This window comes from Candidatus Enterococcus testudinis (assembly GCF_002140915.1).
GTDB classification, from domain to species: Bacteria; Bacillota; Bacilli; order Lactobacillales; family Enterococcaceae; genus Enterococcus_D; species Enterococcus_D testudinis.
This window is the reverse complement of record NZ_NGKU01000001.1, coordinates 1978389-2036059: the sequence shown is the minus strand read 5'-3', so window position 1 is coordinate 2036059 and position 57671 is coordinate 1978389. Positions and strand designations below refer to the sequence as shown.

General features: G+C 41.5%; 62 protein-coding genes, 1 pseudogene and 1 other annotated feature (1 of these 64 only partly in view). Of the genes and pseudogenes, 44 read left to right on the top strand and 19 right to left on the bottom strand.

Translation table 11 applies throughout. The features are described 5' to 3' along the window. Positions 1–454: 454 nt before the first annotated feature. From A5886_RS09805 to A5886_RS15865, 5 genes are all read left to right on the top strand, one after another. Positions 455–757, top strand: coding sequence for a lactococcin 972 family bacteriocin (locus A5886_RS09805; RefSeq protein WP_054116624.1), 303 nt, complete (start codon positions 455–457; stop codon positions 755–757). Positions 758–927: 170 nt separating this feature from the next. Further along, the gene (locus tag A5886_RS09800) at positions 928–2949 is read left to right on the top strand and encodes a bacteriocin-associated integral membrane family protein (RefSeq protein ID WP_086274943.1); all 2022 of its coding nucleotides are present in this window, start codon (positions 928–930) and stop codon (positions 2947–2949) included. 1 nt (position 2950) lies between these two features. Beyond that, positions 2951–3595 carry a putative bacteriocin export ABC transporter gene (locus A5886_RS09795; protein WP_086274942.1) on the top strand — a complete coding sequence of 215 codons (645 nt, stop codon included), beginning with the start codon at positions 2951–2953 and terminating at the stop codon, positions 3593–3595. A 314-nt stretch (positions 3596–3909) separates the two neighbouring features. Continuing rightward, positions 3910–4554 (top strand): hypothetical protein, encoded by a 645-nt coding sequence (locus A5886_RS09790; protein ID WP_086274941.1) that lies wholly within the window; start codon positions 3910–3912, stop codon positions 4552–4554. Positions 4555–4919: 365 nt separating this feature from the next. Beyond that, complete coding sequence (locus A5886_RS15865; protein ID WP_179190020.1) at positions 4920–5087, top strand: hypothetical protein; 168 nt, start codon at positions 4920–4922, stop codon at positions 5085–5087. Positions 5088–5175: 88 nt separating this feature from the next. Here A5886_RS15865 and A5886_RS09785 read toward each other — a convergent pair whose 3' ends face one another. Genes A5886_RS09785 through A5886_RS09775 form a run of 3 tightly spaced genes read right to left on the bottom strand, consistent with a single transcriptional unit; the run spans position 5176 to position 7510 of the window. After that, entirely contained in the window at positions 5176–5535 is a 360-nt protein-coding gene (locus tag A5886_RS09785; protein WP_086274939.1) for a hypothetical protein, read from the bottom strand. Positions 5536–5549: 14 nt separating this feature from the next. After that, positions 5550–6464, bottom strand: coding sequence for a phosphodiester glycosidase family protein (locus A5886_RS09780; protein ID WP_086274938.1), 915 nt, complete (start codon positions 6462–6464; stop codon positions 5550–5552). Beyond that, positions 6461–7510, bottom strand: coding sequence for a bifunctional glycosyltransferase family 2/GtrA family protein (locus A5886_RS09775; RefSeq protein WP_086274937.1), 1050 nt, complete (start codon positions 7508–7510; stop codon positions 6461–6463). Before A5886_RS09775 ends, A5886_RS09780 begins: the two co-directional genes overlap by 4 nt. Positions 7511–7681: 171 nt before the next feature. Between A5886_RS09775 and A5886_RS09770 the strand changes: the two genes are divergently transcribed. Next, a complete protein-coding gene (locus tag A5886_RS09770; RefSeq protein WP_086274936.1) occupies positions 7682–7903 on the top strand; it encodes a DUF6290 family protein in 222 nt (73 codons plus the stop codon). Beyond that, positions 7896–8162, top strand: coding sequence for a type II toxin-antitoxin system RelE family toxin (locus A5886_RS09765; RefSeq protein ID WP_086274935.1), 267 nt, complete (start codon positions 7896–7898; stop codon positions 8160–8162). Before A5886_RS09770 ends, A5886_RS09765 begins: the two co-directional genes overlap by 8 nt. Before the next feature lie 72 nt (positions 8163–8234). Here the strand turns inward: A5886_RS09765 and A5886_RS09760 are convergent, their stop codons facing one another. After that, a complete protein-coding gene (locus tag A5886_RS09760; RefSeq protein WP_086274934.1) occupies positions 8235–8876 on the bottom strand; it encodes a copper homeostasis protein CutC in 642 nt (213 codons plus the stop codon). A gap of 89 nt (positions 8877–8965) precedes the next feature. Between A5886_RS09760 and A5886_RS09755 the strand changes: the two genes are divergently transcribed. The 5 genes from A5886_RS09755 to A5886_RS09735 all read left to right on the top strand — a co-directional run bounded on the left by A5886_RS09755 (position 8966) and on the right by A5886_RS09735 (position 14178). Beyond that, positions 8966–9808 carry a methyltransferase domain-containing protein gene (locus A5886_RS09755; RefSeq protein WP_086274933.1) on the top strand — a complete coding sequence of 281 codons (843 nt, stop codon included), beginning with the start codon at positions 8966–8968 and terminating at the stop codon, positions 9806–9808. A 294-nt stretch (positions 9809–10102) separates the two neighbouring features. After that, positions 10103–10606, top strand: coding sequence for a tRNA (uridine(34)/cytosine(34)/5-carboxymethylaminomethyluridine(34)-2'-O)-methyltransferase TrmL (gene trmL, locus A5886_RS09750; RefSeq protein ID WP_086274931.1), 504 nt, complete (start codon positions 10103–10105; stop codon positions 10604–10606). A gap of 15 nt (positions 10607–10621) precedes the next feature. Next, positions 10622–11275: a histidine phosphatase family protein gene (locus A5886_RS09745; RefSeq protein ID WP_086274929.1), complete on the top strand. Its 654-nt coding sequence runs from the start codon at positions 10622–10624 to the stop codon at positions 11273–11275. Between the two features lie 18 nt (positions 11276–11293). Then, the gene (recD2, locus tag A5886_RS09740) at positions 11294–13861 is read left to right on the top strand and encodes an SF1B family DNA helicase RecD2 (protein WP_086274928.1); all 2568 of its coding nucleotides are present in this window, start codon (positions 11294–11296) and stop codon (positions 13859–13861) included. Positions 13862–13950: 89 nt separating this feature from the next. Then, entirely contained in the window at positions 13951–14178 is a 228-nt protein-coding gene (locus A5886_RS09735; protein WP_086274926.1) for a cold-shock protein, read from the top strand. A 56-nt stretch (positions 14179–14234) separates the two neighbouring features. Here the strand turns inward: A5886_RS09735 and A5886_RS09730 are convergent, their stop codons facing one another. Next, entirely contained in the window at positions 14235–15206 is a 972-nt protein-coding gene (locus A5886_RS09730; RefSeq protein WP_086274925.1) for a diacylglycerol/lipid kinase family protein, read from the bottom strand. A gap of 814 nt (positions 15207–16020) precedes the next feature. Between A5886_RS09730 and A5886_RS09725 the strand changes: the two genes are divergently transcribed. Beyond that, entirely contained in the window at positions 16021–16530 is a 510-nt protein-coding gene (locus A5886_RS09725) for a QueT transporter family protein (RefSeq protein WP_086274923.1), read from the top strand. 76 nt (positions 16531–16606) lie between these two features. On the opposite strand, the gene cbpA is transcribed toward A5886_RS09725, so the two are convergent. Then, the gene (cbpA, locus tag A5886_RS09720) at positions 16607–17245 is read right to left on the bottom strand and encodes a cyclic di-AMP binding protein CbpA (protein ID WP_086274921.1); all 639 of its coding nucleotides are present in this window, start codon (positions 17243–17245) and stop codon (positions 16607–16609) included. Positions 17246–17402: 157 nt separating this feature from the next. Between cbpA and rpmG the strand changes: the two genes are divergently transcribed. The 4 genes from rpmG (at position 17403) to A5886_RS09700 (ending at position 19966) form a co-directional block, all read left to right on the top strand. Further along, entirely contained in the window at positions 17403–17555 is a 153-nt protein-coding gene (gene rpmG / locus A5886_RS09715) for a 50S ribosomal protein L33 (protein ID WP_086274919.1), read from the top strand. A 12-nt stretch (positions 17556–17567) separates the two neighbouring features. Beyond that, positions 17568–17738, top strand: coding sequence for a preprotein translocase subunit SecE (secE, locus tag A5886_RS09710; protein ID WP_086274917.1), 171 nt, complete (start codon positions 17568–17570; stop codon positions 17736–17738). A 120-nt stretch (positions 17739–17858) separates the two neighbouring features. Then, positions 17859–18401 (top strand): transcription termination/antitermination protein NusG, encoded by a 543-nt coding sequence (nusG, locus tag A5886_RS09705; protein WP_086274915.1) that lies wholly within the window; start codon positions 17859–17861, stop codon positions 18399–18401. 125 nt (positions 18402–18526) lie between these two features. Continuing rightward, on the top strand, positions 18527–19966 hold the full coding sequence (locus A5886_RS09700) for a DUF1576 domain-containing protein (protein ID WP_086274913.1): 1440 nt from the start codon (positions 18527–18529) through the stop codon (positions 19964–19966). A gap of 77 nt (positions 19967–20043) precedes the next feature. Here A5886_RS09700 and sdaAA read toward each other — a convergent pair whose 3' ends face one another. Together sdaAA and sdaAB are read right to left on the bottom strand one after the other, a co-directional pair. Continuing rightward, entirely contained in the window at positions 20044–20922 is an 879-nt protein-coding gene (gene sdaAA, locus A5886_RS09695; protein WP_086274912.1) for an L-serine ammonia-lyase, iron-sulfur-dependent, subunit alpha, read from the bottom strand. 12 nt (positions 20923–20934) lie between these two features. After that, on the bottom strand, positions 20935–21600 hold the full coding sequence (gene sdaAB, locus A5886_RS09690) for an L-serine ammonia-lyase, iron-sulfur-dependent subunit beta (RefSeq protein ID WP_086274911.1): 666 nt from the start codon (positions 21598–21600) through the stop codon (positions 20935–20937). Between the two features lie 300 nt (positions 21601–21900). Here sdaAB and rplK point away from each other — a divergent pair, with 300 nt between their 5' ends. The 8 genes and pseudogenes from rplK to A5886_RS09655 all read left to right on the top strand — a co-directional run bounded on the left by rplK (position 21901) and on the right by A5886_RS09655 (position 27291). Further along, positions 21901–22323, top strand: coding sequence for a 50S ribosomal protein L11 (gene rplK, locus A5886_RS09685; protein ID WP_086274910.1), 423 nt, complete (start codon positions 21901–21903; stop codon positions 22321–22323). 103 nt (positions 22324–22426) lie between these two features. After that, positions 22427–23116: a 50S ribosomal protein L1 gene (rplA, locus tag A5886_RS09680; protein WP_086274909.1), complete on the top strand. Its 690-nt coding sequence runs from the start codon at positions 22427–22429 to the stop codon at positions 23114–23116. 64 nt (positions 23117–23180) lie between these two features. Next, positions 23181–23307 (top strand) — a sequence feature (ribosomal protein L10 leader region). A gap of 49 nt (positions 23308–23356) precedes the next feature. Then, positions 23357–23857 (top strand): 50S ribosomal protein L10, encoded by a 501-nt coding sequence (gene rplJ / locus A5886_RS09675; protein WP_086274908.1) that lies wholly within the window; start codon positions 23357–23359, stop codon positions 23855–23857. 61 nt (positions 23858–23918) lie between these two features. Then, positions 23919–24290 (top strand): 50S ribosomal protein L7/L12, encoded by a 372-nt coding sequence (gene rplL, locus A5886_RS09670; protein WP_086274907.1) that lies wholly within the window; start codon positions 23919–23921, stop codon positions 24288–24290. A gap of 200 nt (positions 24291–24490) precedes the next feature. After that, positions 24491–24637, top strand: coding sequence for a hypothetical protein (locus A5886_RS15860; protein WP_179190019.1), 147 nt, complete (start codon positions 24491–24493; stop codon positions 24635–24637). 216 nt (positions 24638–24853) lie between these two features. Next, positions 24854–25615 carry a response regulator transcription factor gene (locus tag A5886_RS09665; protein WP_086274906.1) on the top strand — a complete coding sequence of 254 codons (762 nt, stop codon included), beginning with the start codon at positions 24854–24856 and terminating at the stop codon, positions 25613–25615. 99 nt (positions 25616–25714) lie between these two features. Further along, positions 25715–26563, top strand: a pseudogene (locus A5886_RS09660) (ABC transporter ATP-binding protein). After that, on the top strand, positions 26560–27291 hold the full coding sequence (locus tag A5886_RS09655; protein WP_086274905.1) for an ABC transporter permease: 732 nt from the start codon (positions 26560–26562) through the stop codon (positions 27289–27291). Before A5886_RS09660 ends, A5886_RS09655 begins: the two are co-directional and overlap by 4 nt. Positions 27292–27328: 37 nt before the next feature. Here A5886_RS09655 and A5886_RS15855 read toward each other — a convergent pair whose 3' ends face one another. Further along, the gene (locus A5886_RS15855) at positions 27329–27502 is read right to left on the bottom strand and encodes a hypothetical protein (protein WP_179190018.1); all 174 of its coding nucleotides are present in this window, start codon (positions 27500–27502) and stop codon (positions 27329–27331) included. A 121-nt stretch (positions 27503–27623) separates the two neighbouring features. After that, positions 27624–28646: a branched-chain amino acid aminotransferase gene (locus A5886_RS09650; protein WP_086274904.1), complete on the bottom strand. Its 1023-nt coding sequence runs from the start codon at positions 28644–28646 to the stop codon at positions 27624–27626. 205 nt (positions 28647–28851) lie between these two features. Between A5886_RS09650 and A5886_RS09645 the strand changes: the two genes are divergently transcribed. Beyond that, complete coding sequence (locus A5886_RS09645; RefSeq protein WP_086274903.1) at positions 28852–29820, top strand: pyridoxal-phosphate dependent enzyme; 969 nt, start codon at positions 28852–28854, stop codon at positions 29818–29820. Positions 29821–29907: 87 nt separating this feature from the next. Here A5886_RS09645 and A5886_RS09640 read toward each other — a convergent pair whose 3' ends face one another. The 5 genes from A5886_RS09640 to A5886_RS09620 form a co-directional block, all read right to left on the bottom strand. Continuing rightward, the gene (locus tag A5886_RS09640) at positions 29908–30354 is read right to left on the bottom strand and encodes a helix-turn-helix domain-containing protein (protein ID WP_086274902.1); all 447 of its coding nucleotides are present in this window, start codon (positions 30352–30354) and stop codon (positions 29908–29910) included. A gap of 9 nt (positions 30355–30363) precedes the next feature. Beyond that, on the bottom strand, positions 30364–31926 hold the full coding sequence (locus A5886_RS09635; protein ID WP_086274901.1) for an ATP-binding cassette domain-containing protein: 1563 nt from the start codon (positions 31924–31926) through the stop codon (positions 30364–30366). Positions 31927–32024: 98 nt separating this feature from the next. Further along, positions 32025–32834, bottom strand: coding sequence for a TPM domain-containing protein (locus A5886_RS09630; protein ID WP_086274899.1), 810 nt, complete (start codon positions 32832–32834; stop codon positions 32025–32027). After that, positions 32831–33955, bottom strand: coding sequence for a TFIIB-type zinc ribbon-containing protein (locus A5886_RS09625; RefSeq protein WP_086274897.1), 1125 nt, complete (start codon positions 33953–33955; stop codon positions 32831–32833). Before A5886_RS09625 ends, A5886_RS09630 begins: the two co-directional genes overlap by 4 nt. 17 nt (positions 33956–33972) lie before the next feature. Further along, a complete protein-coding gene (locus A5886_RS09620; RefSeq protein WP_086274895.1) occupies positions 33973–35214 on the bottom strand; it encodes an SPFH domain-containing protein in 1242 nt (413 codons plus the stop codon). 262 nt (positions 35215–35476) lie between these two features. Between A5886_RS09620 and dnaX the strand changes: the two genes are divergently transcribed. The 12 genes from dnaX (at position 35477) to dinB (ending at position 45273) form a co-directional block, all read left to right on the top strand. Then, the gene (gene dnaX / locus A5886_RS09615) at positions 35477–37201 is read left to right on the top strand and encodes a DNA polymerase III subunit gamma/tau (protein ID WP_086274893.1); all 1725 of its coding nucleotides are present in this window, start codon (positions 35477–35479) and stop codon (positions 37199–37201) included. 16 nt (positions 37202–37217) lie between these two features. Continuing rightward, positions 37218–37532, top strand: a complete 315-nt coding sequence (locus A5886_RS09610; RefSeq protein WP_086274891.1) for a YbaB/EbfC family nucleoid-associated protein — start codon at positions 37218–37220, stop codon at positions 37530–37532. Between the two features lie 15 nt (positions 37533–37547). After that, a complete protein-coding gene (recR, locus tag A5886_RS09605) occupies positions 37548–38144 on the top strand; it encodes a recombination mediator RecR (protein ID WP_086274889.1) in 597 nt (198 codons plus the stop codon). 20 nt (positions 38145–38164) lie between these two features. Next, positions 38165–38812, top strand: coding sequence for a dTMP kinase (gene tmk, locus A5886_RS09600; RefSeq protein ID WP_086274887.1), 648 nt, complete (start codon positions 38165–38167; stop codon positions 38810–38812). A 32-nt stretch (positions 38813–38844) separates the two neighbouring features. Continuing rightward, entirely contained in the window at positions 38845–39174 is a 330-nt protein-coding gene (darA, locus tag A5886_RS09595) for a cyclic di-AMP receptor DarA (protein WP_054116674.1), read from the top strand. 13 nt (positions 39175–39187) lie between these two features. Continuing rightward, positions 39188–40147, top strand: a complete 960-nt coding sequence (holB, locus tag A5886_RS09590) for a DNA polymerase III subunit delta' (protein ID WP_086274885.1) — start codon at positions 39188–39190, stop codon at positions 40145–40147. Between the two features lies 1 nt (position 40148). Next, positions 40149–40946, top strand: coding sequence for a PSP1 domain-containing protein (locus A5886_RS09585; RefSeq protein ID WP_086274883.1), 798 nt, complete (start codon positions 40149–40151; stop codon positions 40944–40946). 19 nt (positions 40947–40965) lie between these two features. Next, entirely contained in the window at positions 40966–41313 is a 348-nt protein-coding gene (locus A5886_RS09580) for a DNA replication initiation control protein YabA (protein ID WP_086276032.1), read from the top strand. 59 nt (positions 41314–41372) lie between these two features. Continuing rightward, positions 41373–42236 (top strand): 16S rRNA (cytidine(1402)-2'-O)-methyltransferase, encoded by an 864-nt coding sequence (rsmI, locus tag A5886_RS09575; protein ID WP_086274881.1) that lies wholly within the window; start codon positions 41373–41375, stop codon positions 42234–42236. A 213-nt stretch (positions 42237–42449) separates the two neighbouring features. Beyond that, positions 42450–43667, top strand: coding sequence for an ammonium transporter (locus A5886_RS09570; RefSeq protein ID WP_086274879.1), 1218 nt, complete (start codon positions 42450–42452; stop codon positions 43665–43667). 16 nt (positions 43668–43683) lie between these two features. Continuing rightward, positions 43684–44025: a P-II family nitrogen regulator gene (locus A5886_RS09565; RefSeq protein ID WP_086274877.1), complete on the top strand. Its 342-nt coding sequence runs from the start codon at positions 43684–43686 to the stop codon at positions 44023–44025. A 123-nt stretch (positions 44026–44148) separates the two neighbouring features. Beyond that, positions 44149–45273, top strand: a complete 1125-nt coding sequence (gene dinB, locus A5886_RS09560) for a DNA polymerase IV (RefSeq protein ID WP_086274875.1) — start codon at positions 44149–44151, stop codon at positions 45271–45273. 144 nt (positions 45274–45417) lie between these two features. On the opposite strand, the gene nrdG is transcribed toward dinB, so the two are convergent. Further along, on the bottom strand, positions 45418–46014 hold the full coding sequence (nrdG, locus tag A5886_RS09555; RefSeq protein ID WP_086274873.1) for an anaerobic ribonucleoside-triphosphate reductase activating protein: 597 nt from the start codon (positions 46012–46014) through the stop codon (positions 45418–45420). Between the two features lie 86 nt (positions 46015–46100). Further along, the gene (gene nrdD, locus A5886_RS09550) at positions 46101–48296 is read right to left on the bottom strand and encodes an anaerobic ribonucleoside-triphosphate reductase (RefSeq protein ID WP_086274871.1); all 2196 of its coding nucleotides are present in this window, start codon (positions 48294–48296) and stop codon (positions 46101–46103) included. A 285-nt stretch (positions 48297–48581) separates the two neighbouring features. On the opposite strand from nrdD, the gene A5886_RS09540 reads away from it, so the two are divergent. The 6 genes from A5886_RS09540 (at position 48582) to lplA (ending at position 55250) form a co-directional block, all read left to right on the top strand. Further along, complete coding sequence (locus A5886_RS09540) at positions 48582–49346, top strand: ABC transporter ATP-binding protein (protein WP_086274870.1); 765 nt, start codon at positions 48582–48584, stop codon at positions 49344–49346. Further along, on the top strand, positions 49336–51381 hold the full coding sequence (locus A5886_RS09535; protein WP_086274868.1) for an FtsX-like permease family protein: 2046 nt from the start codon (positions 49336–49338) through the stop codon (positions 51379–51381). The genes A5886_RS09540 and A5886_RS09535 overlap by 11 nt, the downstream gene beginning before the upstream one ends. Positions 51382–51486: 105 nt before the next feature. Continuing rightward, a complete protein-coding gene (locus A5886_RS09530; RefSeq protein WP_086274866.1) occupies positions 51487–52569 on the top strand; it encodes a M42 family metallopeptidase in 1083 nt (360 codons plus the stop codon). Between the two features lie 9 nt (positions 52570–52578). Beyond that, the gene (locus tag A5886_RS09525; protein WP_256926196.1) at positions 52579–53364 is read left to right on the top strand and encodes a DUF975 family protein; all 786 of its coding nucleotides are present in this window, start codon (positions 52579–52581) and stop codon (positions 53362–53364) included. Between the two features lie 125 nt (positions 53365–53489). Continuing rightward, positions 53490–54227 (top strand): MBL fold metallo-hydrolase, encoded by a 738-nt coding sequence (locus A5886_RS09520; RefSeq protein ID WP_086274864.1) that lies wholly within the window; start codon positions 53490–53492, stop codon positions 54225–54227. Between the two features lie 18 nt (positions 54228–54245). Beyond that, positions 54246–55250, top strand: coding sequence for a lipoate--protein ligase (lplA, locus tag A5886_RS09515; protein ID WP_086274862.1), 1005 nt, complete (start codon positions 54246–54248; stop codon positions 55248–55250). A gap of 79 nt (positions 55251–55329) precedes the next feature. On the opposite strand, the gene proS is transcribed toward lplA, so the two are convergent. Further along, positions 55330–56763 carry a proline--tRNA ligase gene (gene proS, locus A5886_RS09510; RefSeq protein WP_086274860.1) on the bottom strand — a complete coding sequence of 478 codons (1434 nt, stop codon included), beginning with the start codon at positions 56761–56763 and terminating at the stop codon, positions 55330–55332. 336 nt (positions 56764–57099) lie between these two features. Continuing rightward, positions 57100–57671, bottom strand: the 3' portion of a protein-coding gene (locus A5886_RS15850) for an ATP-binding protein (RefSeq protein WP_218776638.1). It continues 1243 nt past the right edge of the window; only the last 572 of its 1815 coding nucleotides appear in the window; the start codon falls outside the window, past its right edge; the stop codon is at positions 57100–57102.

Sequence of the window (57671 nt, the reverse complement as noted above, 5' to 3'; positions counted from 1 at the left end):
TTATCATATTTATATGGATTTAAGACGAAAACATTCAGGTATTCCTAGATGTTTTTTTTTACGCCTGTTCTTCATTTAGGATAGTTAATCAGTGAATTAGGATATTTTTGGTTTTCGAGGCTACATTTCCAATATGATTAGGGTATCAAATCGATTTGAAAAAAAGAATACCTGAAATGTCACTTAGTATACAAGTTTTTTCTTTCTCAAAAAAAACTTGTTTCTCGTTGTCAAATGATTGTCCAAAGACTAAAAGAGACGCTTCATTGAAGAAATGTATTTCATAGAATATCATTTTAGAAATATATTTAGTCAGTGGTATAAGCTATCTTTGCACGCCTAAATGCAGTTGATTTATTTATTCTGAACCAGATTCAAGTATGGAAAATAATAATTGTAAGATGTTGTTATTTTGTTCGGTACGTTTCTAGCATAATTCGAGGAGGAAATACACATGAAAATCAAGAAAAAAATTATCACAGCTTTATTTGTTGCTACGACCATATTTTCTCTTGCTGCCCCAGCATTTGCTGCAGTTTCTGTTCAAGGTGGAACATGGTCATATGGTGGTCAGCATAATCCTACTAACTGGGGAGCATTCTCAAATTACTATCACAAAGACAAATGGCATTGGTCAAGTGTTGTTAGGCATAGAGATTTAAAGTCTAATAAGGGCACAGCTTCTAAAGGTGGTACTTCTAAAGCTTTTGTTAACACAAATTTGGGAGAAAAAGCTTCTTTTGATTTTGGATTTTAATCGTTAAAAAGGAGAGAATGACGGTTATTCTCTCCTTTAGAATGGATATATAAAATTATTCTAGCTATATAAATAAAATATACATAATGTGATTTATTTTTTTTGATAAGGTTTAAAAAAATTTAATCAAAAGCGGACGTATAAACGAGAAGACAAAGGAGAATGCGTAAGTGAAAATCAAGCGTTTTTTTATTTATTTTTCCACACTTATCATTATGGCTTTTATGGTATGGACATTAATAAATTCCCCTGATCAGTTATCTTTCGCTACTTATCCTTTTATTTATGTAAAGAATGCGGATTCAAATGCATTAGATAAACAAGCAGTTAACGATTCCTTGGATGAATTCTCTAGAGAAAATAATTTGGTTATTGTCAAACGCATTGTGCAACCAACTAAGGAAGGGCAGCGATTTGTCTATCAAAAATTCGGCGCAGGCGATCTTCCTAGAGGGTTTCCTGAAGCACCGAATAATATTCAAGGGATCAGTAGTGTATTTGGACAATATTTAGTAATTCAAGGTGAATTAGAAGAACAGCGATTAGCGAATCAATTTTATAATTTTGGCTATCAAGTAGAAATTTTTGAAAAAGAATCTGTGATTAGTATTGTGGTTGCATTTTTGGCAGGATCTTCTTTATCAGTATTACTGATCTTAGTTTTTACTTTTACAGCATTAACATTGGTTTTACGCATAAAGGATTTACGCTTTGCAGGTATTCGCTTGATATCTGGAGAAACGATTTGGTCGATTATTTTTCGTAGCCTTCGATCAGACTTTGTTGATATGATTGGCGCTTTACTATCCTGTATATTATTAGGATGGGGAATATTAGTCATGCAAGGAATTTCACAGGATCGGATTTTGCTACTTCTTTTTGCGGGACAATCCTTATATATAGTGCTTCTGGTATTCATTTCAATCATTTCGAGCGGGATTTATTTCTTTAATCTAAAAAGCATGAATCTGATTAGCATCATTAAAGGAAAATTACCACTTCATCGACTCGTAGGCATCATTTTATTCTGTCAATTTTTAGCGATGATCGTCATTGGTTGGGGGACTAGTCGGATTCCATTGCTGATTAATACATATCAAGAGCAGCAAAGCGCAACAAAAAAATGGGATCCTCATGAAGACTTAGTAAATATTTCTTTTAATGTTGGTAAAGAAATCAATAGTATGGAAGCATTTGATGAAGAAGCAAAGCTATGGTACCCTTTCGTGCGAGATGAAATAGAACATCAAAATGCGCTTTTAGTGAATCATAATTTATTAAATTATATATTCAGTGATGTTGATCCTCAAGGAAATCGATTAACTGATTACGTACCTTTAGGCAATACTCTTTTTGTCACACCTAATTATTTGAATGAACAAAATATTTCAGTAGACGATATACTTTACACACAGTTGGAAGATTTAGAGCAAGGTCAATTTGTTTTATTAATGCCCGAGAAATTGAAAGAGCATAGTGATGAGTACCGAAAAATGTATGAAAGCCATATGGAAATGTACGGGTTGGATAGTGGCGAGGAAGATGCTGAAATACTATTCGATTTTTCTGCTGTGGTTGGATACGTACCAAATAATCAATTAAGGTTCATTTATAACCATACGTCCATCTCATCAAAGCAATTTCTTTTAGATCCTATTATAGTGATTGTGACACCAGCATCTTTAGGAAACACGTTTTCGTCTAGATTGTTTTGGATGGACATGATCAGCGATTACTTTTATCTTTCAGGCTTTGACAAAACTGTAAGTAAGCTGAAAGAAATGGACTTATATTCCTCAGTCTCAACTGTTTCGAATAGTCGTCAAATGTATTATGAACAGTACAGCAAACTACGTATGGAATTATTGACACTTATAGCTAGTACTGTTATTGGTGTTGCTACCTCTGTTCTCTTGTTTAATTCTATGAATCTTCTTTATTTTGAAGAATTTAGACGGGATATTTTTATTAAACGATTATCTGGATTACGATTTTTGGCGCTTCATCAAAACTATCTAATCACGCAGTTGACCGTGATCCTTCTTGGATTTTGCCTGATTGTTTTTATCACCAAAAGTCTATGGACCAGTATAGCAGCATGCCTTTTTTTTGTAATCAATGGGCTACTGATTCTTTATCGTCAGATGAAATCTGAAAATAAACTGGCAATATCAGTTTTGAAAGGAAAATAAGATGATCAAGATTGAAAACTTAAACAAAAAGTTCGAGAACCGTTACTTATTTTCGAAAACGAATGTAACCTTTGAAAACGGAAAAGTATATGCTTTGATTGGTCCCAGTGGAAGCGGAAAGACCACATTATTAAATATTTTGGCACAGCTTGAACCATATGATGATGGAAAAATTATTTATCATAATCAACCGCTAGAGAAAATTAAAAGTCATACTTATTTTCGTGATGAACTGGGGTATCTCTTCCAAAATTTCGGTTTGCTAGAGAGCCAATCAATTAAAGAAAATTTAGATCTAGGGTTGATTGCAAAGAAATTAAAGAAATCAGAGAAGATTGCGTTGGAAAAAGAAGTATTGGGAATGGTTCATTTAGAATACCTTGAATTAGGCAAAAAAATATATACAATATCTGGAGGAGAAGCACAACGTGTCGCACTTGCGAAAACAATTCTTAAAAATCCTTCATTGATTTTAGCAGATGAACCAACTGCGGCACTTGATCCAGTTACTTCAGAAGAAATCATGTCGATCTTGCTTTCATTGAGAAATGAAAGTCGTGTGATTATTATCGCTACCCATAATCAAAGTATTTGGGAGAGAGCAGATAAAGTCATTCCAATAAATACGATTGCGAATATTGATTAGGTAATTATTTCGCTACCACTGACTTGGAAGTGGACAAAAAAATGACAAGTTGATCGTCTTGCAATAAAAAAGTTGAAGAAGAGGGAATAAATGAAAATAAAATCGTTGAGTCGATTATTCAGTCAGATGTACCCGAAATTGTTGGGAAATCTGAGAAGATAATTAAGTATGATACTTTAGCGATGTTGTCAAACAATGTTTATGACGCGCTTTCTTTTTGAGCTTCTAAATAGTAGGTGAATGAGGCTGTCTCTTATACACATCTAGATGTGTATAAGAGACAGCTACTAAATAGTAGGTGAAAGGAGAAGTATATGAAAAGAATATATTTTTTTGTAGGAATATTATCTACGATAGTTATATGTTTATCTTTAGTGATTAATCCTCGAGATATTTCTGCATCAGAAAAAGTAAGACTAAATTTAGAAAAACTTGATCAATCTATTCAAGACCAAATAGAGAACCATACACTTTTATCACTGAGTTCTAATCCCTATGATTATATTGCGGAAAATGAATATTATGATGCAATTATAGAATTAGGTGTAGCTGCGCTCTGTGAACTAGAAAATAGTCTAGTCAGCTCAGATGAAAATGGTCTTGTTCAGTATATAATTTCTATTGCTATTGAGGATATCAGTCACACAAATGTCAATGAAATTTTAGGAAATGAAGATTTTGGGTGGGAAGATGCGCATGAATTTACTACTGAGTGGTTAGAGATAAAAGATACTGTTACAGAAAAAGTTGAAACGATTATTCAATCTGAATTCCTTAATGATGAACAAAAAATAGAAAAGATCAATCATTATGGTCTTTTAGCAGTTCCGGCAATTGAATCATATGTCAATGCAGCGGAAGGCAGACAGAGCAACTTCCTCAAAGCAGGTCTTAAACATGTTGTCGAATCATATAACCTAGATGAAAAGGAAATAGAACTTGTTTATGAACTTTTCTAAAACCAGATAGTAGGGACTGTCACATAAGTCCTGAATATAATAAGCCAGAAATGACAGAAAAATCATTCATTTCTGGCTTTTTTTTGGTGAAATAAAAGAAGCTCATGCAGTGAAATAGATTTCCCAAGGAACTTTCCTTACCTTATATAAGGTTGATGAACTGTTGAAACAAAAGGAAAGGCGCTTGGATGAATTTGAAAAGAGGTTGACGTTACCATGGCAGAGGTTGTTTCTTTGATAATTTTACCATATGTGTTTTCAGCTAAAATGATTTGAAAATGACTGATTGAATAATTAGCAACTAACGACATATCTTTGAAAGTTATAAACATTTTGGTGAAAAAAAACAGCTGATCGATGAAGCGATGACGGAGCTTTTCACAGCGCTTGGCGCCGCATTTGATTACTCAGAATTTGAAAAAAAGCTTGAAGATCGAGAAACCGACATTGATTATGACGAACAAGTGCATGTTGAAATTACACAAAATACTGATGATATTCGTAATGTACAGCTGATTATCAAGCCCAATTAACATTGATATGAAGGGGATAGAACAGTCTACTACATACAAAGAACCCGCCAGCCAACCGGCAGGTTCTTCGCATCTACGCTAAATTTTTTTAGATCATACGCGTTCCCTTCAATCCCAATGTGATCAGACTGGAATTAATAAACCCGCCTCCACAAAGCAAATACAACCAAAGATAAGGCGAATCACTCCCAGCTATTTCCAAGATGCCATTCAACACACACCATGTGATGATGCAAGCCAAGCCTGAATGATAGAGGTTTGATGCAAGCCGCAGCGACTTGAAGCGAAACCAACGACTGATCAGCCACCATATCAGTCCAGCGCAGGCCACGACTATCCAAGCGTATTGCAGAGAAGCTGCGCTGACGCCGTGACTAAAGTGGTGATACACCAATTGGAAGAGAAATAAGCCAAGGCTGATGCTGGCATAGGATATCAATTTTTTCATGACAAACACTTCCTTTACTTGAAATAGAGTATGTCGCTGACTGCACGTTCGTCGCTATTGTCATTGCCGCCTACGGTTTGATTGACAACTTTCCCATTAAAGTACAGGGTCGAAGAACCGCCGCCGTCTAAGTTATAAGCAGTTGTGGCACCCAAAGCTTCAAATTGTTCAGCCAACTGATACAATGTCAAGCCTTCACTGTCAGAGGTCCGTCCTTCAGAAACGATGATCACATAGTGGTTTTCACCAATTTGTCCAATGGCTGTCCGAGGATTGCTGGTCATTGATTGAGAGACCTCAGCTGAAGTAGAGACGACCACTTGACTATCTTCAACCAATGCTGGGCCGAAGGAAAGGATTTGTTGGGCATCGGTCAAGGATGCCGCGGAAGTGGTACTCTCGTCCACAATGGAGAAATTTCCGTTTTTATCGATGACCAACGCTTGCGTATCGCCATTGGCGATATCTCGATACAACGTCCCGTTACGCAAAACAAAACCAGTGCTGCGAAAACCATAATAATCGCCATTGATTGCCAAAACGGCTTCATTTTCTGATGCCATTGCCGATGTGGTTTCTTTGATATTGCGGCCATAGGTATCTTCAGCCAATGCCGTTAGTAAATGACTGCTATCGGCTGTTTGGATATCGGCGACATAGACGGTGGTATCATCCACCCGTTTTTCAGTGAGGGTGATGGTCAATCCATCACTGGTATAACTTGTATCTGTAGCAACAATGGCTTCACTGCTTGCGCTTGAGGTGCTTTCTTCACTGCTTGCTGCAGTTGTATCTGTCGTCGTGACTGTTGCTACAGCGACTTGTCGGTCGGGTAAGACAAAGGCTTTTAATAAGATCCAACAGCTGCTAGTTATCAGTAAAAGCGTACAGATGATTGACCAGATGTAGGGTTTTTTGAGCCAGTTCATTTGGTTGCCTCCTTTGTGAAGATGTATCGTTGTTGGACATGAAAACTAAAGAAGAATAACAGACCGTCGACGATGAGTTTAGACAAAAAGAGTGAAGGTAACACTTGGGCTAAGATATTGACACCAATCCAGCTGAAGACAATGATGGTCAAGAATAGACAAGCATAGCGAAACGCAGCGGTTGGATTGCGTTTTTGATGAAAGACATAGTGGCGATTCAACAAATAGTTGATAAGACCAGAAGCCAATCGAGCCAAAATGGTTGCCGCCAGTAAAGGTAGAGATGTCCGTCCCAAGATCAGTGTCAGCAAGAGAAAGAAACTGCTGTCTAAGAGCGCAGAAACCAACGATGCGCCAATAAAGCGCAACAAAGGACCATAAATCAAGAGGGAGTCATGGACCGGTCGAAAGTGTGAATGGGCATTGTTGTCTTCATAAATCGTTTGGATCGGTATGGAAATCAAGTTGATCTCCAGCTGTTTGGTCGCTAATAAGACATTCATTTCATAGTCAAAGCGTTGGCCTTTCACTGTAATCAAAGAAGGGATCAAGGCAGTATGAAAGGCCCGCAAACCCGTTTGAGTATCTTGTAAACGCAAGCCAGTAGCCAGCCAAAAGAATCCAGAGGTCAAGCGATTGCCCCAATAACTCTTGGCGGGTGTCGTTTTTTTCTCAAAAGAACGGACACCGAGGAGTAGTTCTTGTGAAGTGTGAGTAGACAACGCATGGATCAGCCGTTGGATATCTTGGGGATGATGCTGTCCGTCACCATCTGCTGTCACGATACCTTGAACATGCGGAAAGTCTTCGCTGGCCTTTTGCAAGCCGTACTTGAGGGCATAGCCTTTGCCTTGGTTTTGCGGGTATGTTTCATAATGTATGCGATCGGACTTCTGGCAAATCTGCTGGAACGTATCTCGATAAGCCTCCCCACTGCCATCATCAACAATCAAGATTTGACCAGTTGTTGCAGGAAGTAAAGCCTCGAAAAAGCGTATCGTTTTTTCCGAAGGTTCAAATATAGGGATCAATAGTAAGATATTCATGTAAATCACCTCTTGAACATAAAGTAGCTGAGGCGGCTTAAGTCCAGCTTAAACACTTAAAAAATAGCCAAAAGAACAATTTGGCACGTATGTGGATTTCCTTTTAGTTGGCACTCGAATTCTTGTGGTTTTTGTAGTATACTTGTAATACAAATAAAGGAGGCGATTGAGATGACTTTGACAACTATTCGTTTGGATGATGACTTACTGCAATGGATCAACGAATATGCCGAATTTAATGGAATAACTAAAACAAGGCTGATCCGTGATATTTTGATGGAGAAGATGCAAGATGATGAAGATTATTTAGAGGGCGTAAACAGCGTGAATGAAACTGCTGATGAGGCAATTATTTCTCGTGAAGACATGTTAATGAGGTATGGCGATGTATGATTGGGCCTTCAATCAGAAAGCTGAAAAGCAATTTTCAAAGTTAGATCCTATTGTTCAAAAGAGAATCCTTGCTTGGCTAGAACACAATATTCATGATTCTACGGACCCTAGATTATTTGGTAAGTCTTTAGAAGGAGCATACAAAACACTATGGCGCTATCGAATCGGCAAATATCGCTTAGTTGCTGATATCAACGATCATATCTTTATTGTAACAGTTGTAAAGGTTGGTAAAAGAAATGATGTCTATAAAAAATAAGCAAGCTTATCAAGCTTAAATGACAAAAGGGTATGAAGCTGCAATCGCTGCTTCATACCTTTTTGTCGTTTATCATTCGCTTAAATCAACAATTCTCGTCCCATGAACTTCTTTGACACCTAGTGTTTCAGCTACATGTTGCGCATTCTCAAAGGAGATGCCGCCGCCCGGTAAGATCGTTAATCGTTCTCCAGCATAGTCAATCAGTTCTTGCAGGCGGACAAAATTGTCCTCGATCGGTGTACCGGCAGTACCGCCGTGGGTCAAGATCCGCTCTACTTGGTGCGCTGCCAACCAATCGATCGCAGCAAACTGGCGTTCAGCAGGAATTGTATCAAAGGCCATATGGAACGTTACTTGTAATCCTTCTGCAGTGTCCAACAACAGTTCTAAGGCTTCTTCATCAAGCCAACCGCTGGGTGTCAAACAACCAAGCACGACGCCATCCGTACCCATTTTTTTTGCTTCAATCAAGTCGGTATGCATGATTTTCAATTCAGTATCATTGTAGACAAAGTCACCACCTCGTGGGCGAATGATCGTCATAACGGGGATACTTTTTTCGCCAGCATAGCTCAACACTTCTTCGATCACCCCTGTACTTGGGGTGGTGCCGCCGGCTGCTAGGTTGTCGCACAATTCGATTCGATTGGCTCCTTTGGCAATGGCGTATGGGATATTGGTATAATTTTCTGCACAAAACTCTTTTAACATATAAACCCTCCATGAACAAGCTTGTTATTCTATACTAGTAGTTTACCACAGATATATGGTAAAGTAGAATAGAGACGGAGGAATGTCTGATGTTAAAAAAAATCGATCGCGCCCGCTTATTTTTGCAAGCGCACCAAGAGATGTTTGCTTGTCCTATTTGCCACAAGCGTTTCTTTGCTACTGATAATGGACTGGTCTGTGCCAATCGGCATCGCTTTGATCTGTCAAAAAAAGGCACATTGTTTTTCTTAGACCATGCCGTCAAAACCGAGTATGATCAAGGAATGTTTTTACCAAGACAACGTATGATCCAAAGCGGGATGTACCAGCCGGTATTATCGCTTATCAAAGAGCAGTTGCATGTCAATGATACTGTGCTGGATGTGGGTTGCGGGGAAGGCAGTTTTCTGAACCAACTGATCACTGAAACGACCCAGACAGCTATTGGGTTCGATATAGCCAAAGAAGGCATCAATCTGGCGACCAATCAACCAGTGTCCGCTTTTTGGTGTGTGGCCGACTTGACCAACTTGCCTTTTGCGGATCTGAGTTTTGAGACGGTATTGAATATTTTTTCGCCGTCAAATTATGAGGAATTTAATCGTATTCTTAAAAAAGGCGGTCAATTGATCAAAGTCGTGCCGGCCGAAAATTATTTAAAAGAACTGCGAATGGCCTTTTATCCGGATGATCCAGCGAAACAACAATACTCTAATCAGCGGGTGGTCGACAAGTTTATGGCCCATTATCCAAGTGCCGCTCGACAACGGGTGACCCATGTCTTTGCGATCCCAGAAGCCTTGCAGCAAGACTTGCTGGCGATGTCGCCATTGGAGTGGGGGGCTGATGAAGCACAAAAGGCAGCCTTGCGGAAAGCACCATTGACCCAAATCACAGTCGATGTTGACATTTTAATTGCGAAAATTTACTGAAAATATTTTGAACTTTTTTGTTATTTACCCTTGCATTCATGCCATGGGAGTGATATATTGTTCTCAAGTCATTTTTCATTGGTTTTTATCAGGTTCCTGTTCTGATAAAAGTTAGTGAAAAGAGCTTCACTAACGTAACGACTCGCAGTGATCGACACCGAGTTGGTACGTTTTTTTTATGTCCAAAAATCTATTCACAGATAATGATTTGCCAAAAACAATTTTGGTAAAATATGATACTATAGATACGATTAGCATCAATTGGCTTTTGCCAAATGAAAAGGAGAAAGATTAATGAATCATATCGTTCTTTTTGAACCACAAATTCCAGCAAATACGGGAAATATCGCCCGGACGTGTGCAGCGACCAATACCCAATTGCATTTGATCGAACCACTAGGTTTTTCAACAGATGATAAACACTTGAAGCGGGCTGGGTTAGATTATTGGCAAGATGTTGCCATTACTTATCATAAAGACTTACCCGCGTTCATGGCCTTCTTGGGGGACCGCCCATTATACTTGATCTCGAAGTTTGCCAATCGCGTCTATTCCGAAGTCGATTATACGATAGAAGAGGATCAATTTTTTATTTTCGGCAAAGAAACCACCGGGTTGCCAGAAACCTTCATGCGGGAACATGCGGATCAATGTTTGCGTATCCCTATGGATGATACCCATGTTCGGTCATTGAATTTATCCAATACCGCAGCTTTGATCATTTATGAAGTGCTGCGTCAGCAAGGGTTTCCCCAATTAGAGTTGACGCATCATTATGAAAACGACAAAATCGATTAAAGTGAGGAATCTTGCATGCAATTATATTTTACACGGCATGGAAAAACGGAATGGAATCAAGCAAGACGTTTTCAAGGAATGCTAGGAGATTCGCCGTTATTGCCACAAAGCTATCAAGAAATTGAATTACTAGGCAACCATATTGCTGACATACCCTTTGAAAAAATCTATGCCAGCACGTCCTTGAGAGCGATGAAAACGGCCCAAGGCATTCAAGCTCGGTTAGCCCATCCTGTGGAAATCGTCTATACCGATGATTTGCGCGAACTTGGCTTAGGTGACTTAGAAGGGCAATCGATTGATGAGATGCATGCCAAATATCCAGATGAATTGGATCGATTACGAAACCATTTGGATCAATACGATCCCAGCGTATTTCATGGCGAACCAATCGAAGCGGCTTTGGCACGGATCGAAAAAGTGGTTGTCAATGCAGTCATACAACATCAAGGTCCATTGCTATTCGTCGGCCATGGTGCGTCAATGACGGCAGCGATCCAATGGTTGGCCGGCAAAACGCTGGCCCAGTTGAGAGAGCAAGGGGGGCTGGTCAACAACAGCCTAAGTATCTTAGATACAGGGGACAACATCCAAAGACCCTATAGCCTGACACAATGGAATGATGCCAGTTTTTTAGCTGACCAAGCAGGTTTAGACGCCTTATTATAAGTAGGAAGGAGCGGCACCATGATTCCAGAAAGACTTTTTTTTGTCGGCCATGTTGCCGCCATCTTTTTTCAAAACCCGAGTAATTTTTACAAAGTGTTGTTGGTCAAAGTGACGGAGAACAACGCTGATTACAAAGAAAGTGAAATCGTTGTGACAGGTAGTTTCGGCGAAATCCAAGAAGAAGAAAAGTATCGCTTTTTTGGAGAGTTGGTCAATCATCCCAAATATGGCGTCCAATTAAAAGCAGAGAGCTATCAACAGGAACAGCCGACTTCAGAACAAGGATTGATCAATTATCTCTCCAGTGAGAAATTTCCGGGGATCGGTAAGAAGACGGCAGAAAAAATCGTCGATCTCTTGGGGGAAACGGCCATTGATCGCATTTTAGAAGAACCGACCTTATTGGGGCAGATCCATGGGTTGAATGACAGCAAACAACAGATGATCGTCGACACGATCCGTCAAAATCATGGCATGGATCAAGTGATCGTCGGCTTGAATCGTTATGGGTTTGGTAGTCAATTGTCATTTGCGATTTATCAAGCCTATCGCAATGAAGCGTTGTCGATTATTGAAGAAAATCCTTATCAGCTCGTAGAGGATATCGAAGGAATCGGCTTTAAGCGTGCTGATGGCATCGCTGAGCAATTAGGGATCGAAGCCCATGCGCCGCAACGGTTCAGGGCAGCAATCTTGCACCAAATATTTGCACAAGCGTTGCAAAGCGGTGATACTTACAGTGATGCGCAAGATTTGTTGGAACAAACATTGCGTTTGTTGGAAACCAGTCGGCCAGTTGAGATCGACCCAGAACGTTTGGCCAATGTGATCATTGAATTGGTGGAAGAAGGCAAGATCCAGCAAGAAGAAACCAAACTGTATGAGAACAGTCTGTATTTCGCAGAGTGGGGGATCGCCAATTCTATTGAGCGCTTATTGGCCCGCAAGAAAGAAATCAAATATCCAGAAAAAACAATCAGCAAAACGATCCGCAAAATCGAAAAACAGCTAGGTATTACTTACGGTGCCTCTCAAGAAGAAGCCATCAAAGAAGCGATACGTTCGCCACTGTTTATTTTGACTGGGGGACCCGGAACCGGGAAGACTACTGTCATCAATGGTATCGTGCAATTATTTGCATCGTTGAATGATCTTGATTTGGAACCTTCTAAATATAGTGACGAAACCTTTCCAATTTTATTGGCCGCACCGACGGGACGGGCTGCCAAACGTATGAATGAAACCACAGGATTGCCGAGTGGTACGATCCATCGCTTGCTGGGATTGAATGGCCGGGAGAAAGCACCTAGTGTCAGCGCCAAAGAATTAGAAGGCGGCTTACTGATCGTAGATGAAATGTCAATGGTCGATACGTGGTTGGCGAACACGTTATTCAAATCGATTCCTACCAATATGCAAGTGATTTTTGTTGGAGATAAAGATCAGCTGCCTTCCGTAGGGCCTGGTCAAGTTCTTCATGATCTGTTGGCAATCGATGCGATTCCGCAACAAGAGCTGACAGAAATCTATCGGCAAGGGGACGGATCGAGTATTATTCCATTGGCCCACGCGATCAAAAATGGTCAATTACCCGCCGATTTTACCACAAACCAAAAAGATCGCTCCTTTTTCGCTTGTGATGCATACAAAATCGAACCATTGATCGCCCAAATCGTCAAAAGAGCCAAAGACAAAGGCTTCACGCCACAAGATATCCAAGTGTTGGCACCGATGTACCGTGGTGCTGCCGGAATCGATGCGTTGAACAAAATGATGCAAGAAATTTTCAATCCCAATGATGGTACAAAAAAAGAAGTGGCTTTTAATGATACTGTTTATCGGATTGGCGACAAAGTCTTGCAACTGGTCAACTCACCGGAAGACAATGTATTCAATGGTGATATGGGGCAAATCGTCGGTATCACTCTTGCCAAGCAATCAGAGGACAAAATCGATGAATTGACGATTCAGTTTGACGCCAACGAAGTGACATACAAACGCAATGAGTGGAACAAGATTACGCTGTCTTATTGTTGTTCGATCCATAAATCGCAAGGTAGCGAGTTTCAAATGGTGATCATGCCGATGGTCCATCAATATCAGCGAATGCTGCAACGCAACTTGCTCTATACAGCTGTGACGCGGAGCAAAGAGATGCTGATTTTGCTAGGTGAACCGCAAGCCTATCAAACCTGTGTGGCCAATGAATCAGCTGTTCGTTTGACAACATTGAAGGAACGCATCAATGGGACTGAACAAATGACGTCCTTGCAGCGGGCGAAACTTGCGCAATTTGAAGAAGCAGATACACCTTTCAATGATCCAGCAGAAGCCACCGATCCGGTGAAAAAGAAGGCGGCGACCGATCCAAAAGCACCAAAACAGACCGAAGATTCCAGCAGTCAGTCGATTGATTTGTTTTCAGATACGTTGGCGAAAGAAGTTATCAAAGCACCCGCTGCTGATATAGTTGAAGAAACGCTAGAAGCTGGGCCGTTGACACCGGCGATGGTTACCAATCAAACGGTAGATCCCATGATTGGGATGGGGGAGACAACGCCGTATGATTTTATGGTAAACAATTGAATCATCAAACAAAGCACAGCCAAGTGAGCGCTTTCTTTTGTCTTTTAGCGAAGATATGTTAAGCTAAAATCAAAAGGAGGCGTTGTTTTATGGCAAAAGATACAGAAGATAAATTAGCGAAATTAGCAAAAGAATCAACGAATGACTTCAAAAAGTTAGATGAAATGGAAAAAGAATTGAAATTAGATGAAAGTCCGGACGCGGGAGCTGATGGACAAGGGGAGTCTAAACTAGAGAAAACTTTAGATAAGGCACCGATCATCCCACCTAATACGCCCAACAATCCGATCAATCCAGGAAATCCGGGCAATCCATAGGCGAGCATATAGGTAACAAAAAAGGTATATCATTTAAAAATGATACACCTTTTTTATTAGCACCAAAACAACTGTTTGGCCGTGGTCAACGTTAAATCAAATGGCCGCTCACCCATTTCTTCACCGTCTTCTTGTCCATGTTGCGGTATGGTAGAGACGATCCGCAATTTTGCCGTCGATAAATGATGGAAATAGCGAGACTTCATATGTTTCTTGCGAGTCAACAATAAGATCAACCAAAAAATCTTATACATGGCAACTCGTTCTACTAAGACAAAATCGAGCTTGTTGTCTTTGATCGTGGCAGTTGGTGCAATCGCGACACCACCGCCAAAATACGGATGATTGGTGGTTGTACATAAAAAGGCTTTTGAAAAACTGAGCTGTTGGCCATTGCATTCTACCAAAATGGGAAAACCTTTCTGACGAAAAAGGACATTTACAATGGCTGCGATATAGGAGAAAGACCCCATATTGAATTTATTGAGATTAGATTTTGCGGCGGAATGATTGGCTGCATAAACAATGGCAGCGTCCAAACCGATTCCCACATTGTTGATGGCAACCCCGGTCTCTTCTTGAATCTGCTCATGATAGTGGATAACTGTTAATTCTTGCGGTCGAGAGGAACCAGCGATTTGCCAAAAGACTTTTTCCGGTTCTTTTGGGAAATCAAGACTTCGGGCGAAATCATTGCCAGAGCCAGCAGGAATATAGGCGATAGGAATGTGTTGACCGTCGCTTTCTTGAACTTCAGTCACCACTTGGTGCAATGTACCGTCTCCGCCGATAACCACTAATAGGGGATAGAGCATATCACTATTTTCTAAATAGGCCTCATCCCAAGGCAACAACGTTTCTTGCAATAGTTTTCTGGTTTGCAACCGCTCCTCACCAGCTTGATTTGTATAATAAAATTGATAAGGAAAATGATGCTTATCTAAAATGTTTTTGATACGTGTTGCTACTTTTTCACCGCGTCCACTGCCTGAAGCAGGGTTGACGATCACGTGATAATAATATTTCATGCTTGATATCCCCAATTTTCTAGTTTACGTTCAATGCGGTCTATTATAGCATGTTTCAATTAAAGTGTGGATAGGGAAGTTCGCTTAAAAAAAGACAAAAAAATAGATTCGACGAACGTGCCAGTTATGATCGCTAAGGTTCTAATGTCCACTCTGATCATAAGGTTCAATACATTTCGTCGAATCCTATTCAATTAGTAAGGAGTAACCCAAATTCCCACATCCTTTGTGCTTTATTTTGAAGTTGACAACAATTCTTTTCTTGCAGAACCTACATCGTCTGCTTTACTGGGAATCCCTGCTCCTTACACTTATAGTATAGCAGAAAAACAAGAAAATGCAATCGTTTACAAAACAATGGTATAGTCTTAATATATTTTTAAAATCTACTTTATTTATACAAAACTTAAGCCTTCTTTCGCATTTTTGCCTTATTTCTGCTGTAAAGTATTGGTAAGGAGCGATGACACATGAGAAAAATCGAATTGAAATCGTATCAAATATGGCGGATCATCTTATTTTCCCTCGTTGTTTTTTGGAGTGGAGTCGTCTGGTTGCTTTTATGAATCAGGCCCAATGGTGCGATAGGCAAAGACGATCGTTTAGCGTCTACGATTGTCTTTTTTTTGTTGAAGCGTGAAAGACTTCTCTCTTTTTAATTACTTGTTCTTACTCATTTTGTTTTAAAAGAGTTTTATTTGATTTCATTGACCCTTGATAAATCAGCATTATCCTGTATAATAGGTACCTGTTCATCACAACGCGGTTCATCAACCATCCCGCGTAATCAAAACTTGGAGAAAGTAGGGTTTTTATGGAAAAATCAACGAGTTTCAGCAATCAACGGCTACGTGTGATCGTAGCAAACGGATTGATTATGGCAGTGTATATTGCTTTATCGATCGTCGTGTCGCCATTTGCTTCTGGTGCAATCCAATTTCGTATTTCGGAAGGATTGAATCATGTGGTCGTCTTTAACCGCAAATTGATGTGGGGAGTCGTCGGTGGCGTGGTCGTCTATAATTTGTTTTTTGGGTTAGGTGTGATCGATGCATTGTTTGGTGGAGCAGGTTCTTTCTTGGCACTTGGCGCAACAGCTTTGATCTATCATAAAGTACCGAATGTCTATATGCGATTGGCGTTTAATACGATTGTCTTTTCAGCTAGTATGTTCTTGGTTGCCATCATGCTGAACATGGTCTTAGGTTTGCCTTTTTGGGTCACCTTTGGTACGACAGCGTTAAGCGAATTGATCATTATGACATTGACAGCACCACTGATGTATATTGTGAATAAAGCGGTCGGTTTCGACAAACGCTTTTAAGATGGGTCGTTTTTTGCTTGGATGGTTCTCAAAAAATGACAAAACAGCTCCTGCACATTCAAGCAGGAGCTGTTTTTTATTCTGCGTTCAAGTCTTCGATCTCAACTACTTTGAAGTTTTTGACTTCTAATTGATGGACGATCTTATCACATAATTCTTTTGATGTCCGAGCAGGCAAGGTGATCAATGTCCGACGGATAAATTCATCTTTGCCGATATCTAAAGTGATACAACTTGCGATACTGCTGTACTTGGCAATAATTTTCGAAATAACTGCTAAGTCGCCTTGTTGGCCAGTAGAGGCAATGGTCAATACATAACTGCCTTGTTCCACGCTCCAAGATTGCGCCAACATATTTAATAAAGAACTGTGGGTCAATATACCATAAAATTGATTGTTTTCATCCAATACGGCAATATACGGTAATTCTTTGATGGTAAAGAAAACATTGAAAAATGAAGAATTGACATAAATGAATTTCGTTGCATTTTTCAATAGATACGTAACAGGTAAAGTCATATCGCCACCATTGGCTTTGTGGCGGTAAATATGCATTTTGTAGATATTTCCTCTAAAAATTTTACCGGATTCATCAAGGATCGGTACACAACGATACCCTGATTCTTCTAAGATCGCTAAGGCTTCTTCTAAAGTGGCTGTTTCTTTGACGGTGGTCAAGTCCCGTTTTTTATAGACCATAGTTTTTAATAACATCAGTTTTCCCCTCCCATATAACCATTTCACCACTTTATCATACCATAAAATCGTTGAAAACTATATTTTTGCACAACGAAATCTTAAATTGACACATTCTTGAAAAAATGGTATTTTTAATGTTGGAAAACTATCTAAAAAGGGGGAGGACACTGAGATGGCAACAAAAAAAGCAGCTTTGGCTTGTTCTGTCTGCGGATCCCGCAACTACTCAAAATCAATCAGCGAAGGTAAAAAAGGCGAACGCCTTGAAATCAATAAGTTTTGCAAGTATTGCAACCAATACACTTTGCATCGTGAAACCAAGTAAGGAGGGAACTTGATGAAATTTTTGAAAAATGTGATCGAAGAAATGAAGAATGTTTCTTGGCCTTCAAAAAAACAACTGCGTAGAGATACTTTTGTTGTGATTCAAACAACGTTGATTTTTGCGGTAATGTTCTTTGTCATGGACACGTTGATTCAAACAGTTTTCAACTGGATCTTGAAATAAACAAGTCTTCTTGTTTATGCTAGTCATACACACGGATACGTGGTATAATCGCTTTGAGGAAAAACTTCGGTCTGGCTGAGGTTTTTTTATTTTACAAAAAAGATGGGGAGTCCGAAAAAAATGGAATCTTTTGAAAAAAATTGGTACGTCTTACACACATATTCTGGTTATGAAAATAAAGTAAAAGCCAATATCGAATCACGGGCGCAAAGTATGGGCATGGGAGATTATATTTTCCGTGTTGTCGTACCTGAAGAAGTAGAAACAGAAGAAAAAAATGGCAAAACCAAAGAAATCGTCCACAAAACATTTCCTGGTTATGTATTAGTTGAAATGGTGATGACAGATGATTCTTGGTATGTTGTCAGAAATACACCTGGTGTAACAGGTTTCGTTGGCTCTCACGGTGCCGGCAGCAAACCCGCGCCTTTATTGCAAGAAGAAATCAATTCAATCTTACGCTCCATCGGTATGAGTACGCGGACAGTTGAACTTGAAGTGGCACTCGGCGAAACAGTCAAAATTATCGAAGGTGCTTTTTCGGGTCTTGAAGGGCAAGTGACTGAAATCGATGAAGAAAGAGAAAAATTAAAAGTCAACATCGATATGTTTGGTCGGGAAACCAGTACTGAACTTGATTTTGAACAAGTGGATAAAATTTAATTTTTATCAGACTGGCATCACAGTTCAAAATACAGTAAACTAAAGATAAGATAAATAGTGGACCAATTCGTTGGCCCACTTTTTTGTACATCGTGAGTAAGCGCTTTAAAAGAGGAAGGGGTCCTATGTCAAATTTAGTTAGTATATTAAAGAAAAAGTTTCGGGATGATCTGCATTTTCCGGAAAAAGGAACGATCTCTGTTCATAATGGCTACCGTCTATTGTTTTTATTTAATCTGTTTTTGTTATCGGCAGCCCTCATTTTGCTGGAACCCAGTCATTTGCTGACTGAGATGCAACGAATACTTTTTTCAGAAAGTCATTTGGTGACGGATTATATCGAATTGACTTCTGTGGGGACAGCACTGTTCAACAGCAGTCTGATGACCTTTATCGCCATCTTTATCTGTTATCATTACCGCGTGCCGATGACCGGCGGTGCAGTGTCGGCAATTTTTATGGTGACAGGATACGGATTGTTTGGTAAAAATCTATTGAATTTTATTCCGATTTTTCTTGGGGTACGTTTGTATTCCTATTTGATGAATGAGCCATTGAAGAAATTTTTGCTGATTGCATTATATGGTTCTTCTGTGTCGCCTGTGGTTAGTTTCTTTGCCTTTAATCAACGGCTTTCACCGATCGTTGGATTGAGTGTGGGGTATTTGATCGGTATCGTGATTGGCTTTATCATGGTTCCTTTGGCGTTGCATTTTCAATCTTTATTCAAACGAGTCAGCTTGTATAGTGCAGGCTTTACTTCTGGCATGTTGTGTACGATGGTGGCGGGGATTTGCCGAATGTTTGGTCTGCAGATTGATCTCAGGGGCATTGTTTCAACGGAGCAACAGCCGGAACTGATTGTATTGCTGGTCGTTTTTGGGTTGCTGATCAGCGGGTATGGTCTACGTATGGCATCTAAAAGGCACCGCCTGAATCTGCGGGCAGTCTGGTCTCATAGCGGGAAAATCGAGTTGGATATATTAAGAGACACCGGTGTCTATAATACGATGATCAATATGGGCTTGATGACCCTCTTGTTGGCAGGCTATGTAATGACTATCGGCGCGGTCGTGAATGGACCAGTTTTGGGAGCGATATTTTGCGTGATCGGTTTTTCTGCATGTGGTGCCCATGTCTTTAACTCAGTGCCTTTATTGTTAGGTGTCACGCTTGCGAATGCTTTAAATATTTATGCCATCAATGAAACTGTCACTGTTACGGCAGCTATTTTTGCTATGATGCTTTGTGCCATCACCAATGCGTATGGTTGGAAAGGTGGTTTGATTGTAGGATTCATCCATACCTCGATGGTCTTGAATATCGATGTGCTTCATGGCGGTTTGAATCTATACAACAATGGTTTTTCTGGAGGACTGGTGGCGATGATGATCATTCCACTTTTAGACTTAACAAAGCAGCTGAAGCGCAAAAAAGGGCTGAAGAAACTGGAAGATGAGCTGATCGATAATGTAGGTATCACTATCGATCAGGACTTGATGAGTAGGGAAGCACCTCAGCCGGAGACAAAACAAATCACTGGCTATTCACTGTCAAGAAAATGACCAACTATTTGTGAAAGAGCTACACAAAAAACCAACAAAGCAGTAGCAACTGTTTTGTCGGCGTTTTGTGTGGTTCTTTATTTTTCTTGATTGCTTGCCAAAATCTCTGCTTGCAATCGTTGCGCTGTCGGGGTCATGGCTAGGCCGCCTTCAGCAGTTTCTTTAAAGATACTTGGCATTTGACGACCGACTTGGTACATCGCCATAACAACTTCATCTGGCGGAATGACACTCTCGATACCCGCCAATGCCATATCGGCAGAAATGAAGGCTTGGGATGAACCAAGGGCATTTCGTTTCACGCAAGGGACTTCCACGAGTCCAGCAACCGGATCGCAAATCAAGCCCATCATATTTTTCAAGGTGATGGCAACGGCTTGCGCCGCTTGATGCGCAGAACCATGCTTGGCACAAACCAGTGCAGCAGCAGCCATGGCGCTGGCGGATCCAATCTCTGCCTGACAGCCGCCTTCAGCACCGGAGATCGAAGCGTTGTTGGCGATAACTAACCCGAAGGCGCCAGCTGTAAATAGAAAATCGATTTGTGCTTTTCGGGTCATGTTTAAGCGGTCTCTGACAGCCATTAACACGCCTGAGACAACACCAGCACTACCAGCTGTCGGTGTGGCACAGATCAGGCCCATTTTGGCGTTGACTTCATTGACCGCAATCGCATTTTGAACGGCTTGTAAAATCGTATCGCCGCTTAGAAAGTCACCTGCAGCGATGTAGTCGTTCATCTTCGTCGCATCTCCACCAGTTAAGCCGGTGACAGATGTGACACCAGCCACACCCTCAGCAACAGATTGTTCCATGACAGTCAAATTCTTGTCCATCAACGCAACGATTTGGTCATGGCTGCGTCCAGTATTTTCCATTTCAATGGCAATCATCATGTCAGCGACAGATGAATAATTCTTGCTTTGGGTAACGAGTTCCTCTATTGAATAAAACATGTCTTTGCTCCTTTAATCAAAATATGCCGCGCTAAATACATGAGGCAGGACTTTGATCTGTTGCGCCAACTGGTCATTACGTTGGTCAACTTCAATGATCATGATCGCTTTGTCGCCAACAGATTCTCTGGTAACGGTCATTGTGCCAATATTGATTGCGGCATCAGACAAAAGATTTGTCACTTTGGCAATCATCCCAGGTACATCTTGGTGGACGATAACGTATGTTGGTGTCCCTAAGGTCAACGAAATTTTAAACCCATTTAATTCAGAGATTTGAATATTCCCGCCGCCGATAGAAATCCCAGTCACAGAAAGCGTATGATCACCTTTCGTCAAAATCATTTTGACCATGTTCGGATGTTCCGCTTTTTCTTTCTTCGGTACGAACAGGACTTCAATGTCTTCTTCATAAGCCAGTTTCAATGAGTCGGCCAAACGCGCATCGTCTGGATCCATCCCCAGCAAACCGCCAACTAGGGCGATATCAGTGCCATGACCACGATAGGTCTTAGCAAATGATTCATACAATAAGATATCAACAGTATCCGGTTTTTCACCAAAAATACTGCGAACGATTTTTCCGATACGTGCAGCACCAGCGGTATGGGAACTGCTGGGACCAACCATGATCGGACCAATAATATCAAATACACTGCGGTATTTTAATTGTTCCATTTTTTTCACCTCAGGACTCATGATTCAAAGATAATTCAGTAGTAGTGTAGCACAGAAAAATGAGAGAACAAGTAAAGGGCGTCAAAATGCAAAAAAAAATTTATCTTTCTGACCATTCGTGTGATATCGATAGGCGAATAGTAGAAAAAAAGAATAAATGCTTGAAATTATCTTTAAAGATGCTATAATATTCCAGTGTGCGTTCGTCACATGTTATTTGTGTGTGCACATGAAACACTAGTGGGAGGAGAAATTTGGATCTCCAATACACCACATCACGGACTCAAGGAGGTATGTCTCGTGGCAAAAAAAGTAGAAAAAATCGTTAAATTGCAAATCCCTGCAGGTAAAGCAACACCAGCTCCGCCAGTAGGTCCTGCGTTAGGTCAAGCAGGTGTGAATATCATGGGATTCACAAAAGAATTCAATGCACGTACAGCTGAACAAGTTGGTTTGATCATTCCTGTAGTGATCTCTGTATACGAAGACCGTTCATTCACTTTCGTTACAAAAACACCACCAGCAGCAGTATTATTGAAAAAAGCAGCAAACATTGAAAAAGGTTCAGGCGAACCAAACAAAACAAAAGTTGCAAAAGTTTCACGCGATCAAATCAAAGAAATCGCTGAATTGAAAATGGAAGACCTAAACGCAGCTGATGTTGAAGCAGCAATGCGCATGGTTGAAGGAACTGCACGAAGCATGGGAATCACTGTAGAATAATTTTTACAGTCCTAAGAAAGTAGCTTCTCAGTCGGCTCTATATTGAAAAATATGGGACACGTGGGAGGTTCTACCGTTATAACCACATCAAGGAGGAAACAAAATGGCTAAAAAAAGCAAAAAAATGCAAGATGCATTGAAAAAAGTTGACGCTACAAAAGCTTATTCAGTTGAAGAAGCTGTAGCATTGGCAAAAGAAACAAACATTGCAAAATTCGACGCAACGGTTGAAGTTGCTTACAAATTAAACGTAGACCCTAAAAAAGCGGATCAACAAATCCGTGGTGCTGTTGTATTACCAAACGGTACTGGTAAAACACAAACTGTTTTAGTTTTTGCTAAAGGCGATAAAGCCAAAGAAGCTGAAGCAGCTGGTGCTGATTTCGTTGGTGACGACGATATGGTCCAAAAAATCCAAGGTGGCTGGTTCGATTTTGACGTTGTTGTGGCAACGCCAGATATGATGGCTACTGTTGGTAAATTAGGTCGTGTATTAGGCCCTAAAGGTTTAATGCCTAACCCTAAAACTGGTACAGTAACAATGGACGTAACAAAAGCTGTGAACGAAGTAAAAGCTGGTAAAGTTACTTACCGTGTTGACAAAGCTGGTAACATCCACGTACCAATCGGTAAAGTATCATTTGAAGATGCTAAATTGATCGAAAACTTCAAAACGATCCATGACACATTGTTGAAAGCTAAACCTTCAGCAGCGAAAGGTCAATACATGAGAAATATCTCTGTAACGACTACTTTTGGTCCTGGGATCCACGTTGAACAAGCTTCTTTCTAATTTGAATAAATAATTTACAAACTTTTATTGACTTGACTGCCTTATCTATGGTAAGGTAGTCAAGGTTAAAAGTTTAACTGTACCGAAGACAGTAGGTGACGTCAGTCTTAATTTCCTACCGAGGACGTTTATTGAGAGTATTCAATAGTCCCTCTATGTCTACGGTGGCATAGGGTTTTTTTATGTTTTGTTTTCAAATCATAAGAAACTCTTCCATCAAAATCAGGAGGTGAAATATAAATGAGTGAAGCAGCTATCGCTAAAAAATCCGTCATCGTTGATGAAGTAAGTGAAAAGTTCTCTGCAGCCGCATCAGTAGTCGTTGTTGACTACCGTGGATTAACTGTTGATGAAGTAACACGTTTACGTAAACAATTGCGTGATGCAAACGTTGAAATGAAAGTTATCAAAAATTCTATTCTTTCACGTGCTGCTGAAAAAGCTGGTCTTGAAGGTTTAGATGAAGTATTCACTGGCCCAACAGCCGTAGCATTCAGTAACGAAGACGTTGTTGCACCTGCAAAAATCATTAATGATTTCGCAAAAGATGCTAAAGCTTTAGAAATCAAAGGCGGTATCATCGAAGGCAAAGTTTCTTCTGTTGAAGAAATCGTTGCATTGGCAAAATTGCCAAACCGCGAAGGACTTCTTTCTATGTTGCTATCTGTGCTACAAGCACCTATCCGCAACGTGGCTTACGCTGTCAAAGCAGTGGCAGAAAAAGAAGAAGATGCAGCTTAATTGCCGCATGATCATCATCTATTAAAAAAACATACTATTTAACTAAATGGAGGAAAACAAAATGGCATTGAACATTGAAAACATTGTCGAAGAGCTAAAAGGCGCGACAATCTTAGAATTAAACGATTTAATTAAAGCTATCGAAGAAGAATTTGGCGTATCTGCAGCAGCTCCTGTAGCTGCAGCTGGTGGAGCTGGCGACGGCGCTGCTGCTGAAGAACAAACTGAATTCACTGTAGAATTAACTGCAGCTGGCGATCAAAAAGTGAAAGTTATCAAAGCAGTTCGTGAAGCAACTGGCTTAGGCTTGAAAGAAGCAAAAGCAGTAGTTGACGGCGCTCCTTCAGCTGTTAAAGAAGGCATCTCTAAAGAAGATGCTGAAGCATTGAAAGCAGCTTTAGAAGAAGTTGGCGCTTCAGTAACAGTTAAATAATTTTTCTTAGTGTCAAATCCTTTTGTATGAAAGGGTTTGGCGCTTTTTTTTGAGTTGGTCTAGTGAGAGAATTCATTTCGCTGGATCTTTTTTTGTTGGTCAATGAAGCAAGCCGATGTTTTGATTAAAATACTTCAAATTTCATGAAAAATTCCAACTTTTCCTGTAGTATTTGAATGAATACAAGGAGGCGGAGATGAATGAGCATACTGAAATCAGCTGTGAAGTATAAAGTCGCCAAAAAAGAAACAAGCAAAGTTATGGGCGATGGCGTATTATCAAGTGTTGTGGCGGCGAAAGCAGTTAAGAAAAGTAACCAGCGCAGCAATCAAAGAACAAAAAAGTAAATACTCTAGAAACATCTCTTTTTACTATCCAACTTTCAATAGTGACAATAGCTAGTGTTAAATCTTTTGAGGTTCAAAAGATTTAACACTATTTTTTTAAATATAATATGCTATTTATGATATATTGGATAAAAAATGGTTTTATTCGAATTTGGGACTAGTTTCCCATTTGAAGGGATGCTATACTTTTTTGTAACATGATTGTCAGGAGGAGTTATGCGGCCTATTTATATATATCGTAAAAACAAAGAAAACCAATCTTCCTTTTATCAAATACTTGTAGATATCATCGATGAGAACCATCTCTCAGTTGGTGCTATTTACCTGATTGATCAGCTGAAGCAAATAATCGATCATCGTCAAAGCTGCGATCGATCTGGCATTTATTTCCTCGATTATTGCCTAGGAAATTCATTATTGGATAAACGCCACCTCGTCCAAACAATTCGTTCTAAGAATCCATATGCTTGTCTGATTTTCATCAAGCGCCGCCAAGATACAGCATATGAAACGGAGCAATACCAGTTACAGCCTTTTGGTTATTTGACGGAAGATGACTCTCAATTGTTCAAGCAACAACTCAAAGCCTGTCTATGCGCAATCGAACAACGACATGCCAAAGAAGTGGTGGAGCAGGTTAAATATACGATCAAGGTTGATCAGAGAAAAATCCACGTACCAAAAGACGAAAGCTACTTTATCGAAACATCGGAGCGCGCCCATTATTTACGTCTGCATACGAAAGATCAACACTATGAATTTCGTGGTAAATTGTCAGAAATTTCAAAAACAATGGGAAGCGATTTTTTGCTTATTCACCGTTCCTATTTGGTCAATGCTGCCTATATTCGGGAAATCGATTATCAACAAGCAATCGTCACATTAGCCAATGGCCAGAAATGTTTGATTTCTAAAAGGGGAAAGCGTGTATTGACGCATGCATTTCATCACAGGAATGAATGTTCAATTGTTGAATAGCTGACCATTCACGACGAGATTGGGGCTATTTATGACGAATCCCTTTCTAAACTGCAAGGATTTGCTAAGCTTAAAGGTATGATGAAAGGAGTGAACTATATGGAAGAGTTGTTGGTGTTAAAAAATATCTCAAAGACCTTTAAACAAAAAGAGGCCTTAAAAGATATCAATATTCAAATCAATGCCGGAGAGATTTTGGGCTTTCTTGGTCCTTCTGGTTCAGGAAAAACAACCACGATCAAGATCGTGACGGGTCAGTTACAGCAAACAAATGGCGAAGCCAAGATTTTAGGAACTGATACAAGAAAAATCACGGAAAACATCTATGAACAAATCGGCATTGTCACGGATACGAGTGGGGTGTATGAGGAATTCAGTGTTTATGACAATCTGCTTGTCTTTGCGAAAGTATTGAATGTGTCAGCCTCGGTCATTGATCCATTATTGACGAAAGTTAGGCTGATTGAGCAAAAGAAACAACTGGCCAGCAAATTATCAAAGGGACAAAGACAGCGACTGGTTTTGGCAAGAGCGGTCATGCACCAACCGAAACTTTTGTTTTTGGATGAACCAACTTCTGGACTTGACCCGACAACGGCTGCTGAGGTCCACAAATTGCTGCTATCTTTAAAAGAACAAGGCATGGGGATATTTCTGACGACCCATAATATGGAAGAAGCAACGAAATTGTGTGATCAAGTCGCGTGACTGAACGAAGGGTATATCGTTGAATGTGGGACCCCAGAAGAAATCTGTTTGCGCTACAATAAGCAAAAAGAGTTTCGGATCTTGTTAAAAAATCAAGAACGCCATGTGCTGAAAGATACGCCAGATCACTTAAATCAGTTGAGCCAATGGATCGTTACAGAACAGATCGAAGCATTGCATTCCTGTGAACCGACGTTAGAAAGTGTCTTTATGACCGTGACGGGGAGGGAATTGGTATGATGATCACTAGACATAAAACAACCGCTTTGCTGAATTTTAAGTTTAGGGAAATTTTGAAGAATAAAACATTTTTGGTGTCAGCCGCAATGGTACCCGGATTTGTTTTGATGTACCGTCTACTTTTTGATGACGTAGAAAATATGAGTGGGATTCAGGTGTTTTTATTGAATTTCGGGGTGTCGTATGCAATGATCATGGTGGGAATGTTCATGTCAGCCACATTTCTGGCAAAGGATAAAGAAAAACAGACATTACGCACATGGATGACGTCATCTGTCAGCAGCTTAGAATATCTGGTTAGTATGATTATACCATTTCTTGTGCTAACGATTCTGATGATCGTAATGGTGATAGGGATTAGTGGAATGAATCCAGAGGCCATAGATTTTCCTGTATTTATCCTAGTCATTTTCTTGTCTTCTTTGACTGCGATCATTCTTGGCATGTTGGTGGGCTTGGTCTCAAAAAATCAAATGGCAGCATCAAATAATTCACTATTATTTGTTTTCATCTTTTTTTTGGTCCCAACATTTTCGGATATGAATCAAACTTTGGAACGGATCAGTGAATTCCTCTTTACCGGTGTTGTCTCAAACATGATTGCTGGTTTTGGGGAGGGTGGCCTTCCATTGGCAATGCAAGACTATCTTGTCTTAATCGGAAGCTTGGTTCTTGCAATCGTGGCATTTATAATGGTCTATCGAAAAAACGGCTTTGAAACAGACTAATCACGCACAGTCAGCATGTCACTATGCTGGCTATGCGTTATTTTTTTCGGAATTGTTGAAATAAAAAAACAAAGATAAAAAAGAATAATGATTCCCAGAGTGTGGTGATCCAACTAAAGTTCCGACTGATGCCAAAAATCAAATTGCCCATATTGGAAATAAACAAATACAACAATGTAGCCAATAAAGAATAACCAAGACGTTTTCCCACTGAGGTAACCTCCTTTTTCCCCATTTTAGCAAGCCGATGCAGCGGGTGCAAATGTTTTCTCAAAAATATCCAGACACAAAAAAGTCATTTTCTTGCGAAAATGACTGAGTGAAAGGGACAACTAGTTAAGGGAGACGTCAGAAACCCAGCCTTCTGGTGCCTCGATATCGCCAAATTGAATCCCAGTTAATTGATCATACAATGCTTTGGTCTGCGGTCCTACTTCGGTTTCGCTATAAAAGACATGGAAGTCATCGCCGTTTTGGATCCCGCCAATCGGTGAAATAACAGCAGCAGTGCCACATGCACCCGCTTCAACGAATTGATCCAATGCATTCAAATACACATCGCCTTCGACAGGTGTCAATCCTAAGGCGTGTTCTGCTAAGTAGAGCAGGGAATATTTGGTAATGCTTGGCAAGATCGAAGGTGATTTAGGCGTGACAAATTGATTGTCCGCTGTAATACCAAAGAAGTTCGCCGAGCCGACTTCTTCAATTTTTGTATGGGTCTCTGGATCTAAATAAATACAATCTGAAAATGAGCGTTCATGGGCTTCATAACCAGGTAATAAACTTGCCGCGTAGTTTCCGCCAGCTTTAGCAGCACCGGTCCCGTTTGGTGCTGCACGGTCATAATCTGATACGATAAAGTTCGTTGGGGCCAATCCGCCTTTGAAATACGGCCCAACAGGCATACAAAACACAGTAAATATATATTCCGGCGCTGGACTGACACCAATGTTTTCACCCACACCGATCAATAATGGCCGTAAATAAAGTGTTGCGCCACTACCGTATGGTGGAACAAATTCCTGGTTGGCCTTTACGACTTGATTGACCGCGGATAAGAACAATTCCTCTGGTACTTGCGGCATCCGCAAGCGATAGGCACTACGATTCATTCGCTTACTATTTTCATCGGCGCGAAATAAATTGACACCGCCGTCTTTTCGGCGATACGCTTTTAAGCCTTCAAAACATTGTTGTCCATAGTGAAGAGCGGTGGATCCTTCGTGAATATGCAAGTAATTGTCCTCTGTTAATTCACCTTGACTCCACGCACCATCTTTCCATGTTGCTAGAAAACGCCATGGCGTTTTGATATAAGAAAATCCCAAATTTGACCAATCGATCGTTGTCATCTGTTCACACCCTTTTTTAATTTTTATAAGTATAGCACTAACGATTTGAAAAGTCATTATTTTCTGAAAATTAACCTGTATTTTCTAAAGTTCCCCCTAGAAAGGGAGGTTGCCTTTGTTCAATCAGGTTTCTGAATCAATTGTATTTCTCAAATTTATGTGCTTCAATAGAGGAGTAAAAAAACAATGAAAAGGAGGATCGCATGTGACAACTGAAGTGATGACTGATCATCTAGGGATTGAGAGGGCTTACCAACGACTCAAGCCGATCATGATCCACACACCACTGGCGCCGTCAAATATTCTGGGGAAAGAGAAGCAAGGTGAAATTTTTCTGAAATTGGAAAATCTGCAACGGACGGGTTCCTTCAAAGCACGGGGGGCTTATAACAAATTGTCTTCGCTGTCAGAAACGGAACGCAGTCATGGTGTCATAGCTTGTTCTGCTGGCAATCATGCCCAAGGCGTAGCGCTGGCGGGGGCGTTATTGGGCATCAAGGTGCGGATATTCATGCCGATCACTGCTGCCAAAACCAAAGTCGAGGCAACACAAAGTTACGGTGCACAAGTTATTTTGGCGGGTGACACTTTTGATGAAACCAAGCAAATCACGTTGGATGCCATGAAGGATAGTGGAGAAATTTTCGTCTCACCTTTTGATGATGCGGCTGTTATGGAGGGGCAGGGGACGATTGCTTTAGAAATTTTCGCTGATTTGCCATTGGTAGATAATGTGATCGTGCCAATTGGCGGCGGTGGGCTGATTGCGGGTATTGCTTTAGCAATCAAAGCGTTGCGGCCGGAAGTCAAGATCATTGGCGTTCAGTCTTATGGGGTTTATGGAATGATTGCATCGATTTGGCAGCAAAAACTGGTTGCCAATCGTCGCAACCGGACGCTAGCAGACGGCTGTGACGTTGCTTTGGCCGGTGAGATGACCTATGAAATCTTGAAAACCAGAATTGATGAAACTGTGTTGGTAGAAGAAAAGGATATTGAAAAAGCGATCAACTATTTAGCACTAAAAGAAAAAGTGATCGCTGAAGGTGCCGGTGCACTAAGTACGGCGGCGATTTTAAGCGGGCAGATCGATCACCTGCTGAAAGACAAAAAAACCGTGGCCATCGTATCCGGCGGGAATATCGATTTTTCGGTGTTTAAAGAGATTATTTGATGTGTTTCTACCAAGCAAATGCAAATTATAAGCCCGAGAATGATCAAGCCTGTAAAGCTGGTGATCATTCTTGGGCTTTGCTTTCTTTCACTGCTGAATTAGGTTATCGTGAATCAAGGCTTCAATCCAATGACCGAAAGTCAGTACATAGGTCAAATGTCCAACGAGCGTGTAGCGGGCAAGGTCATCATTGATTTTTTCATAATAAAATTGGCGGTTTTCTCCAGAATAAAGCAAGTTGTATTGATTGATGATTTGTTGCGTTTGTTTCGTGCGTATATCTTCAGAAATAATCGGTACATCAATGGCAAGCAAGCTTTCACCTTGTTTTTTTTCTTCTCGTTGCTGGTTGAAAGTCAATAAAGGATCAGTAAAGGTTTCACCGAGTAACATCTTTACCGCTTCACGGGAAAAACGCCATTGACCAGCTACTTTTACACCTTCAATCGTCTGGGCTTTTTGATAATTTCGAATCGTTCGGGTCGTTACCCCCAATTCTTTCGCAAGTTCCTCCACTGTGTAGTATTCCTTCATAATTGCCTCCTACATTGAGATTGTTCGATGTGCAAAGACAGCATCATCGGTCCTATGACTAGTATAGATGATGATCCGTTCTTTTGCATGGATTTTTAGCGCAGTCATAATCAGTTCGACAGAAGCATCATCTAGACTACTCGTTGCTTCATCCAGCAGTAAAATGTCTGCTGGACTAATCAATGCTCGGGCAATGGCAATCCGCTGCTTTTCTCCGCCAGACAAATCTGCTCCGTTTTCTTTCAAACGACTAGTCCAACTTCTATGGATAAAAAGTGGGTCTAAAATATGGCTTTGTGCTAAACAGTTTTTCTCCTCTGTTGTCAATTTTCTGCCCCAAGTGATATTTTCTTCGATGGATCGAGACAAAATAGTCGGTTCTTGTGGGATATACAATAACTGCTCATTTGTCAGATTATTATACTGAATTGTTTGTTCTTTGTCTGCAACACCATTCAGTGCGATACCTTTGGCAGGATAAAAACCGCTGATCGCTTTGAGTAAAGTCGATTTCCCCGTACCTGACGCACCTGACAGGTAGATATGTTCACCTTTTTTGATTGTTGTATCGATCGTAAAATGAAATATCTGATTGTTCAACATGATTTCAGGGTGATTCAAGGTCAATTGAAAGATGACTTGATTTTGATGGGGAATCATTTGAGATATGGGGACTGCGAGTTCCTCTTTGACAAACTGTTGATTGGTTTTCAAGGTTGTGGTATCGAGATTGATCTTGGTCATCCCGCTCAATGCTGAAAAATAAATCGGTAGCAGTACGCCTACTAAAATAATAGCAGTTGCGGGTATTGATTCTTGTAAGATACCTTGCACCACGAATACATACACACCGATCTGTGCGACTTGATTGAGCATGGTGATAACCAAACTGGCGGCTTGTGCAAAAATATTGGTATTTGCCAATGTTTGGTACATAGCATATAGTTGATGTTCGAATAATTGCTTGTAGGTCTGGTTGCTCCATTGTTTCATCGTTTCAACATGGTTGATCGTAGTCAGCAGCTCTTTATTGGTATCGGCGGCAGTTTCTTGCATGTTGGCCATTTTCTTGGCTAACTTTTTGTTGATCGCATAATAACCCATTAGATTGATTGGAATCAAGAACAGAAGCGGGAGTCCCAATAACCAATGAATGTTGAGACACATCAAAATAGATACTGTGATTAGAATGAAACAACGGAGGCTGTCACTGAAACTACCACAGATGAACAAATAATAAGCATCCACGACACCGAATATTCGATTCAATAAGTAGGTAGGTTGTTTCTGTGACAATTCTGGATAGGACATTTGTTTCATCTGGATCAATAATTCAAACAAATGATCATTATTGAGTTTGGCTGCATACCGCTCTTTCAGCACAATCAAAAAAAACTGAGCGCTATAGGTAGCAGCTAAGGTCACAATCAAGAGGACCACCAGCTGTGCAAAAGGGTACTTTGATGTTTCTTGTAACAGTAAAGGGAAAATAAAGGTACTGAGGGCGGTCAACATGACGAGCAGCATACTCAATGAAATAAAGACTTTGTTTTTCCTAATAATTGCAAACATTGTGGAACCTCTTTTCCTAGTTTTTCCTAATTTTAGATAAAAAATATGAAAATGTCAACAAAAAAAGAATTCCCAAACTAAGGAATTCTTTTTTTGCTTTAGAAACTTCTGCCGCCGCCCCCAAAGGAACCGCCGCCAGAAGAATGGGTCGTGCTGCCGCCACCACCAAAACCGCCGCCACCGGAGTTTTTTGGTGGACGTGGGATTCTGCGTGTGGTGACGAATGAGTTGACCAAGCGATCTTCTTTTTGTGTTAGTTTAATAGCTGACTTTTCACGATAAGGATATTTGTAGCCACCCATTTTCAATTGATAACGGGACTTCACGATCACAAAGAAAGCAATAGCGGCAATAGCAGCCAGTAACAAACTAATGCCGATTTCGAGAGGGGTCAAGACTTTGTAATACGTGATCTTGCCAGTATCTCGATCCACACGGTAATGACCGCCAGGGACACCAGCCTCAACGAAACTTGCGGATTGCTGCAAATAAATCAATGCTGCTTGATAATAATTGCCGGCACTGGCCGCATCATACATATCATCCAGCATATCATCCAATCGGGCATCTGTGAGGTAATCAATCATGTTTCCTGACGTCGATACATGGAATTCTCGAATCCCCATGTTGATGACCAACGCAGAGCCATTGTTGTCATTGCCGATACGATCTGCCAAATAGCGATCAGTATAATATTCAATATCGTCAGTCGAGCTAGTGGTTGTTTCGATAAAGACTTCACCTTTGATCTGTTCGTTCAAAGCGTCCGCTTCTTGACTCAGTTGTTGGATTTCTTCTGCAGTAAACAAATTGGCACCATCAGAAACGGTGTCCTCAGCGGCCAAAGCTGGTGCAGCTGTAAAGAAGAAACCAAGAGCGATCAGGAAAATCAGAGATAATTTTTTCATATGAAGTACCCCACGATCATACCGATGATTGCAATCGCGGCAAAGATACCACCGCTAAGCAGGCCTAGCCGTTGATAACTGATTGGCAAGACACCGCTGACTTTGCCGGTTTGGCCGTTCATTGCATAATAAAAGGCACTCTTATTCGGATCATCCGCACGATAGGTCACCAACCAAACAGGCAGCAACACATAATTGTTGTTCTGTTGTGTGATATCGACTGATCGCTGCGTCCTATTAAAACTCGTATACCCATTGACCGTGTCGCTCAGTAAATTTTCGGCATAGCCAGAAAGTTCTTGTTTGACCTCAGCAGATAACGCTTCATATTCGATGTCGCGTTTTTCGGCTTGAAAGCCAGCCAAATATTGACTGCGAAAATCAACTGCTTTTTCAAGCGGGAAAGGTTGGACCCCGGTCACCATTTTTTGCTGCACATTTTTGGACAAGGCGTTTTTGATCAGTTCTTTGATGCGGATCTTGCCTTGTCTTGTGACAGCGAATTGTTTATGCTCAGTATATTCGATGTCACCCACGCGCCAAATGCGCAAGGATGTACCGGTACCTGAAAGTTGACCGTCCATCTCGGCATCAACTGCCCAATAAGGGAAATAGACACCCGTTAACTTTTCGACTTGCGATTGGTCAAAGAAATCGCGAGGCACAAACCATTTCTTTTTGGCCCACGCCAGAAATTTTTCCGTGGCTTCTTCTTTTTCAACCGCAAAAGGCAAGACTTTATTCGGTAAAAATTGACCAGATAAGCGACCGGACAAGACCACTGGATTGTGGCAAAAATAACAATAGGTAGCAGCAGTGGTAGCATCGGTCACGATTTCTGCCCCGCAACTAGGACAAAGAAAGAGATCCATTTGTCCAGCGGCTGCATCAGCCTGTTGTTGGATTTCTTCTTGTAATTGCGGCTCGGTAGCCTCTGTGATCGTTTGCGTGTCCACAGAAGTCTCATCGGCCATTTGGGCTTCTTTTTGTTTTTCCTCGAAAGCGGTGACCTCATCTTCGCTGAAGACGCTTAAACAAAAAGGACAGTGGAATTTCTGATCACTTGGATCAAATGTTAAAGCGCCCCCGCAATTGGGGCACTTATGTGTGATAACATCCATTAGAGTTCCTCCTTTGTTCAGTCGATGGGAACGCCTTTAAATGGTTTGCCGCAGTTGGGACAGAATTTAGGGATGCCATTGGCTAAATCAATGATTTCACCGCAGTCCGCACATTTCATTTTCAAACTAGGGGCACCACTGGTGGGTTTTTCAGTCCCGCAATTGCTGCAGAATTTGCCTGTATTGTTGGTACCGCATTGTGGACAATCCCAATTATCACCATTGCTTTGGGCTTGTTGTTTTTGTTGTTCTTGATTTTGTTGAATCTGCTGCTGGTTGTTTTGCGCAGCTTGGTTCAGATAGCCACCATTGGCGTTCATTCCCATCCCCATACCGACAAATCCGGTGGTTGCGCCTGCTGCATTGCTGCCGGCTGATTCCATTCCTCGAGCGATAGAGCCTTGAACGTATCCTTCACGAACAGAAGGGTCACCAAGCATGGCACCTTGATTGCGCATATTGATCAGTTTCACAGAATCATCGGTATAAGAGATGCTGGCAACGGCAACGGAAACAATTTCCATACCGCGAAGTTCACGCCAGCTGTCATCCAATACCGTACCCATGTATTTGCTTAGTTCCATGCTCTTCGATGGCACATAAGAAATACGTTCGCCATCAGCCGACATCTTATTGATGGCTGTTTGTAGCGCTGTTAAAAATTCTGCCAAGTATTGCTCGTTGATATCATTGATATCGACTTGCGTCTTATTCTTAGGAATCGCATTGGTATAAAACAAGATTGGGTCTGTGATGCGCAAAGAGTAATTCCCGTGTGCTCGCAAAAATAGTTCAGCATTGTAAAAATTATCGAAGTAATTCAATGGTGAAGATGTGCCAAAGCGAATTCCTTTGATCTCTTGCAGATTGATATAAAAAACTTGTTGCTTTTGCGGTGTCACGCCACCAAATTTGAACCGATCGAATGTTTCGGAAATTGCATCTTTCAGCGAGCCATTGAACATAGAAGGCGCCAAGTTGTTCTTGACCGTATAGTAGCCTTCTTCAGCTGTATAATCGATGATTTTGCCACCGTCAACTAGCAACATCATCATATTTGGATAGACGTGGATCACGGAACCGTCAGTGATCACATCTTCTGTGCCTTTTTTATTGGAACCGCGTTTGTCATTGCGTCGCACTTTGACACCTTTAGTCATAACCGTCGTGTCGCCCATATTGTCCGGTTCGAAAACCTCTAGCCACTGATCTGCTAAACCGCCGCCGATCGTGCTTGTTGCCGCTTTGATAATACCCATGTTCAGTCCTCCTTTGAATTGTCATCATCCGTAAATAGATGAATGTATATTCATTATACCATAGGGGGCGAGATTCACGTCATCAGACCAAAGGTGGAGATATGGCAATGGAAGCGAGAGAAATTCAGTGGGATGGTCAGACAGCGACGCCATTAGATTAAATTTAGTTATCTTTTGCAATTGCGTCTGTGAAAAGCTAGTTTTTTCAGCAAATATTACGTATAATAGAATGTAGCGAATTTTGAAATGAGTGAGGAAAACTATGGCTTATCAAGCACTGTACCGCGTTTGGCGTTCTCAACGATTCGATGATGTCGTAGGACAAAAAGCTATTACCCAAACGTTAAAAAATGCCATCGATCAAAAGCAGATTTCCCATGCTTATTTATTTACCGGCCCGCGTGGAACGGGTAAAACCAGTGCGGCGAAAATTTTTGCCAAAGCGATCAACTGTCCACATCAAGTCAACGGGGAGCCGTGTAACGAATGTGAGATGTGTCGGTCTATTACTGCCGGTACCCAAGAAGATGTGATCGAGATCGATGCAGCGAGCAATAATGGTGTCGAGGAAATTCGATTTATCCGTGATCGTGCCAATTATGCACCCACACAAGCTGAATATAAAATCTATATCATTGATGAAGTCCACATGCTCTCGACTGGCGCCTTTAATGCATTGTTGAAAACATTGGAAGAACCAAGAAAAAATGTCGTCTTTATTCTTGCTACGACTGAACCACATAAAATTCCAGCCACGATCATTTCGCGGACGCAACGCTTTGATTTTAAACGCATCAATACACAGGACATCGTGTCTCACTTGAAGACAGTTCTTGATTCTAGTGAAATCAGCTACGAAGAAGAAGCGCTGCAAGTGATCGCCCGGGCCGCAGAAGGCGGGATGCGGGATGCATTGAGTATCACCGACCAAGCGATCGCCTTTAGTGATGGTACCGTGACGATGCAAGATGCTTTGGAAGTCACAGGTAGTTTGTCCTTTGACATGATGGACCGATTGATGCAAGCGTGTCTAGACAAAGAAGTCGCGCAAGCGCTAAGTATGTTGCGGGAATTGCTGGCATCTGGAAAAGAAGCCCGTCGTTTATTGGAAAATTTGTTGGTTTATTGTCGAGATCTTTTGATGTATCAGCAAGCACCACAACTGGTTGCCGACAAATCGACCCAGTTGACAGACGGTTTCAGAGCATTGGCACAACAGACCGCTGCCCCAAAAATCTATCATTGGATAGCTGTCCTGAATGATACCCAAAACGAGGTACGGTTCACCAACAATCCAACGATTTATCTGGAAGTCGCCATGGTAAAATTGGCCAATGATCCAGAACAAGCAGCCCTTTCATCAGGTGGCGCCGCAACAGATACAAGTCAAGAAGTGCAGCAATTGCAGATCGCTGTTCAAAAATTACAAGCTGAGATCCAACGCTTGCAAGAAAACCGACCAGCAGGAGCAGCAGAACCAGCGACTGTGACTAAAAAAACGAAGACAACGAGTTCTTTCCGTTTGCCAAAAGAAAAAGTATTCCAAGTGCTAAAAGGCGCGACCAAGAAAGATCTGGCAAATATCCGCAATATTTGGGATGATTTATTGATGTCGTTGTCTGTTACGCAACGGGCGATGCTGCATGCCAGTGAAGCCAAAGCGGCCAGTCAGACGGGGGTCGTGATCGCCTTTGATTATGAGATCCTTTGTCAGCGTGCCAGCAATGATCAAGACTTTCAGCTGATGATCCACAATCAGATCTCAAAGATGGTCAAAGATTACGCGCCACAAGCAGTGTTCATCACCAAGGAAAGCTGGCCAACATTGCGCAGAGAATTTTTGGCTGGGGGGCAAGTCGCTGCAGAAACCGAGTTGGAAGTTGAAGCGGGCGATGTGGCAGAAGAAATAGCAGATCCAGCAGAAGATGAAGTCGTCACGCAAGCGCAAGCGTTATTCGGCGCATTAACAAGTATTGAAGAAAATTAAACGGGAGTGAAGAGATATGATGCGAGGCATGGGCAATATGCAAGGCATGATGAAACAAATGCAAAAAATGCAAAAAGAAATGGTCAAAGAACAAGAAGCGTTGAACCAGAAAGAATTTTTAGGTGAATCAACCAATGGCTATGTGAAAGCAACCTTTACTGGGAACAAACATTTGAAAGATTTAGCGATCGATGAAGCAATCGTAGATGCAGAGGATGTAGACATGCTGCAAGACATGGTGGTTCTGGCAATCAATGATGGACTAGCAAAAATCGAGAAAGAAACGGACCAAACCATGGGTAAATACACCAAAGGAATTCCGGGTCTATAAAAGGAGAAATGTAGCGTGCAATATCCAGATCCGATTGCACGATTGATTGACAGTTATATGAAACTGCCAGGAATCGGTCAAAAAACTGCCACTCGTCTGGCTTTTTATACGATTGACATGAAAGACGAAGTGGTCAATGAGTTTGCCAAATCTCTGATTAGTGTCAAACGCGATCTGCATTTTTGCAGTATCTGCGGCAATATCACAGAAGAAGATCCCTGTGAAATCTGTGGTGATCCAACAAGAGATAAGGCCACCATTTTGGTGGTTGAAGAACCAAAAGATGTGATGGCTCTTGAAAAAGTCCGAGAATATCATGGTCTGTATCATGTGTTGCATGGTGTGTTATCGCCAATGGAAGGCACGGGTCCTGAAGATATCAATATTTCTTCATTGATCAAACGCTTGCATGACGATCAAGTCAAAGAAGTGATCATTGCGACCAATGCCACAACAGAAGGCGAAGCGACGGCGATGTACCTTTCCCGTCTGATCAAACCGGCGGGCATCAAAGTGACGCGTTTGGCTCATGGTCTGTCGGTGGGCAGCGATATTGAATATGCAGACGAAGTGACATTGCTCAAAGCCGTTGAAGGACGTCGCGAATTATAAATACATTGGAGGCAAACAAGGTGAATGGATTATTCATTACCATTGAAGGACCAGATGGCGCTGGAAAAACCAGCGTGTTAGAAGAGTTATATCCCCGTTTACAGTTAGAAGCAACAAGAAAAATCGTAAAGACGAGAGAGCCTGGAGGCGTCAAAATCGCTGAAAAAATCCGGAAGATCATTTTAGATCCAAAAAATGAAGAGATGGATGAACGTACAGAAGCGCTGCTTTATGCAGCTGCCAGACGTCAACACTTGATCGAAGTCGTACTGCCAGCATTGAATGATGGCAAAATCGTGATATGCGATCGTTTTGTCGATAGTTCATTGGCCTATCAAGGTGCAGGTCGTCGGATTGGTATGCCGGAAATTGCCAATATCAATGAGTTTGCGACGGAGGGGACGACTCCGGATTTCACATTGTATTTGGACGTCGATTCTGATACAGGATTGAACCGGATCCAAAAAAACCGTGCCCATCAATATGACCGTTTGGATTCAGAAGGATTGGAATTTCATCAACGGGTCCGTCATGCTTATTTGAAGTTAGCAGAAGAAAATCCTGTACGAATTCATAAGATTGATGCTAGAATGGGGTTACAAGATGTTGTTGAATCAAGTTATTCGGCAATCGTTGAAGCGTATCCTGCTTTTTTTAAATCTTTGTAATAAATGATTGATAATACCAAGGAGATGATCCCATGAAATTAATTATGGCAATTGTACAAGACAAGGACAGCAATCGTTTGGCAAATGAGTTTATCGATGCAAATATCCGAGCGACAAAATTATCCTCTACTGGTGGTTTTTTGAAAGCGGGAAATAGTACATTTATTATTGGTTTGGAAGATGACCGTGTGCAAGACGCGTTAGAATTGATCAAAAAAACCTGTCAATCTCGGAAACAATATGTATCAACACCGATGTCATTAGACATTTCCTTAGATGGACAAGTACCGTATCCTGTAGAAGTTGAAGTTGGCGGCGCAACTGTGTTTGTTTTACCAGTTGATGGATTCCACCAATATTAAGAAGGAGCTTTTCATGGAGGCACAATTTTTGCAAGAAAATCAACCGCAAGTATATGCCCAACTAAAGAAAAGTATCAAGCATGGGCGCATCGCTCATGCTTATCTTTTTGAAGGGGACAAGGGAACAGGCAAACATGAAACAAGTATTTGGATCGCAAAAAGCCTGTTTTGTACCAATGTGCATGATGGCGATCCTTGTGATGCCTGTAATAATTGTCAGCGGATCAGCCAAGGTGAACATCCCGATGTGTTCCAGATTGAACCTGATGGTCAAACCATCAAAGTCGATCAAATCAGACAGTTGCAAGAAGAATTTACTAAGAGTGGCTATGAAAGCACACGTAAGATTTTCATTCTATCGCAAGCTGAAAAAATGAATGCCAGTGCAGCCAACAGTTTATTGAAATTTCTAGAAGAGCCTGTGGGTAACTTTTTGGCGATCTTAGAGACGGAAAGTCTCGGCAGAATTTTGCCAACGATCCAATCTCGCTGTCAGGTCATTCATTTTTCACCACTATCTAAAGAAAGATTGCAAAAAAGATTACAAGCTGAAGGGCTTTCAAAAGAAACCAGCCGACTTCTTACACATCTGACAAATAGTTATCATAAAGCAGTTGAAATCTCCCAAAATGAATGGTTTAATGAAACTAAGGATGCTGTTGTACGCTGGGTAGATTACCTTTTGAAAAAAGACCCGCAAGCTTTTATATTTGTCCAAAAAAGGTTGCTGAGTCAAGCAAAAGAAAAAAGCCAGCAAATAGAAGTGTTTTCACTCTTGTTATTTTACCTGCAAGAAGAAAGAGATCGACTGCTTGCACAAGGCTCATGGGGGAAAGAAATCAATCGTGCCATCGAGGCCGCGTTGCAAGCCCAAAAGAAATTGCAGGCCAATGTTGCTTTTCAAGGTGTTGCAGAGCAATTTTGTGTGAAAATCATCTATGGAGATCCACGACAGCCAGAAAAGAGGGCCTAAGATGATTGATGTGATTGGAATACGTTTCCAAGAGGTTGGCCAAATCTATTATTATACGCCTCAACAAACGTATACTTTAAATGAAAAAGTAATTGTAGAATCACAAGATATACGATGTATCGGGACGGTGGTCTCGGCTGTTCAGCAAATAGATCCCCATGATCTGCCTCGTGATGTAAAGCCAGTTCTTCGCCGGGCCAGCAGTCAGGACTTGGCTCAAGAAGCAAAAAATGCGGAAGATGCCATACGTGCACTGCAAATCGGCAAAGAAAAAGTTCGCGGGCATCGCTTGCAGATGAAATTGATCCATGCGGCCTATACGCTTGAACGAAACAAATTGATTTTTTCTTTTACTGCTGAAGGTCGCATCGACTTTCGGGAGTTGGTCAAGGATTTAGCCAATGCCTTCCATACCCGGATCGAGTTAAGACAGATCGGTGTGCGAGATGAAGCAAAGCTTCTAGGAGGCATCGGTCCTTGCGGTCGTAAACTGTGCTGTGCAACGTTTTTGGGTGACTTTATTCCTGTTTCGATCAAAATGGCAAAAGACCAAGGACTCTCACTAAACCCAACCAAAATTTCCGGTCTTTGCGGACGGCTGATGTGTTGTTTGAAATATGAAAATGAAGAATATGAACAAGCCAAAAAAGACATGCCTGATCGTGGGAGAGAAGTTGAGACCCCTGATGGCAAAGGGCGTGTCATTGGGTTAGATTTATTGAGCCGTGTTGTCAAAGTGCGTTTGCATGACCGACAGACTGCTATTGAATATGGCTATGAAGAATTAGTGACAAAATAAGCAGGTGACTATTATGAGCATGGATAAACGATCCCTATATGACGGATTGAATCAATTAGAAGCGGAGTTGCAAAACTCCTTGAACAATCTAGGGGAAATGAAACAATCGCTGCAAGAAATCGTTGAAAAAAATACCACTCTGGAATTGGAAAACCAACGGCTGCGAGAACATATTCGCGAGCTGAATCTCGTCGCAGATGCGCCTGCCGAAAGTGCCAAACAAGAGTTGTCCAAATCAAGGATGAACTTAGAGAAAATCTATGAGGAAGGCTTCCATGTCTGTTACGACTTATATGGATCTAGAAGAGAGCATGATGAGCCATGTGCTTTTTGTCTTGAAGTGATTTATCGAGAAAGCGGCAAATAAATAGAAGCTACAAAGAAAAAGATCAGGTAAAGCTGATCTTTTTTTGGAGAGGAGCAGCAATGCAGAAACAACAAAGTTATAAACAAGATGCGGGAAAGCTGTATTTAGTGCCTACACCGATCGGAAATCTAGAAGATATGACGGTTCGTTGTGTCAAAATCTTAGGTGAAGCCGATTTGATTGCTAGTGAGGATACACGGAATACGCAAAAGCTGTTGAATCATTTCGAGATCACGACGCCGCAAAAAAGTTTGCATGAGCACAATTATAAAGAACGAGTTCCGCAACTAGTGTCGCAGTTATTAGCAGGCAATGTCATTGCCCAATGTAGTGATGCTGGCATGCCTTCTATCAGTGATCCCGGTCACGAGTTAGTCAAAGCCTGTATCGCTGAAGGGATCGCTGTGATTGCCCTGCCTGGGCCAACCGCGGGATTGACCGCGTTGATTGCTTCTGGCTTATCTCCGCAACCACACTTGTTTTATGGGTTTTTGCCACGAAAAAAGAAAGAGCAAGTGGCTGCGCTGACTGAAATGGTCACGCAACAAGGTACCATGATTTTCTATGAATCACCCTATCGTATTGCCAATACCATTGATGTGATCAAAGAAGTCTTCGGTGAACGGCAAGCTGTGATTTGTCGAGAGTTGACCAAGATCCACGAAGAATACTTACGGGGGACATTATCTGAACTGTCGGCTTACCTGACAGAGCATACCTTAAAAGGCGAGTGCTGTTTGATGGTGGAAGGTGCGGGAGAACCGGAACAAGTGCTGTATGAAGGCAGCTATGTCGAACAGGTTGATGCATTGATTGCTGAAAGTATGTCTTCAAAAGAGGCTATCAAAGAAGTGGCCAAACGTAATCAAGTGAAGAAACAAGTTGTGTACAACGCATACCATGCAATCGACACCGGGGAGTAACTCAACAAAAATAAAGATAGATTGTTAAAATTACGACTGTCCGAAATGGACAGTCTTTTTTCTCATCAACTATGTACACATCTTGTTTATGTGATGTTTTCTAACATTCAGCGTAATGAATTTTCAGAAAATTTTGCAAATTTTCAAAAAACGCTGGATTTGGGGGTTTCTAGGTGATAGGATAACACTCAGATAGATGAGGAGGCGTTTAAAATGGATTCGGGAAATATAGCATTTATTTTGATTTGTAGTGGGATGGTATTTTTAATGACACCAGCATTGGCATTTTTCTATGGTGGACTTGAACGTAGGAAGAATATCTTGAATACGATGATGATGGTCATTTGTACAATGGGATTGGCTTCGGTATTGTGGGTGGCATTAGGGTATTCACTGTCTTTCAGCGGTTCAGGATCCTTTATCGGCAATCTTGACAAAGTATTTTTCAATCATGTATCGATGTCTGAAGGCGAGGGCATTCCTGAAGGATTGTTTGCTGGATTCCAGATGATGTTCGCTTTGATCACAACAGCGATCATCACGGGGGCAGTTGTTGGTAGAATGCGTTTTTCAGCAATATTCTTATTTATCGGCTTTTGGCTAGTCTTGGTTTACTTTCCGATGGCGCATATGGTATGGGGTGGTGGCTTCTTAGATGCCATTGGATCTATTGATTTTGCAGGTGGGAATGTGGTCCATATCAGTTCTGGTATCAGTGGGCTGGTATTAGCAGTCGTGGTAGGTAAACGTCGTGAATTTCATCAAACTGAATATCGTCCTCATAATATTCCTTTCGTTGTTTTGGGAGCAGGCTTATTATGGTTCGGCTGGTTCGGTTTCAATGCAGGCTCAGCACTAGCAGCAGACGGATTGGCGATCCACGCGTTGATGACAACCAATACAGCGGCTGCCAGTGCAATGTTATCTTGGATGCTGATTGAGAAGTTGATGTTAGGTAAACCAACGATCGTAGGCGCATGTACAGGTGCTGTTGTCGGCTTAGTTGCGATCACACCTGGTGCAGGTTTTGTATCATTATGGTCTTCCTTTTTGATTGGCGCGCTCGTGAGCCCATTTTGTTATTACTTTATTTCAGTGATCAAACATCGCTTTGGATTAGATGACGCTTTAGATGCGTTTGGTTGTCATGGAATCGGTGGAGTATTTGGCGGAATCATGACAGGGATTTTCGCAGATCCAGCAGTGGGAGGTCGTTCTGGATTGATCTACGGTGGGTTGGATTTGTTTATTGCCCAACTTGAAAGCATCGTCTTCACGCTTTTATTTGCAGGAATCGTTTCTTATGTATTGATTCGGGTCATCAAATTATTTATGCCGATTCGTGTATCTGAACAAGCAGAAGCAGTAGGTATGGACCGAGCTGAACACGATGAAACAGCCTATCCAACCTTTATGGGCTTAGATTCTTAACATAGGAGGAACTGACATGAAAAAAGTTGAAGCGATTATTCGCCAAGAAAAAATTGAAGAATTGAAAGCTGCGTTGGATCTTTCAGATGTCACTAGCGGCATGACCGTTAATCAAGTTCTTGGTTACGGGAAACAAAAAGGGTTGAAAGAATATATCCGCGGTCAGGCAGTGATTACAACATTGCTGCCGAAAGTGACTGTGTGCTTTGTCGTAGAAGACCAACAGGTTGAAGCTGTCATTGCGTTGATTATTTCGATCTGTAATACCGATGAAGTCGGGGATGGCAAAATTTTTGTCTATCCTGTGGAAGAAGCGGTACGGATTCGGACGAAAGAACGCGGATCAGCGGCTTTATAATCCGTCATAGCGTACTTGATCAAAAAAGAGTATCGGCAATTGCTGATATTCTTTTTTTGATGGTTCAAGACTATTGTAAGGGAACTTTTGTTCGTTTATAATAGACATGACGAGGTGATAAGCATGTCTGAGTTACAATTTCCTTTACATAATAATACCAGTCGCAAAATCATTCACATAGACATGGATGCCTTTTTTGCGTCCGTCGAAGAACGCGATGATCCAGAGTTGGCGAAACACCCTTTAGTGATCGCTCGTCATCCGAGTGATACGGGCGGCCGAGGTGTGGTGACAACGGCGAATTATTTGGCGCGGCAGTATGGCATCCATTCGGCGATGAGTGCTCAAAAAGCCTTTGAATTGTGTCCGCAAGCAATTTTTAAACCCGGCAATCATCAGAAATATCGTGAAGTTTCCCAGCAAGTCAGAGCGATTTTTCACCGATACACCGATATCATCGAGCCAGTATCAATCGATGAAGCGTATCTTGATGTCACCGAAAATAAAATTGATTGTCCTTCTGCTATTAAAATAGCCCGCATGATCCAAAGAGACATCTGGCAAGAAACGCAGCTAACTTGTTCAGCAGGAGTCAGTTACAACAAGTTTTTGGCTAAGCTGTCTTCAGATTATCATAAGCCAAGAGGCATGACCGTCGTGATGCCTGAAGATGCTGTGGCTTTCTTAAAACAATTGCCAATCGAAAAATTTCACGGAATCGGTAAGAAAACAGTACCTCGTATGCATGAAATGGGCATTTATACGGGTGCGGAATTGTACGAAATGAGTGAAATGGCGTTGATTCGGGCTTTTGGCAAGATGGGCTATTCGTTATATCGGAAAGTCCGTGGCGTTCATGACTCTCCAGTTAGTGTCACAAGAGAACGCAAATCAGTCGGTAAAGAGCACACCTATGGCAATCCGTTGACCACAGAAGAACAAGTGGTGAGTCAATTGCGCGCAATAGCTGAAGAAGTCGCAGAAGCCCTCAAACGGACACAAAAACATGGGAAAACAGTGGTGTTAAAAGTTCGTTATACTGACTATTCCACCATCACCAAACGGGTGACGCTGCCAGTATATGTTCACAAGAAAGAACAACTTTTCTCAGAGGCAAGTTTGATCTGGGAAGAGGTCTTAGGACTGGAAAATGGGATCCGTTTATTGGGCATCACGGTGACTAATTTGGACCCATTGACCTATGAGAATATTGTTTTGCCTTTATGGCAGGTAGCTGAAGAGGATTAACGAAACAAGAAAAAGACAGAAATCGCATCTTTGCGTATGAAGGAAGCATGCAAGTATTTGAATCGTTGATTCAGTTGAGAAAAGAATACCCCTGAATCAAGACCTCTTTGCATGGTCTTGATCCAGGGGTATTTAACTATTCTATCAAATCTGTTTCTTTATCTGCTCATAACTTTCTTCGGCATCTTTGCACTTGGCCCAAATAACAGCTTTGCCTTGCGCTTTTGAGGCAGCGACATCGATGATTCGTTGATTGCTGCTGCCGCGAAATTGCAGGTTTAAATTACGTTTGCTCAATTCAAAGCGGCCATCTACCAAAATATCGATTTTGCTGAGGAGTTCCAGTTTGTCTTGGGTGTCAACTAGCAATTCTTCATACGTGTAACCGGACCAACTCCAAATATCTTTGCTGTGACCAAATTCTTGACGAACACGGTCAACGACTTGCAAGCAGACAGGTGTATTCAAGAAAGGTTCACCGCCAAGCAAAGTCAATCCTTGAACATAATCTGGTCTAAGATCCTCTATGATTTGGTCTTCTAATTCTTGTGTAAAGGGGACACCGTAGTTGAAATTTTGGACAGCTTTGTTAAAGCAGCCTTCACAAGCAAAGAGACAACCGCTGACATATAAACTATTTCTGATACCCTCGCCATCAACAAAATTATAGGCTTTGTAATCAGCAATTCTATTTTGACTATAGTCTTGTGCTTGCCATTCTTTAGGATTTGGATTTCTCATCTTCAAACTTCTTTCTTTTTTTGGAAGAAAGGAAGAAAAACCTTACTGTTTTTCTTCCTTCTCAATTGGATATAAAAGGGGATCGTTTATTCTTGCAAGTGTTTGACACGCGCAGAAATTTCTTTGTGGCGGCCGTTGACCATCGGTCGTGCTTGAGGATTTCCTAAATAACCGCAAGTCCGTTTGACAACGTCACAACTTTTGGGATCATGGTTGCCGCATTGCGGACATTCGAATCCACGTTCGGTTGGATTGAAATCTCCTTCATAATCACAAGCATAACAATGATCGATTGGCGTATTTGTTCCAAGGTATGCGACACGGTCATAGGCAAAATCCCAAACTGCTTCTAAAGCTTTCGGGTTTTGTTGCAAGACTGGATATTCACAATAATGGATAAAACCACCTGAACAATATTGTGGATAATCTTTCTCGAAGTCCAATTTTTCAAATGGGGTTGGGTTTTTACGCACATCGTAATGGAAGCTGTTCGTATAGTATTCTTTGTCTGTGATATTGTCGATCACGCCGAATTTTTCGGTGTCCAAACGACAGAAACGGTCAGTCAAACTTTCACTAGGCGTTGAATACACGCTGAAGTGATAGCCATATTCGTCTCCCCAGGCATCCGCGTGGGCTTTCAATTCTTTCACGATTGCCAACGTAAAGTCTTTTGCCTTTGGATCATGTTCCCATTCACCGCCGAAGAAGGCTGCAGCTGCTTCATATAAGCCAATGTAACCCAATGAAACAGTGGCCCGTTTGTTTTTGAATAGCTGATCCACGTTGTCTTTACGATCCAAACGTTCGCCGAAAGCACCATACATATATAAAATAGGGGCATTAGCAGGACTGGCTTCTTTGACACGCTCCACACGATAGACCAATGCATCTTTGGCGATTTGCAAACGATCAGCTAGGATCGCCCAAAACTTGTCTTGGTCGCCATGGGCTTCTAAAGCAATACGGGGAATGTTCAATGTGACTACGCCTAGATTCATCCGACCAACATTGACTTCTTCACCGTGTTCATTTTTCCAACCTTGCAAGAATGAGCGACAGCCCATTGGTACTTTGAAACTGCCTGTCAATTCCACCAATTTGTCATAGTTTAAAATATCAGGATACATCCGCTTGGTGGCACATTCTAACGCCAATTCTTTGATATCATAGTTAGGATCAGTCGCTTCAAGATTGACCCCGCGACGGACACTGAAAATCAATTTTGGGAAAATAGCCGTTCTTTTTTCGCTACCTAAACCATTGATGCGAATTTGCAAGATAGCCCGTTGGATCTCACGCTCAAACCAAGAAGTACCTAAGCCAAAACCTAATGAAGTAAACGGTGTTTGACCATTTGACGTGAATAATGTATTGATCTCGTACTCTAAACTTTGCATTGCATCATAAATATCTTTACGGGTTTTGCTTTTGGCATATGCTTCTCTGCGGTCGGCTGTCTCAATCCATTCTTCTGCATCGCGTAAATGTTTTTGATAATTCAATTCAGCGAATGGTGCCAGTAACTCGTCGGTACGATCAGCAGAGCAGCCGCCGTATTGACTGGAAGCGACATTGGCAATGATTTGCGAAATTTGGGCGGTCGCTGTTTGGATCGATTTTGGCGATTCGACTTCAGCGTTGCCGATTTTGAAACCATTGTTCAGCATGCCTTTAAAGTCGATCAAGCAACAGTTGGTCATCGGTGTATAAGGATGATAATCCAAATCATGATAATGGATGTCACCTTTTTGGTGGGCATTTGCTACATGCGGAGGCAACATCTTCAAACCAATCGATTTGCCAACGATACCAGCTGTTAAATCCCGCTGTGTATTGAAGACATTACTGTCTTTGTTGGCATTCTCATTGACAACAGCTTGATCTTTATTCATTAATTGATTGATCGTAAAATTGATATCAGTGGCTTTGCTGCGTTCAAAATCACGTCTTGTACGGTAATTGATATATTCTTCTGCTAATGCATATTCATTTTTTGCCAATAATATATGTTCAACGACATTTTGGATTTCGTATATTTTGACGTTCGTTTGAAAACGAGCAGCTATTTCTTGATCAATGCTTTCAACGATCTCCATAATAGTTTCATGATCGATGGGGGATAATTCACCATTGACTTTTTTTTGAGCTTTGACTAACGCGTCATAGATTTTCTGATCATCAAAATCCACCAATCGACCATCGCGTTTGACGATTTTTACCTTTGCTAAATGAGGCTGTCTAGCCAATCCTTGTTCAAGATTTCTCTTAATGTCCATCATTGGAACCACTCCTATCTTCTACAATATGATAAAACAAAAGAGAAGAATGAGCAACTATATATAGTGGATAATTCTGCTATGTACTTGGATATACACAATATGTAGTGCATATTCATTTGGAGAAAATGCTTTAAAAGTGATAACAACAAGGTTTGGATTGTTCCATGTTTCACACAATGAATAAAAAATTGATAAAAAAATTTTTGCGATTTTTTGCGTAAACGGTTTTCAATGAGAAAGTGTGCTACCATAGAGAAGAAATGATGAAAAAAAGGGGGGTTCTTTGTGAGAAATATGATCGATGTCAAACATTTGACCAAATCCTATGGCACGCGGTTCAACCAAACAAAAGTGTTAGACAATTTGTCCTTTGTCGTTGATAAAGGAGAGTTTGTCGGGATCATGGGGCCAAGCGGTGCCGGTAAAACGACGTTGATGAACTTATTGTCTTCCATTCTGCGCCCTAGTTTGGGGTCAATCTATATCAATGGGAAAGATATTACCCGAATGTCTGAGAATCGCTTGAGTGACTTTAGAAGAAAAGAGATCGGCTTTATTTTTCAAGATTTCAATTTATTGGATACATTGTCTGCCAAAGACAATATATTATTGCCTTTGGCTATTGATCGTTTGCCTATCGAGGAAACCGATCACCGGATTAGCCAGATTGCGGCATTGTTGGGCATTACGCATCTTTTAGATCGCTATCCGGAAGAATTGTCTGTTGGGCAAAAACAGCGGGTCGCAGCTGCGCGTGCGATTGTGAGTCAGCCGTCTGTATTGTTTGCGGATGAACCTACGGGTGCTTTGGATTCGAAAGCTGCAACGGAATTGTTGCGGTACTTAGACCAAATCAATCAACAGGAAAAGACCACGATATTAATGGTTACCCACGATCCCTTCACAGCAAGTTATTGCAATCGAATCTTGTTCATTAGGGATGGCGTGTTCTTTGCAGAAGTAACGAAAAAAGGGTCGAGACAAGAATTTTTCGAAAAAATCATTGATATGCAGGCAACGATCGGAGGCGGCCCTCGACATGTTGTTTAAAATCGGTTGGCGCAGTTTTTTAAAACAAAGCCGCAACTATGGTGTCTATTTTATCTGTATGATGACAGCAGTCATGATCTTTTATTCTTTCAGTGCTATGATGAATGATCGTTTGTTGACCCAGCGCGTACAGCAAGACATCCGGATCGAGGGTGTGTTAGGTTTTGGCAGTAGTGTCGTAGCATTTGTCGTCTTATTTTTTATGCTTAGTGCCAATCACTTTTTCCTCAGTCAAAGACAAAAGGAAATCAGTGTCTATCAACTGTTGGGTCTGAGCCGCGGTCGGCTGGCGTGGCTATTGTTGCGAGAAACATTTTTGTTGAACTTTTTTTCATTGATTGTTGGTATATTTATGGGGATCATTTTTTCAAAATTTTTCTCCATGATTTTGATTCGCGCCATGGGTTTGACGTTGACTAGCCATTTTTTTAATTCTTCGCGGTCGATAGTGACTACGATCATAGTTTTCCTGGCTGCTATGTTGATTTTGAGCGGTCAAGTGCTGTTGTTTGTCTGGCGTACCCCCATGAGCGAAACGTTGAAAACAGAGTATCGTTTGCCAATCAATAAAATGAAAATGACGCCTTTCCGTGTCTTGATGGGTGTTCTAGGATTGATTTTGCTTGGTGTCGGATATTATCTATCACTATTTCTAAAAGAAACATGGCAAACATATATAACCTATACACAAGACTTTTCGGCGATTCTTTGGATCCCGTTATTGATTCTTTTTTGTTGTATCACCGCCACCTATATCTTTTTTGATTGTACATTGCCAGCGTTTTTGCATTGGCTGAGTCGACCAAAAAAACGCAATATCAAAGGCGCCAAGTTGATTGCATACAACAATGTGCGGGCCTATTTACAGCGAACGTGGAAGAGTTATGCGTTTTTGACAGTGGTCACAGCCATCGCAATCTCCTTGATTGGTGGAACGATGGGGATGATTTCGTTGAATTACCAAGCAACAAGTCGGATATATCCTGTCGCTTATCAGGTAGCAGAAACCCAGGCTCAAGCATTGCGTGAGACGTTGAAAGAAAACCAAGTCTTACTCACCGCGGATCAAACCGTGACATTTAAGATGACCAATATGGCTATCTACACAAAATATTTAGGGGAAACAACGGGAAACACCCAAGAAGAAGTAATGGTCAATGTCCTTTCCCTTAGCCAATACAACCAATTGCGGCGATTGTTGGTGGAAACACCAACAGTGGAGATCAAAGGACAAGAGGCGGCATTGTTTGATAGTGATTATGATATAACCAGTGCATTCCGAACCTATCGTGATCAAGTACGGGTAGCCGATACTGCAAATTTCACGTTGGTTCAAACGGAACTTGATTATTTAGGTGATGATTCATTACGATACGCATTGGCGAATGTATTGGTCGTAAGTGATGCAGCATACACGCAACTTTCCGGCTATCAATATGGGGTAACCTATCTTCAAACGAAAGGCAGCGTATCAGAAGCAACGCACCAAGTAATTAGTGACGCACTTCAACCAGAATGGGTCGAACCGATCACGTATCAATGGATCAAAGGGAAAAACGGATCGCAGGCTGTCTTTGGCGCTGAAGATACAGAGAACGTTAATCAAATGACTGTGTATCGTTTAAACAGTGCAGATCGTTTTACAACGATGCGTAGTGTACGGCGGCAAGGAGGAATCATTCTATTTGTTTCTTTGTTTGTTGGGGTGATCGTCTTGATCACGACCTCCAGCAGTTTGATCGTTCGTCAATTTTCCAACACCGAAAGAGAAAAACGCAATTATCAACTGCTGACAAAATTAGGGTACAAGCGACATGAAATTCGCAAGCTGATTTATTGGCAAAATATTTGGATCTTTATGCCGGGGACTTTACTGGCAATTCTCCATGCGATCTTTGCCATCAATACCTTGACGCAGATCATCGATAGCCGCGGGTATTGGGTAGCATACTTATTCGCAGGTGCGGCGTTACTGGTGTATTTACTGGCCTATTTGATCACGGTCAAACTCTGTTTGCGGATCATTGAACGCTGAAACAAAAAGAGCGAAATTTTTCGCTCTTTTTTGTTTTGTCTGCACGTTGTGGGAAAGACAATGGTATAATCGTAGAGAATGAAACAAAGGAGGACAAGCACAAAGATGGATAAAAAAGAAGAACAGCTGTTGATCGATTTAACAAGCGCCCGTGGCGTACCTGGTAATGAAGAGGAGGTTCGAGAAGTCTTTAAGGCCTATGCCAAAGATTTTGCAGAAGATATCTTTTTTGATGGATTAGGCAGTGTTGTTGCCAAACACGTCGGTGACGGTGGTGGGCCAAAAATCTTTATCTCGGGTCATATGGATGAAGTCGGTTTTATGGTGACCAAGATCACTGAGAAGGGCTTTATCGAATTTCAAACATTAGGTGGTTGGTGGGGGCAAGTCATGTTGGCGCAGCAAGTCGAAATCAAGACGCAAGCCGGTCAATTGATCCATGGTGTGATTGGCTCGAAACCGCCACATGTATTAAGTTCAGAAACGCGGAATAAACCATATGATGTCAAAGATATGTTTATTGATATCGGTGCCAGCAGTGATACACAAGCCAAAGAATGGGGCATCCGCCCAGGTGATATGATCACGCCATACATCGAATACAAACGGTTGAATGACAGTAAATTCCTCTTGGCAAAAGCTTGGGATAACCGGATCGGTACAGCCGTTTCGTTACGGGTATTGGAAACGTTGGCTGCCGAAGGTCATCCAAACTGCCTTTTTGCTGGTAGTGACGTGATGGAAGAAGTTGGTTTACGGGGTGCGAGAACGAGTACCCACTTAGTGAATCCTGATATCGCCATTGCTTTGGATACAGGAACTGCTGGCGATACACCTGGTATGACACCGAAAGAAGCGGATTCTGTTTTAGGTAAAGGACCTCAAGTATTGATCTTTGATGCTTCGATGATCCCTCACAAAAAACTATTGAACTTTGTGATTTCTGTCGCTGAAGAAATGGAGATTCCTTTCCAATATACCGTGATTACCGGTGGCGGGACGGATGCTGGACAAATGCATTTGACTCGTGACGGTGTGCCATCGATCGCTATCACAGTGCCAGTACGCTATTTGCATTCTCATACATCGATCATTCATGAGGATGATTACTTGAACACAGTGAAGTTGGTCAGTGAAGTCGTGCGCCGCTTGGATGATAAAACTGTCAAAGCGCTGCGCAGTTATTAGGGTGAAACGATGAGAACAAATGATGTGATCCGTCAGTCTGCCAAAAATGCCTTGCGCGGTTTTTGGGGGACGATGGTTATAAGTATTTTGGCAACGATTGCTATTCAATCTGTCCTTAGCAGTATTTTGGGGACAGTGGGTCTCAATGCAGGAATCAGCGGCAGTCAAACATGGATTGATTTTATTCTAGAAAACTTCATCAATTTTGCGTTTACTTTTGGCTTAAGCATAATGGGACTGCTGCTGGTGCGCGACAGCAGGGTCAAACTGTCGACTATCTTTTTGGTCTTCGATAGACGGTTGTATCCAGCATTTTTCAGCTTAAATCTACTGAATGTTTTCGTGAACTATGTATTGGGATTGTTGATTTTCTTGCCGCAATTTGTACTGAGCGGTTTCAATCAATATCTGGAACTGGTCTTGTCGTTCAACCATGGTTTTTCGGCAGACCGTTCATTGTTGAATCAATCGATTGCTTTTGTGATCAGCTTGGTTATTTCGGTGATTTTGTTCCTCTTCTTATCACAGATCATCAGTGGTATTTTCCAAATCGCCATCTATCTGCGCTATGATTATCCCGAGTTGACGTTGGGACAATCTTTGAAACAAGCGTGGCGACTGTTGAAACCATCACTATGGCAATATATTTGGCTGCAGATCTCATTGATCGGCTGGTTCATTTTGGGGCTCTTAGCATTGGTTATCGGGGTTTTATGGGCGAATGCCTATGCCTATGCCCTAAATGCCGCATTTTATGAAGCGTTGAAAGAAGATCAAGCGCTGACTGTCTCCTAATCAACTTGCAACGCTTATCGACTGTTGGATAGGCGTTGTTTTCTTTCTTTGCTCAAATAATCCACTTTGTGATAGCATAGGGACAGTGAGAATGAAACTAAAGTCGGAATGAAGGAGGAAACAACATGAAATTGACCGTACTTGGATGCTTAGGTGCATACCCGTATCAAGGAGAAGGGACCACCGGTTATTTACTGGAATCGGAGGGCTTTCACCTATTGTTAGATGCAGGTAGTACCACCCTCGTCCAATTGGAGAAAATACTCGACCCATTATCGTTGGATGCGGTCATACTGAGTCATTATCATCATGATCATATTGCAGATCTTGGTGTATTGCAGTATTATTGGCAACTTTTTCCGCAGTCAGAACACCGCGGCGAATTACCGATCTATGGTCATGGGGAAGACCGTGTTCACTTTGAGGCGCTAACGATGGCAGGTGTGACGAAAGGCTATGACTATCTTCAGTCAGAGTCGTTAGAGTTGGGCCCTTTTTCAATCACATTTATGAAAACGATCCATCCAGTTACATGCTATAGCATGCGCTTTGTCGAAAAAAGCACCGGAAAGGTGTTCGTATTTACCGGAGATTCCGGCTATCTTGATTCTTTTGTCGAGTTTGCGCAAGAAGCAGATTTGTTTTTGGCAGATACTTATCTTTTTGCTGGCAACGAGCGGCATCATGCCCATTTTACGTCAAAAGAAGCTGGTGAGATCGCCCATGAAGCACATGTCAAAAAATTGGTGTTGACTCATCTGCCGCAACATGGCAATTTAGAACAATTGAAAGAAGAAGCAGCATTGGCTGCAGATGGCATACCAGTAGAATTGGCAGCTGTTCAAAAAATATTTGAGATATAATAGAAAGGGTGTTAAAGAATGCTTTTTGTGCCAAATGAGCTGCATGATCCAAGGATCAATTTAGCGATTGAAATCTTTTTACTGCAAGAAATGAAGATCGATGAACCCATTTTGCTTTTTTACATCAATGAACCATCGATCATTATTGGTCGCAATCAAAATACGATTGAAGAAATCAACCAAGACTATGTGGATGCTCATCAAATCCATGTTGTGCGCCGCTTTAGCGGCGGTGGGGCCGTTTATCATGACTTTGGCAATCTAAACTTTAGTTTTATCATGCCAGACGATGGCAATTCATTTAGAGATTTTGAAAAATTGACCAAACCGATCATCCAAGCTCTCCATGAGATGGGGGTTGAAGGTGCGCAGTTGAAAGGTCGAAATGATTTGGTGATCAATGATCAAAAATTCTCCGGCAATGCTATGTATGCAACGAACGGACGAATGTTTGCTCATGGAACGATTATGTTTGATAGTGATATCAACGAAGTCGTCAATGCATTGAAGGTTCGTAAAGACAAAATCGAATCAAAAGGCATCAAATCGATTCGTTCTCGGGTGACCAATATCAAGCCTTTCTTGCCGAAAGAAAAGCAAGAAATGACGACAGAAGACTTTCGGGATGAAATTTTGTTAAAGATATTTGGCGTGTCTTCTATCAATGATGTCAAAACCATCACGTTGACCGATCAAGATTGGATCAAAATCAATGAAATATCGGACAAATATTACCGCAATTGGGATTGGAATTATGGACAATCTCCTGCATTTGATATAGAACGGCGCCATCGGTTTCCCATCGGTTCCATCGAAATCCGCTTGAATGTCCAAGAAGGCCGAATTTCTGAGGCGAAGATATTTGGTGATTTCTTTGGGTTAGGAGACATTCAAGATGTCGAAGAAGCGTTAGTCGGTACCCGCTATGCCAAAGAAGACCTGCAAGCGAAAATCGAGACGATCGATGTCAAAAAATACTTTGGAAATATTACACCTGAAGATCTGCTAGGACTGATATATTAAGGCTAACAGATAAATCAGCATCAAACATAAAGCAGCAACGACTCATCAATGAAGAAGAGCCGTTGCTGCTTTTGTGTGATTAGTATGCGCGAGCGATCCAAACCGTATGTTTTGCTGGTTTGCCGCTGACGATATCAACTGTTTTTTCAACGGGTACATCAAAAGGAATATTCCGTGTGGTAAACCCAGTTTCTTCTTTGATTTTTGCTTCTGTTTCTTCCGTACCATCCCAACCAATCAAGACAAATCCAGTGACTTTGTCTTCTTTTTGACAAGTATCAATATGAGCTTTCAAGTCGTCTAATGTGTCAATATCCAAATACTCATTGTCATGATTGCGTTCTTTGGCTGCAGCCAATAGACGAGGAGTCATTGCTGCTAGTGCTTCATCGACATACTGTTCTAGCTCATCGAATGGGATTGCTTGTTTTTCTGAAATATCACGAATTTTCACCATCACTTGTTCATTTTCAAGATCTCTTGGACCGCATTCGATACGCAGGCAGGCACCTTTTAATTCCCATTCATTGAATTTGAAACCAGGAGAATTATCAGAATCATCCAAGCGGACCCGAATGCCCTTCGCTTTGAATGATGCTTGCAATGCGGTTAATTTTTCTACGATCGCTGGATTCTTCTTCCATGGACCGACAGGCATCAACACAACTTGTGTTGGCGCAATCGTTGGTGGGAAGACAAGGCCATTTTCATCGCCATGGGTCATGATCAACGCACCTAGTAAACGAGTAGATACACCCCAAGAAGTCGTATGGGCATGAACGTGCTTGTTTTCTTTCGACAAATAAGTGATATCGAAGGCTTCGGCGAATTTTGTCCCCATATAGTGGCTTGTACCTGCTTGAACGGCTTTTCCGTCTTTCATCATGGCTTCGATAGAATAGGTATCCACTGCACCTGCAAATCGTTCAGAAGGTGTCTTTTGTCCTTTGTAGACAGGAATCGCCAGGAATTCTTCACATAAGCGTGCATATTCGTCTAAGACACGCATCGTCCGTTTGCGGGCATCTTCTTCCCCTTCATGGGCGGTATGACCTTCTTGCCATAGAAATTCAGATGTTCTTAAGAAAGGCAAAGTTTTCTTTTCCCAACGGAAGACATTGGCCCATTGATTGATTTCGTAGGGTAGATCACGATATGAATTGATCCAGTCTGAAAAAGCTGAGCCAATCATTGTTTCAGAAGTTGGTCGCAATGCTAGAGGTTCTTCTAACTTTTCATTGCCCACTTCAGTGACCCATGGCAATTCAGGGGCAAATCCTTCAATGTGATCTGCTTCTTTCATAAAGAAGCTTTGGGGAATCAGCATAGGGAAGTAAGCATTACGGATCCCTTCCGCTTTCAAGAACAGATTGAATTCTTCTTGGATATGTTCCCATAATTCAAAGCCATCTGGGCGAAAAATAATCGATCCTTTGACAGGGGAATAGGCCATCAGTTCAGCTTTTTGGATCGTTTGGATATACCATTCTGTAAAGTCGTTTTTTTGTGTCATTTGTTTTCCTCCTTAAAAAAATAAAAAAAGCATCCCGTCCTAAAAAAGGACGAAATGCTTGGATTTCGCGGTACCACCTTTGTTGACTATTATGATTAGTCCAACTCGTTAAAGGATAAGGCCTTTCCACCGACCGTTTTGCGGTCATGTCTATCGGTAGGTTCGTTTTATCAGCGGGTGTCGAAATTCCAGCATGCTCCGACTCTCTGTAACCATCATAAATCTACTTGTCCGATGCGTTGTTATCTAAGCTATATGCTATATGGTTACATCAGAAAATGCAAGCTTTTTTTACGATTGGAACGGCTTTGCGTCAGATTGGTGGAGAATCCTTCCTTAACTATTCAAAATAAGCCTCATTTTTTTCGTCCCCTCATGATGAAGGATCGAATACTCTCCCTGATAGGAACGAAGAATGCGTTTGATCTCTTGCAGATCCCGATTGTCTTGTTTAAGCATCACGTCGCTAGTTTTTCCAACGATTTGACCATCTTCGGTCACAGTAAATGTACAGTCAAGGATTAGTTGGTGATTGTTTTCGACACTTCTTATTGACACACGGCGCTCCTTTGGATCAGTGAGCAAATAGGTATGCCTAAATGCATAGTCTAATAAGTGCATAAACAGCGGCAATAAATCATCTTCATGCAAGCGTTGGAAAAGTGTTGTGTCGATCGTATGGTCAAAACGCACACTTTTATTCGCAGCTTTCCTTTCATAAGTCGCCAGCAGCATCGTCAATAGTGAAGGCATATCCTCATGTTGTTCCATTTTATGGGTATCGATATGATGCTCAATCACAGAGATGCCTTCAAAAGCAGCTGCTAGTTGCTGTTCTTCCAACATTTCTTTGATCAACTGTGTTTGTTGTTGGATCGAATCGAGGGTCTGATGCCACTTCGCCGTTT

What these genes read in the sequence shown, in the direction of transcription:
- A5886_RS09805 (WP_054116624.1), top strand. Translation starts at nt 455, where the DNA reads ATGAAAATCAAGAAAAAAATTATCACAGCTTTATTTGTTGCTACGACC.
- A5886_RS09795 (WP_086274942.1), top strand. Translation starts at nt 2,951, where the DNA reads ATGATCAAGATTGAAAACTTAAACAAAAAGTTCGAGAACCGTTACTTA.
- A5886_RS09790 (WP_086274941.1), top strand. Translation starts at nt 3,910, where the DNA reads ATGAAAAGAATATATTTTTTTGTAGGAATATTATCTACGATAGTTATA.
- A5886_RS15865 (WP_179190020.1), top strand. Translation starts at nt 4,920, where the DNA reads ATGACGGAGCTTTTCACAGCGCTTGGCGCCGCATTTGATTACTCAGAA.
- A5886_RS09785 (WP_086274939.1), bottom strand. Translation starts at nt 5,535, where the DNA reads ATGAAAAAATTGATATCCTATGCCAGCATCAGCCTTGGCTTATTTCTC.
- A5886_RS09780 (WP_086274938.1), bottom strand. Translation starts at nt 6,464, where the DNA reads ATGAACTGGCTCAAAAAACCCTACATCTGGTCAATCATCTGTACGCTT.
- A5886_RS09775 (WP_086274937.1), bottom strand. Translation starts at nt 7,510, where the DNA reads ATGAATATCTTACTATTGATCCCTATATTTGAACCTTCGGAAAAAACG.
- A5886_RS09770 (WP_086274936.1), top strand. Translation starts at nt 7,682, where the DNA reads ATGACTTTGACAACTATTCGTTTGGATGATGACTTACTGCAATGGATC.
- A5886_RS09765 (WP_086274935.1), top strand. Translation starts at nt 7,896, where the DNA reads ATGTATGATTGGGCCTTCAATCAGAAAGCTGAAAAGCAATTTTCAAAG.
- A5886_RS09760 (WP_086274934.1), bottom strand. Translation starts at nt 8,876, where the DNA reads ATGTTAAAAGAGTTTTGTGCAGAAAATTATACCAATATCCCATACGCC.
- A5886_RS09755 (WP_086274933.1), top strand. Translation starts at nt 8,966, where the DNA reads ATGTTAAAAAAAATCGATCGCGCCCGCTTATTTTTGCAAGCGCACCAA.
- trmL (WP_086274931.1), top strand. Translation starts at nt 10,103, where the DNA reads ATGAATCATATCGTTCTTTTTGAACCACAAATTCCAGCAAATACGGGA.
- A5886_RS09745 (WP_086274929.1), top strand. Translation starts at nt 10,622, where the DNA reads ATGCAATTATATTTTACACGGCATGGAAAAACGGAATGGAATCAAGCA.
- recD2 (WP_086274928.1), top strand. Translation starts at nt 11,294, where the DNA reads ATGATTCCAGAAAGACTTTTTTTTGTCGGCCATGTTGCCGCCATCTTT.
- A5886_RS09735 (WP_086274926.1), top strand. Translation starts at nt 13,951, where the DNA reads ATGGCAAAAGATACAGAAGATAAATTAGCGAAATTAGCAAAAGAATCA.
- A5886_RS09730 (WP_086274925.1), bottom strand. Translation starts at nt 15,206, where the DNA reads ATGAAATATTATTATCACGTGATCGTCAACCCTGCTTCAGGCAGTGGA.
- A5886_RS09725 (WP_086274923.1), top strand. Translation starts at nt 16,021, where the DNA reads ATGGAAAAATCAACGAGTTTCAGCAATCAACGGCTACGTGTGATCGTA.
- cbpA (WP_086274921.1), bottom strand. Translation starts at nt 17,245, where the DNA reads ATGTTATTAAAAACTATGGTCTATAAAAAACGGGACTTGACCACCGTC.
- rpmG (WP_086274919.1), top strand. Translation starts at nt 17,403, where the DNA reads ATGGCAACAAAAAAAGCAGCTTTGGCTTGTTCTGTCTGCGGATCCCGC.
- secE (WP_086274917.1), top strand. Translation starts at nt 17,568, where the DNA reads ATGAAATTTTTGAAAAATGTGATCGAAGAAATGAAGAATGTTTCTTGG.
- nusG (WP_086274915.1), top strand. Translation starts at nt 17,859, where the DNA reads ATGGAATCTTTTGAAAAAAATTGGTACGTCTTACACACATATTCTGGT.
- A5886_RS09700 (WP_086274913.1), top strand. Translation starts at nt 18,527, where the DNA reads ATGTCAAATTTAGTTAGTATATTAAAGAAAAAGTTTCGGGATGATCTG.
- sdaAA (WP_086274912.1), bottom strand. Translation starts at nt 20,922, where the DNA reads ATGTTTTATTCAATAGAGGAACTCGTTACCCAAAGCAAGAATTATTCA.
- sdaAB (WP_086274911.1), bottom strand. Translation starts at nt 21,600, where the DNA reads ATGGAACAATTAAAATACCGCAGTGTATTTGATATTATTGGTCCGATC.
- rplA (WP_086274909.1), top strand. Translation starts at nt 22,427, where the DNA reads ATGGCTAAAAAAAGCAAAAAAATGCAAGATGCATTGAAAAAAGTTGAC.
- rplJ (WP_086274908.1), top strand. Translation starts at nt 23,357, where the DNA reads ATGAGTGAAGCAGCTATCGCTAAAAAATCCGTCATCGTTGATGAAGTA.
- rplL (WP_086274907.1), top strand. Translation starts at nt 23,919, where the DNA reads ATGGCATTGAACATTGAAAACATTGTCGAAGAGCTAAAAGGCGCGACA.
- A5886_RS15860 (WP_179190019.1), top strand. Translation starts at nt 24,491, where the DNA reads ATGAGCATACTGAAATCAGCTGTGAAGTATAAAGTCGCCAAAAAAGAA.
- A5886_RS09665 (WP_086274906.1), top strand. Translation starts at nt 24,854, where the DNA reads ATGCGGCCTATTTATATATATCGTAAAAACAAAGAAAACCAATCTTCC.
- A5886_RS09655 (WP_086274905.1), top strand. Translation starts at nt 26,560, where the DNA reads ATGATGATCACTAGACATAAAACAACCGCTTTGCTGAATTTTAAGTTT.
- A5886_RS09650 (WP_086274904.1), bottom strand. Translation starts at nt 28,646, where the DNA reads ATGACAACGATCGATTGGTCAAATTTGGGATTTTCTTATATCAAAACG.
- A5886_RS09640 (WP_086274902.1), bottom strand. Translation starts at nt 30,354, where the DNA reads ATGAAGGAATACTACACAGTGGAGGAACTTGCGAAAGAATTGGGGGTA.
- A5886_RS09635 (WP_086274901.1), bottom strand. Translation starts at nt 31,926, where the DNA reads ATGTTTGCAATTATTAGGAAAAACAAAGTCTTTATTTCATTGAGTATG.
- A5886_RS09630 (WP_086274899.1), bottom strand. Translation starts at nt 32,834, where the DNA reads ATGAAAAAATTATCTCTGATTTTCCTGATCGCTCTTGGTTTCTTCTTT.
- A5886_RS09625 (WP_086274897.1), bottom strand. Translation starts at nt 33,955, where the DNA reads ATGGATGTTATCACACATAAGTGCCCCAATTGCGGGGGCGCTTTAACA.
- A5886_RS09620 (WP_086274895.1), bottom strand. Translation starts at nt 35,214, where the DNA reads ATGGGTATTATCAAAGCGGCAACAAGCACGATCGGCGGCGGTTTAGCA.
- dnaX (WP_086274893.1), top strand. Translation starts at nt 35,477, where the DNA reads ATGGCTTATCAAGCACTGTACCGCGTTTGGCGTTCTCAACGATTCGAT.
- A5886_RS09610 (WP_086274891.1), top strand. Translation starts at nt 37,218, where the DNA reads ATGATGCGAGGCATGGGCAATATGCAAGGCATGATGAAACAAATGCAA.
- darA (WP_054116674.1), top strand. Translation starts at nt 38,845, where the DNA reads ATGAAATTAATTATGGCAATTGTACAAGACAAGGACAGCAATCGTTTG.
- holB (WP_086274885.1), top strand. Translation starts at nt 39,188, where the DNA reads ATGGAGGCACAATTTTTGCAAGAAAATCAACCGCAAGTATATGCCCAA.
- A5886_RS09585 (WP_086274883.1), top strand. Translation starts at nt 40,149, where the DNA reads ATGATTGATGTGATTGGAATACGTTTCCAAGAGGTTGGCCAAATCTAT.
- A5886_RS09580 (WP_086276032.1), top strand. Translation starts at nt 40,966, where the DNA reads ATGGATAAACGATCCCTATATGACGGATTGAATCAATTAGAAGCGGAG.
- rsmI (WP_086274881.1), top strand. Translation starts at nt 41,373, where the DNA reads ATGCAGAAACAACAAAGTTATAAACAAGATGCGGGAAAGCTGTATTTA.
- A5886_RS09570 (WP_086274879.1), top strand. Translation starts at nt 42,450, where the DNA reads ATGGATTCGGGAAATATAGCATTTATTTTGATTTGTAGTGGGATGGTA.
- A5886_RS09565 (WP_086274877.1), top strand. Translation starts at nt 43,684, where the DNA reads ATGAAAAAAGTTGAAGCGATTATTCGCCAAGAAAAAATTGAAGAATTG.
- dinB (WP_086274875.1), top strand. Translation starts at nt 44,149, where the DNA reads ATGTCTGAGTTACAATTTCCTTTACATAATAATACCAGTCGCAAAATC.
- nrdG (WP_086274873.1), bottom strand. Translation starts at nt 46,014, where the DNA reads ATGAGAAATCCAAATCCTAAAGAATGGCAAGCACAAGACTATAGTCAA.
- nrdD (WP_086274871.1), bottom strand. Translation starts at nt 48,296, where the DNA reads ATGATGGACATTAAGAGAAATCTTGAACAAGGATTGGCTAGACAGCCT.
- A5886_RS09535 (WP_086274868.1), top strand. Translation starts at nt 49,336, where the DNA reads ATGTTGTTTAAAATCGGTTGGCGCAGTTTTTTAAAACAAAGCCGCAAC.
- A5886_RS09530 (WP_086274866.1), top strand. Translation starts at nt 51,487, where the DNA reads ATGGATAAAAAAGAAGAACAGCTGTTGATCGATTTAACAAGCGCCCGT.
- A5886_RS09525 (WP_256926196.1), top strand. Translation starts at nt 52,579, where the DNA reads ATGAGAACAAATGATGTGATCCGTCAGTCTGCCAAAAATGCCTTGCGC.
- A5886_RS09520 (WP_086274864.1), top strand. Translation starts at nt 53,490, where the DNA reads ATGAAATTGACCGTACTTGGATGCTTAGGTGCATACCCGTATCAAGGA.
- lplA (WP_086274862.1), top strand. Translation starts at nt 54,246, where the DNA reads ATGCTTTTTGTGCCAAATGAGCTGCATGATCCAAGGATCAATTTAGCG.
- proS (WP_086274860.1), bottom strand. Translation starts at nt 56,763, where the DNA reads ATGACACAAAAAAACGACTTTACAGAATGGTATATCCAAACGATCCAA.